Genomic DNA, 56131 nt, shown 5'->3' with positions numbered 1-56131 from the left:
CAAGTGGCTTGGGCGTGATGAACAAGAGGAGCCAGGCAAGGCGGCCGTAGCGTGGCGGCATGCAGATAGACCTCACGAATGTCGACGCCATGGCGACCGGATGTGCGTTCCTCGGCTGCGGGGGAGGGGGCGACGTCATCGCGGTGCAGGCCGCGAAGTATGCCCTCGAGACCCACGGCCCCGTTCCGGTGCTGCAGCTGAGCGACCTTTCGGATGACGCCCTCGTCCTGCCCTGCGCCGACATGGGCGCGCCCACCATCTTCTTCGAGAAGGTCGCGAACGGCGACGAGGGCCGCCTCCTGGTGGAGGAGATGTCGCGCATCTACGGCCGCCCCGTCGCCGCCCTCATGCCTGCCGAGATCGGCGGCTCCAACGGGCTCACTCCGATCGTCTGGGCCGCGCGCCTCGGTCTCCCGCTCGTCGACGCCGACGGCATCGGCCGGGCCTACCCCGAGCTCAACATGATCGCGCTCGAGCTCAACGGGGTCTCGATCAGCCCCGGGATCCTCGCCGACGAGCGCGGCAACGTCGTGACCGTGCGCAGCATCGACGGCCCTTGGATGGAGCGGATAGCGCGCAGCGTGGCAGTGGAGTTCGGCGGTGCCGCCGCGTTCGCCGGCTACCCCCTCACGGCAGCTGGCGCCAGGGAGGCCGCGGTGATCGGCTCCATCTCGCGTGCCATCGACATAGGCGAAGCTCTCTCCGGTCTCGAGGGCGACCGCGTTGCAGGACTCTGCCGGCACCTGGGCGCAGGGGAGGTCATCCGCGGCAAGATCGTGGAGATCGAAGGCCAGGTCGACGGCGGCTTCGTCGTGGGCTCGGCCACCATCGAGGGCTCAGGGGCGGATGCCGGGCGCACCGTGCGCCTGGAGTACCAGAACGAGTTCCTGGTGGCGTTCGAGAACGGCAGGCCGCTCGTGATGGTGCCCGACATCATCTCGCTGCTCGACGCCAACAGCGGAGACCCGATCGCGACCGAGCGCATGCGCTACGGGTTGCGGGTGGCCCTGGTCGGGCTCTCCGCGCCACCCATCTGGCTCACCGAGAAGGGCATCGCCCTCGGCGGGCCGCGCGCTTTCGGCTACGGCTTCGACTACGCCGGCATGATGGTCGGAGCATGAGCGGCACACCGCTGCTCCGCCTCGGCATCGACGTGGGAGGCACCAACACCGACGCGGTGCTGCTCGATGCCGACGGCTCCGTGCTGGCGTCGGCCAAGGTCGCGACCTCGAAGAACATCTCGAGCGGGGTCTCCGCCGCCGTGGCCGCGGTCTTCGCCGACGGCGCCCACCAGCCGGCCGAGGTGGGCTACGCGATGCTCGGCACCACGCACGCCACCAACGCCATCCTGCAGCGGCAGAACCTCGACACCGTCGCCGTTGTGCGCATCGGCTCGCCCGCCGGCCACGGAATCCCACCGCTGTTCGGCTGGCCCGACGACCTGCGGGCGGCCGTGTCGGTGGGGGAGACGATCGTGCCGGGCGGCTTCGAGTTCGACGGCCGCGAGATCGTGGCGTTCGAACCGGACGCCGTGCGCTCGTTCCTTGCAGCACTCCCTGACCGGCCGGACGGTCTCGCCATCGTCGGCATCTTCGCTCCCACCAAGGCCGATCACGAGCTCGCCGCGGCGGATGTCGCCCGCGAGCTGCTCGGCGACATCGACATCTCGCTGAGCTCGGAGATCGGTGGGATCGGGCTCATCGAGCGCGAGAACGCGACGGTGCTGAACGCCACCCTCAAGGCCGCCGCCCGAGAGGCGCTCCTCGGCTTCGAGAAGGCGCTGCGCGGTCACGGCATGAACCCGAAGCTGCTCTTCGCGCAGAACGACGGCACCCTCATGTCGATCGACCAGGCGCTGCGCACGCCCGTGCTGACCATCGGAAGCGGGCCCTCCAACAGCATCCGCGGTGCCGCCCAGCTCGCGGGGGCGACGTCGGGGATCGTGGCCGACGTCGGCGGCACCACGACGGACATCGGTGTGCTCGTCAACGGACTCCCGCGGGAGTCCTACGTCGGCCGCATGATCGGCGGTGTGCGCACCAACTTCAGGATGCCGGACATCGTGACGGTCGCCATCGGCGGCGGCACGATCATCCGCTCGGTCGACGGCCACCTGCGGCTGGGACCCGACAGCGTCGGGTGGCGGCTGCGGGAGAAGGCCCTCGTCTTCGGCGGTGACACCCCCACGCTCACGGATGCCGCCGTGCACGCGGGCCGGCTCTCGCTCGGCGACGCCTCCCGCCTCGCCGGCTACGAGTCGCTGCTCGAGGAGGCGATCGCCGAATCCGACCGGATGCTCGCCTTCGCGGTCGATCAGGCCAAGATCAGTCGCGAGAACGCACCGCTGATCGTGGTGGGCGGTGGCCGCGCGCTCGTGCCCACCGAGCTCCCGGGCGTCGACATCCTGCCGAGCCCGCTCCACTTCGACGTGGCCAACGCGATCGGGGCGGCGTCGGCCGCGATCGGTGCCGAGGCCGAGTCGGTCATCCCGCTCGACGGGCAGCGCAGTGAACGCGTCGCCGAACTGCACCGCGAGGCTCTGGATCGCGCGGTCGCCGCGGGCGCGCATCCGGGCTCGGTCGAGATCGTCTCGATCGAGGAGACCCCGCTCGCCTACCTGTCGCCTCCCGCGGTGCGATACCGCATCCGGGCGGCCGGCAGCATCGGCTCCCTGTGATCGTGCGGTCGGGCCGCCCGATCCCTGATTCCTGAACCTTCGATCCCGATCCCCACAACCCTACGTCCGGAGGACCGATGTCCCAGAAAGCACGCACCACCGGCACCACCACGTCCAGCTCGCCCTTCTCGTCCGCTGACGGCGGGGAGCTCCGCCGCAATGCGCTCGGGGCCGTCAACCTCCTGGCGCAGTCGGTGGCCGCCCTCGGCCCCGCGGCATCGGCTGCAGTGCTCGTGGGGCTCGTGGCTGCCCTCAGCGGCAACGGCAGCTGGCTCACCTGGCTGCTCGCGACGCTCTTCGCAGGTCTCGCCGCGTTCTGCTTCTCCGCCCTGGCGCGCCGCTACTCCACGAGCGGTGGGCTGGCGAGCCTCGTGAGCAAGGTGGGCGGGGCCATCCCCGGAACCGTCGTGACACTCGTCATCCTCGTGTTCGGAATCGGCTTCGCACCGTTCTTCGCGGTGGTCTTCGGCAACTACGCGCGCGACTACATCGTGCTTCTCGGCTACCAGGGGCCCACCTGGTGGCTCGTGCCCGCCTTCGGCATCCTGTCGATCCTGTTCTGCGCGTTCCTCTGCCTCCGCGACGTCGCGCTCTCGACACGCGTGATGCTCGTGATCGAGATCGGCTCGATGGCGGCGATCCTCGTGCTCATGGGGATCACCCTCGCCAACCACCCCGACCGCATCCTCGACACCGAGCAGCTCACTCTGAGCGGTGCCGGACTCTACGAGGTGGTGTTCGGGCTCGTGCTGGCGATGTTCATGTTCATCACCTTCGAGAGCAGCATCACCCTCGGGCGCGAGGCCCGCACCGCGCAGTCGACCGTCACCCGCTCGCTCTACGGATCCGTGCTCATCTCCGGGCTCTTCCTCGTGCTCTGCTCCTACGTCACGACCCTCGGCTTCGCCGCCGACGGCGCCGCGCTCGCCGAGAGCTTCAACCCCCTGGGCGACCTCGCGGCTATGGAAGGCGCGACCTGGCTGAGCTACGTCATCCAGCTCGGCATCGTGGCGGGCATGCTCGCCGGGATGGTGGCCTTCCTCACCTGGATGTCGCGAGTGGTGCTGTCGCTGTCGAAGGAACGGATCCTGCCCGCAGCCCTCGGCGGTGTCGATCGCAGGCACGGCACGCCGCGTCGGGCGATCTTCGGCATCATGGTGTTCCAACTCGTCGTCTTCATCGTGCTGTGCTTCACCGGTGGGGTGCAGGACCTGTCGCTGTACGGGCTCGTCGGGTCGGTCTTCACCCTCATCTACCTCTTCGCCTATGTGGTGGCACTGCTCACGATCGCCGTGGTGGCTGCGCGGCGCTGGCACCAGCCCGGCATCACGGTGGCGGCGGTGGTGGCCGCCGGAGCATTCGGCTACGTCATCTACAACTCGGTCGTACCGCTGCCCGCGTTCCCCACGGGGGTCTTCACGCTCGTGGCGCTCGGTCTCATGGTGCTGTTCGTGGTGGTGGCCCTCCTGGGATCGCGGAAGGGCGGGCTGCTGAGCCGGCTGGGGTCGAGCAGCGTGGAGTTGTGAGGCGGGGTGCGGCGTCGCAGCCGCTCGGTCTGGCGGGTGCTCTGACCTGCCACGTCGCATCCGCTCGGTGATCTGCGAGAGCATGGGGGGATGACCGCAACGCTCGTCGCCAAGGGGGTCGCCGGTGGGCACGACCACCGCACCCTGTTCAGTTCGCTCGATCTCGTGGTGGCGCCCGGCGACGTGGTGGGGGTCGTGGGGGCCAACGGCGCCGGCAAGTCGACCCTGCTGCGCATTCTCGCCGGGATCGACGAGCCGCTCGAGGGGAGCGTGTCGCTCGCGCCCGCCGACGCCTTCGTCGGCTGGCTGCCGCAGGAGCACGAGCGCGTGGTCGGCGAGACCGTGGCGGAGTATGTGGGGCGGCGGACGGGCACGACCCTCGCGACCGCCGAGATGGATGCGGCCGCGAACGCGCTCGCCTCTCCCGCAGAGCCGGGTGCGCCCGATCCGGCCGACGTGTACTCGAGCGCCCTCGAACGGTGGCTCGCCAGCGGCGCCGCCGACCTCGAGGAGCGCCTGCCCGTGGTGCTCGCCGAGCTCGGGCTCGAGCTGGCGGGGTCGGCGCTCATGACCTCGCTCTCGGGCGGGCAGGCCGCGCGGGTGGGGCTCGCGGCGCTGCTGCTCTCGCGCTTCGACATCGTGCTGCTCGACGAGCCCACGAACGACCTCGACCTCGACGGCCTCGAGCGGATCGAGGCCTTCATCACGGGGCTCCGTGGCGGGGTGGTTCTCGTGAGCCACGACCGCGAGTTCCTTGCGCGGAGCGTCACGCGCGTGGTCGAGCTCGACCTGGCTCAGGGCACGAACCGGGTCTACGGCGGCGGCTACGACGCCTTCCTCGAGGAGCGGGCCACCGCGCGCCGGCACGCGCGGGAGGAGTACGACGAGTTCGCCGCGAAGAAGGACGACCTCGTGTCGCGGGCCCGGGTGCAGCGCGAGTGGTCGAGCCAGGGCGTGCGGAATGCGATGAAGAAGTCGCCCGACAACGACAAGATCCGGCGCAAGGCCTCGGCCGAGTCGAGCGAGAAGCAGGCGCAGAAGGTGCGGCAGATGGAGAGCCGGATCGCGCGGCTCGACGAGGTGGAGGAGCCGCGCAAGGAGTGGCAGCTGCAGTTCACGATCGGAGCGGCGCCGCGCTCGTCGGGGGTCGTGTCGACGCTGTCGGCCGCCACCGTGACGCAGGGGTCGTTCACGCTCGGGCCGGTGTCGCTGCAGGTGTCGGCGGGGGACCGGATCGGCATCACGGGGCAGAACGGCGCCGGGAAGTCGACGCTGCTGCGGCTGCTGCTCGGGCGGGTCGCGCCCTCCTCGGGGACGGCCTCGCTCGGGGCGTCGGTGGCGATCGGGGAGATCGACCAGGCGCGGGCGGTGCTCGCGGGCTCGGTGCCGCTGGCCGCGCGGTTCGAGGAGCAGGTGCCGGAGTGGCCCGTGGCCGAGGTGCGCACGCTGCTGGCGAAGTTCGGGCTCAAGGCGGATCACGTGGGACGGCCGGTCGACGAGCTGTCGCCCGGAGAGCGCACCCGGGCGGGGCTCGCACTGCTGCAGGCGCGCGGGGTGAATCTGCTCGTGCTCGACGAGCCCACGAACCACCTCGATCTCGTGGCGATCGAGCAGCTGGAGGAGGCGCTGGAGTCGTACACGGGCACGCTGCTGCTCGTGACGCACGATCGGCGGATGCTGTCGACCGTGCGGCTCGATCGCCAGTGGGTGGTGGAGGCGGGGCAGGTCGTCGAGCGGTGAGGTGCGGTGGGGCGGGCGAGCCGTGCCGTCTGCGGAGGTGAGCGGCGACGGGATTCGTTCGGTTCGCCAAACGAGAGTGCATCCGGCGCGCCAGGAGGCTCGGTGGTCGGCAAATTTGCACCTCTGAACTGAAACGGGCGGAAACGGGGTCGATGCGGGTGATCGACAGCATGCGCGGGTGACGCCGGGGTCTGGGGCGTCGGCCACTACCCTGAGGGAATGAACCGCGGGCCCCGTGACTCCTGGATCGAGCATCGTCGTGGGGACGGCGAGCTCGTGGGGTGGATGCGGCCCGAGGGCGAGGGGTTCGTGGCCGTGGACCTGCTGGGGCGGGACCGATCGGCCGCCGTCGAGTGGCTCGAGGCCGAGGAACTGCTCGATGAACTCGGGATCGGGTATCTCGCTGACGCCTACCTGCTGCGGCAGGCCGGCGACGGGAGCGCGGACGGTGAACGCGGTGAAGCCGGCGACGTGGCGGGCGGTGAAGCCGGCGACGTGCGCGTGCGGATCGTCGAGGTCAGCACTGCCGGCATCCTGGTGAAGAGGGACGACTTCGGCGACGTGACTGCGTCGCTTCAGCAGTTCTCGCTCTCGTGGCCGATGCCCTACTCGCTCAGGCCCATGACGGCGGATGAGCTCCGCACGTGGTCTCCCTGGTGACTTGATCCCTGCGGCCGAGCGTGATTTCGAACGACGAGAGTGAGACGTGACATGACTGAGGTGCGGGACGAATTCGCGTTGCCGGCCAACGCTGCCGTGGCGGCACTCGAGGGCGACCTCGAGCACGAGGCCGTGGCGCCCGACGACGTGGTGGCCGGCGCGCCGACCACCGCGACCGCAGAACTCGTGGCCGAGGGTGATCGGCGGATCGGGCTGTGGGAGATCACACCCGGCGTCGTGACCGACACGGAGGCCGACGAGGTGTTCGTGGTGCTGGCGGGTCGTGGGCGGGTCGAGTTCTTGAGCCCGGTCGATGGTGGGGAGGCCGGAGAGATAGGTGCGGGGGAGCTGCCCGAGTCGCTCGAGCTCGTGCCGGGCACTGTCGGGCGGTTGGCTGCCGGCACCCGCACACGCTGGACGATCACCGAGACGCTGCGGAAGGTCTACATCCTCTGAGGCTGAGGCTGAGGCTGGGTCTGGGGCTGGGGCTGGGGCTGGGCCTGAGGCTGAGGCTGGGTCCGGCCGAGCTCAGCTGCCGTGGAGCGCGCGGCGGCGATCGCGTTCGGCGTCGGAGGCGGCCGCCTCCTCCGGGGTGGGAGCCGTTCCGCCGAGGTGCCTGGGCTGCCACCACTGGCCGGTGCCGTCGACGGGGTAGTCGCGCTGGAGGGTGTCGGTGAGCTCCTGCAGGGTCTCGCGGAGCCGGGCGGTGGCCGCCGCGACGTCGTCGCCCTCGGTGACGAGTTGCGGGGCACCGAAGGCGAAGTCGACCTGCACGCCAAGACGATCGCGCAGCCCCACCTTGCGGTTCTTGGTGAGAAGCCGCTGGCCGCCCCAGACCGCGACCGGGATGATCGGCACTCCTGCCTGGGCGGCCAGGCGCACAGCGCCCGACTTGAGGTCGCGCACCGTGAAGCTCGCGCTCACCCCGGCCTCGGGGAAGACACCGATGATCTCGCCGCGCTCGAGCGCCGCAACGGCCTGCGCGTAGGCCTCGCCGCCGGCGCTCATGTCGACCGGGATGTGCTTCATGCCCCGCAGCAGAGTGCCGACGACGGGCTTGTCGAAGGCGCGCTTGGTGGCCATGAAGCGCACGCGGCGGCGATTGTGCAGCCAGGTCTGCCACTCCACGAGAGCGAACTCGAGGTAGCCGAAGTGCGTCATGGCGAACACCGCGCCGCCCGAGGCCGGGATGTTCTCGAGGCCGGTGGCCCGGCGCTTCAACCGCCACGAGGCGAAGAGCGCTCGCCCCACCCCGATGGCGACGGTGTACACGGGTTCGGCTCGGCGACGGGGCATGCCCTTCACCGTACCCGGCCCCTTCCGACTTTCCTCGTGAGCATCCCGTCGACCTCCTGAGCGCTGCCCGTGAACTCGGCGGACGGCACTCGGCCCGGTGGCGAGGATCGTGCCGGGTGCCGGCCACCGGGATGCCTCGGCGACAGTCAGTCGGTGAAGATCTGGCCCACGGGCTCTCGCTTCTCGGCCTGGAAGGTGTCTTCGGCGCGGCCGTGCGCCCAATATGCCGAGAGCGAGAGGCGGGAACGTGGGATGCCCCACTGCTCGAGCAGGAGCGGCCGCAGCGCCTTCATGGCACCGCGCTCGCCGTGCACGAACACCTGCGTGTCTCCGACGGGAGCCGGAAGGGCGCGAAGAGCGTCGAGGAGCACCGCGCTCGTTCCCGGCTCTGCGCCCGAACGATGCACCCACACCAGCTCGATGCCGATGGGAACGACGAGGGCGATCTCGTCGGCGGGCCCGTCGACCTCCAGCACCGCGACGCCCTGCGCATCGGCGGGCATGGCCTCCAGAGCCGAAGCGATGGCCGGGATCGCCGCCTCATCGCCGGCCAGCACGTGGCGGTCGGCTGCCGGATCGGGTTCGTAGCCGCCGCCGATCCCGGCGAGCACGACCGTGTCGCCTGGCTGCGCATCCGCTGCCCAGGGGCCGGCCACGCCGGTGTCGCCGTGCACCACGAAGTCGATCCAGACCTCGCCCGCCTCCCGGTCGACGCGGCGCAGGGTGTACGTGCGCTGGGTGGGAAGCTCGTGCGGGGCGAGCGTCTCGCGCAGAGCCGCCAGATCGTAAGGCGGGACGAGCGACGATCCCTTCGGCGCGAAGAGCATCTTGGAGTACCGGTCGGTCTGGGTGGACTCGGGGATGGTGGCGATCGCCTCACCCTCGGCCACGATTCGCACGAGGTGCGGCGAGACGGCCTCGACGCGCTTGACCGTCAGGACCCGCTGCGGCTGCGGCGGCCGTGCGGCGCGCGCGCCTCCGGGTGAGGTGGCTGCGGGGCTCGCGGGGGCGGCGACGGCGGGCGAGTGCGATGGGGCGTCGGTCATGGGTCTCCTCGAGTGCGGGCCTCGGATGCGACCGGGCCGGCTTCGACGCTATCGCGGGAATCCGACGTCGAGGTCAAGCGGGTGACGATCTGTGGAGGAACGGCGAGGGCCGGCGCCGCTGTGAATAACCATCGGGCACGCCGAGGCCCCTGGGGCGCCGGAGCAGCCGTTCCTACACTGGAGGCATGACCGCCTCGCAGCAGCCCCCCGTGATCGTGATCCCGCAGGAATCGCCCGCACCGAACGCCTCCGACGACGAGTCGACCGCACCCCGGCAGCCCCAGAGCGGCGTGGGCGACGCCGCCAAGAACTTCGGCCGTGCCCTCGGCCGGGCCGCCGGACGCACCGCGGGGAAGGCCGCTCACGGTGCTCGCGAGGGCATCCGCAAGAACCCCACCGCGAACAGCGCCTACCGCACGGGTGTCGGCGTGGTCGGAGGCGGCACGGTCGCGCTCGGCGTGGTGCTCATGCCGCTTCCCGGCCCTGGAGCCCTCATCGCCCTCGGTGGTCTCGGCATCCTCTCGACCGAGTTCGACGGGGCGAAGAAGGTTCGCCGCTCTGCGGAAGGCGCCGCGAAGAAGGCCTACGGAGTCGCGAAGGAAGCCAGGGCCCGCCACCGGAATCGCCGGGACGCCGCGAAGAACCCCGCCGAGGGCGACCGGCGGAACTGATTCGCCGCAGGGATCAGCGCCGCAGAGCCCGGAACGCCTCGTCGAGCCCGTCGAGCCAGCCGCCCCAGTGCTCCTTCCAGGCGGCGCCCGCCTCGGCCGAGGGCAGCTTCTCGTGCGTCACGGTCACGCGCACGCGATCTTTCGGGGCGGGGTCGAGCGTCACGAGGATGGCGCCGAGCGGCTCGCCGCTCGCATCCGCGAGGCTGAAGCGGGGTGCCTTCGAGCCGGGCCGCGAGCGCAGGGCCGTCTGGTACCCGGGCACGAGCAGGGAACGCGTCGCGTCGTCGACGATGGCGTCGCGCAGCCCGTCGGCGGGGAGGTCGAGGATCTTCGAGCGGCTGATCGAGAAGGTGCCGTCGGGCATCTGACCGGGCGCCCGGATGCCGGTGATCCGCTCGTAGCCGACCACGACGCCCTGCCCCCACCAGCCGCCGAGGCCGTGCTCGCTCTGCACCCAGGCGGCGATGGCGGTGTGCCCCGCCTCGCGCCCGGGGCCTGCGTCGATGAGGTCGACCCACTCCTCCCAGTGCCGCCCGGTGGCCTCGACGATGGAGCGGTCGGGCGTCTCGGGCTCGGAGACCCAGGCCCGGGTGCGCGGCGGTTCCTCGGTGCGGCGTCCACTCATGTTGACAGCGTACACAATGTCGTTCGAGCGAGCACGACCCCGCCGGGGAGCGGGAGCCGCTCGGACGTCAGGCTGCCAGCAGCTCGTCGATCTGGCCCATGGCGAGGCGCATGCCGTCCTCCATGCCCATCGACACGAGCTGATCGAGCTGCTCGAGCGACCCGAACGACGCCACCGTCGTCATGCGCGTGCCGCTCTCGGTGGCGGTGAGCGTCACGACGGTGCGGGTGGTGGGCAGTTCGGTGTTCGGCTCGCCGTCGGCGTCTGCGAATCCGTCCTCGAACTCGAAGCGCGTGGGGGCGTCGACGATCTCGTTGCGCCACCAGCCTCCCGCCTTCTCTCCGTCGGGGCCGGTCATGTAGTAGCGCGACTCGCCACCCGCCACGAAGTCGTGCCGGTCGAACGTGGCGGGCCAGGTGGGCGGGCCCCACCAGCGCTCGAGCTGCCGGGCGTCGGCCCAGACCTGCCACACGCGCTCGGGCGGCTCGGGGAACTCGGCCACGAAGGTGAGGGTGAGGGCCTCGGTGTCTCGGTTCACGTCGATGACGGTCATCGTTCTGTTCCTTCCTTGTCGGGTGATGCGGTGCCGGGTGGTGCTCTGTCGGGCGACGCGGTGTCGGGTGGCGTGAGGATGTCGCCGATGCGGTCGAGGCGCTCGTGCCACAGCTGCTCGAACTGATCGAGCAGCAACGACGCGCGGCGCACCGAATCGAGGTTCGCGCGCACGATCTGCTCCTTGCCGCGACGCTCCTTGACGATGAGGAAGGCGCGCTCGAGCACCGCCACGTGCTTCTGCACCGCCGCCCAGCTCATCGCATAGCGGTCGGCGAGCGAGGAGATCGACCGCTCGTGCCGGATGGCCCGGCGCAGGATGTCGCGTCGGGTCGAGTCGGCGAGAGCGCGGAAGATCGCATCCGCTTCGGCCTCGCTCAGTTCTTGTATAACCATTTGGTTGTACGTTACGCCGCGAAGAGCCCGGACACAAGAGGCGAGGAGGAACGTCTAGCCGCGCGTCGTCGTGGTGTGCGGCGCGGGCGTTCCGAGCAGCTGCCGCACGGTCACGAGAGTGAAACCGCGGCCGAGCAGGCCGTCGAGCACCGCCGGTGTCAGGCGCGCGGTGTTCTCGTGGATGTCGTGCAGCAGCACGATCGAACCCGGCCCCGGCTGCTGCACGGCGCGGTCGAGGAGCAACGGATCGTCGGGCAGCTGCCAGTCGTTGGTGTCGACGGTCCAGAGGATCGCCGGCAGGTCGGTCTGCATCAGCACCCTTTCGTCGACCGCACCGTACGGGGGGCGGAAGGTCGAGGGTCGTGACCCCGTCGCATCCTGCACCGCCTGGCTCGTGCGATCGAGCTGCGCCTTGATCTGCTCGTCGGTGAGCTTGGTGAGGTCGGGGTGGTCCCAGGTGTGGTTGCCGATCTGGTGTCCGGTCGACTGCATGCGCGCGAGCGCCGACGGGTTGTTCGCGCTGCGGTAGCCCTGCACATAGAAGGTCGCGGCGGCGCGACGGGAGTCGAGGTCGTCGAGGATCTGCTCCGTGTGGGCCCCCGGCCCGTCGTCGAAGGTCACGGCGACGCAGGCGAACAGCCCGCAGTCGACGGCCTCCTGTCCGCGCGTCGGCCCGGGTGGGAGGGTGAACGCCGCCCCGGAGGCGAGCGCGGTCTGGATGAGGCGGCCGTTCTCGCTCAGCAGGGCGGCGGCCCGCTCGGGCGGGAGGGTGACGAAGAGCGGATCGGGTCGCGTCAGCCTTCCGAGCTCGTCGAGCTCGGGCACCGTGAATTCGCTCGTCAGGTGGAGCACGAGCGCCCCGTCGGCCGCGAACGAGAACAGGGAGAACCACGACCGCAGCTGCTCCACCGGGTAGTCGTCGACGCTCTGCACCATCTCCGGCCTGAGCGCACCTGCCGACACCTTGAGCGACTGCACGGTCTCGGTGAGGAGGGTGCGGAGTCCGTCGTCGCTGATGAGGGCGTCGCTCGTGGTGACGAAGGAGCCCATCGTGTCGGCGTAGTAGACGGTGGTCTCGTCGGCGGTGACCTGGCCGGCCGAGGCCGTCGTGACCCGCAGCGCCTCGACGAGCAGCGTGCCGACCGCGGCGATCACCTCGCACGTCACCGTGACGCTCGCTGCCGCGCCCTGCGGGGTGTGGGCCGGGTCGGCCACGAGCTCTGCCGCGGGGCGGGTGGAGGATCCGGCGACGCACCCGCGGTTCTCGGGGGAGAGGTCGGGGGCATCGGCGGCGGGGGAGTAGGCGACGCCGGTGGCGGCCTCGAGCGAGCGGATGGCGTCGGTGACGCGGCTGCGCACGACACCCGTGAAGGTGGCGTTGCCCGGGATCTCGCCCCAGCGGGCACCCACCGCGGCGGCGGGGTCGGCATTGAAGAGGAGGCGCACGTCGAGGCCGGCGGCGGTCGGTGGGGCGGGTTCGGGGTCGGCTGCGCCGGCGGCCTCCCCGATGTCGGTGGCGGCGCCGGAGACCGTGACGGCGGGCACGGCGGGTTCGCGGGGTGCCCAGCCGGCGGGTGCGGGCGGGATGCTGGCGCAGCCGGCCAGGAGGGCGGCGACGGCGAGGACGCTCGCGAGCGCGCCTGCGCGGCGCCGCCGGCCGAGGCGCTGAGGGGTGGTGCGGGTACGGCTCACGGGAGGCCTCCACCTGTCGCGGGGCTCGTAGGGGCTGGCGCGGTCGGGGGGACTCCGGAGAGGGTCGCTTCGGCGAGGAGGTCGGCCGTCACGGTGCGGTAGGCGGCGGCATCCGGCGCGCTCACGGTGGCGACGAGCACCAGCTCGACGGGCATCGTCGGGTCCGGGGCGGTGAGGGCGACGAGGACGATCGTCGATCCCCGGTCCTCTTCGGATGCTTCTGCTGCGGGGCCCTTCTCGACCCCGGTGGCGGAGGCACTCGCGTCGGCGTCGTCGTCGGCCGCCAGCTCGGTCCACCGGACCGAGTAGCCGGAGGAGAGCTCCTCGGTGTTCCAGGCGGCGGTCGCCGCAGCCGACGTGATGTCATGGGCGGCGAGGAGCCCGGTGAGGCTGGAACCCGCCGGGAGGAGTGTGAACTCGGCGCGGTAGGCGTCGTCGGGGGAGACGAGGGTGATCGTGTCGTCGGTGAGGAACGGCCCCACCCCGAGCACGAGCCAGCCGGCCGGGACGGTGACCGTCGCGGAGCCGGTCGCGCTGCGGAGGGTCTGGCCGGTGCTCGCGGTCATCCGCTCGCGCGGCGTCTCGGCGAGCACGGGCGGGAGGAGCGCGACGGCCACGGCTGCGGCGATCCCGAGCAGCACGAGCGTCGACGCCACCAGCACCAGGACGAGGCGCAGCGGAGACCGACCCCGGTCGAGCCTGTCGCGCGTGGTCATCTGATCGTGCTCTCGTCGTGGGTGGGCAGGCGGTGTCTGGGTCAGGGGGTGTGCGGGCCGGGTGGAAGCTCGGATCGAGGTCGCTGCGGGTGCTCGGGCGGCCTGTCGTGCGCGGCCGCGATCAGGATAGGCGACGGGGTGCGACACCCGCGGTGGCGACGCGGGATAAGCCGTGCTCGTGGCCGAAGCGTTATGTCCGGCCAGAGTCTGGGTTCCGCGGAATCTCGCGGAAGCGGGGCGCTCTGGCGTGGTGTCAAGCCCCGAAGTGGGGGTGCGGATCGCCTGCCGCCGCACCGCCCGCTCTGTCACGATGAAGGCCACCCGACCGGGGCGGACGCCCCAGAACGAAGAGGTTCCCGTGACTCGTCGCACCCACCACCGCACCGGCGTCGGCGCGGCGATCGCCGTGGTCGTGGCATCCGCTCTGCTCGTCACCGGATGCGCCGGAGGAACGTCGACGGCAGCACCCGCAGCGTCGTCCGCCGCTTCTTCCACGGGATCCGACTCCGCCGCGGCGACCCCCACTCCGACGCCCGCGGCCACCGACGCGCCCGTCGTGGTCGAAGAGCTCGGCAAGGGCGTGCAGGACGAGGCGGTCGATGTCGAGGTCGACGGCCCGGTGCAGGTGGCGTTCCGGCGCATCACGATCAAGCCGGGGGCCGGCACCGGCAAGCACTGCCACGACGGTCGCCTGATCGCCGTCGTGGAGGAGGGGGCGCTCACCCATTACGCGCCGATCTACCCGGAGGGTGTGCACGTCTACGAGACGGGTGACTCCATCGAGGAGGGCCCGGGCTACGTGCACGAGGGCAAGAACGAGGGCACCGAGAACGTGGTGCTGCTCGTGACCTACATCATCCCGGCCGGCGACCCTCTCGCCGAGACCGACCTCACCCACTGCGACCCCGAGTAGCGCTCCCACCGATTCCCGCGCGGGTCGCGCGGACGTGCTCCCACTGCCCGCTCAGCGGGCGGCCGCCGCCCGCGCCGCCTCCTCCACCCGCGCCACGTGCGCCGCGAGCTCGGAGACCGTGCGCGACGGGATGTTCGGGTCGTCCGGCCGCTGCCCGATGCTGCCGTCGATCAGCTCGCGCAGGATGTCGGCGTGCCCCGCATGCCGCGCGGTCTCGACGCACATGTGGGTGAGGATCTGCTGCAGCGTGACCGCTCGCCGCTCCGGCGGCCACCACGGCACCTCGCCGCGAGCGTCCCACCCGAGCTCCTCGATCGTGGCGTCGCTCAGCTCGGCCGAGTGGTGGTGCAGCTCGACGATGGAGGCACGCGACTCGTCGGCCGCCGCCCACATGTCGGCGTCGTCTGGCGCGCCCTCGGCGAGCCAGGGAAGCTCCCGCCGCGGCCGGCCGAACACCTCCCCGAAGTAGCCGAGCTCGACACTCGCCACGTGCTTCACGAGCCCGAGCAGGTTGGTGCCCGAGGCCGTGAGCGGGCGGCGCACCTCGTACTCGCCGAGGCCGTCGAGCTTGCCGAGCAGATCGGAGCGCCTGAGCTTGAGGTAGCCGTGCATCATCGCGAGGTCGGCGGCGTGGGTCGATGCGTCCATGAGCAGACTCTGCACCCGACCACCGACATCCGCGACACCGGATGAGAAATGCTCGCAAAGCATGCGCATCGAACGCCACATGTGTCTACACTGTCTGCAGCGGCAGGCCCTGGGAACGGTCGACGAACGACGAAAGGTCACTCCATGCCCTCTTCCCGCCGATCCACGCCGCGGCGCGCCTCCCTCGCCGCGGCCGTGGTCGCGTCGACGCTCTGCGCCGTGCTCCTCGCCCCGGCCGGTGCCTCCTACGCCGCGGGGGAGCCGATGCCCGGCCCCGCCCTCGACATCCACGACCCGGTCGCACTCCTCCAGGCGCTCGCGCCGGACGAGCTCGCCCAGACCAGCACCCCGCCCACGCCGGCCGAGGCCGAAGCACTGCGAGCCGAGGTCGGCATCGACCCGTTCCGACTCGGTCTGCCGAGCACGCCCGCCGACCCGCTCACCCTCTCGCCCGCGCAGACCGAGGGTGCCGGACAGGCCGTCTCCCTCACGATCGACGGAGCCGTGGGCCAGCCGCGCACCGACTCCGGCATCACGTCCTTCGACCTGGCGTCGCCCGCCGAGGAGGGTGAGGCCACCGCCGCGGCCTACATCCAGCCCGTGCAGAACGGGGTCCGCCTCCTCACTGCCCTCGCCTCACCGGCCGCAGGCACCGCCTTCGACTACACCTTCGACCTGCCCGACGGCGCCTACGCCACCGAGCTCCCCACCGGCCAGACCCTCCTCTCCGACGCCACCCACGCCTACATCGGCACCCTCGAGCCCGCCTGGGCCAGAGATGCCACCGGCGCCTCCCTCCCCACCCGCTACACCTGGAACGGCGACACCCTCACCCAGCACGTCGACCTCGCAGCCGACACCACCTTCCCCGTGCTCCTCGACCCCACCTGGTACTACGCCTACGACTACTCGGCCAACAAGCCGGGTTGGCGAGCCAACTACCCGAAGGCCACCGAGAGCAGGGTCTCGCAGCTGCTGCACACGTGCTTCAACTGCTACTTCCCGATCAACGGGGCGCCGAGGGGTTATCCGGTCGACAATCAGGTGATCTCCCTCAATGCCAGCCCGTTCTCGTGTCAACTCACGGCGGCACCGGTGAAGGTGCAGACGGCGAACGGCGGAGCAATGCAGTTCCTCGCCCGACCCGGCCACTTCGACGGGGAGGGTTCACTGATCACGTTCTCGTGGTACAACGATCCTTCCGGCTACATCCATCTGTATGTTCACGCCATGATCAAGCGCGACCTCGGGCCTGGCCCCAACATCGCCAACTCGCAGATCGCGGGCGCCACCTGGCTGCGCTATTGGCAGGTCGTGGCTGACAGCGCTCGACCGGGAACCGGAGGCGTGTGATCGCTCGGATGTCCCGACCGCCGCTGACCACCGCGCTGCTCGCCGTTCCGGGCGGCGCGGTGGTGGCTGCGTCGACGGCGATCCTGATCGTGCTGCAGGCGTACGTCGTACCGGTCGTCAGCGACCCCAGCATCGACGGAGGCGTGGGAAATCCGGCCATCGCAGTCATCGCTCTTCTCGTGGGCTCCTTCCTGGGAGCAGGTTTCGGAGCGATCATCGGCTGCATCGTCGCGGGAGGATTGGTGCTCGGCTGGGCGACGGGTGTTCCCGATCGGATCGGGGTGCCGCTGACTTCGATCGTCGGCGTCGCCGCCACGGTCGGTCTGATGACGACGTGGTTGACAGACGACGTTCGTACCGTCCTCCTCGCGCTCAGCGGCTCCCCGCGCGTGGTCGGCGGGGTGGCCCTGCTCGCGTGGCTGGGCCGACGCGAAGTGGTTCGGGGGCGCCGCTTCTTCGAGAAGTGATCTATTCTCATCACATGAACTGTTGGTCTGCTTCCCGGTTCGCTGCCGTGGCTCCCCCCGATGCAGATGGAGTGAGTCACCGATGACACAGCGCCTCGCTCTGTCGGGCGCTCGCCCCATCCCGGGCTTCACCCCCTTTCTCGCGGTCCCCGGTGGCGCGGTGCTGGGCGCGATCATCGGTATCGAGTTCGGGGTCGCCAGCGTCTTCTCGTCACCGTCCCTCCTGCTCTCCTCACCCGAGGGCTTCGTCGCTCTCGGCACGATCATCGGCGGGGCGGCGGGAGCGGCCATAGGGCTGGTCGTCGGCAGTCTCGTCGCCGTGGTCACGGCCCTGATGCTCCTCGTGCGCGCGCGGATCATGGTGACCGCCATCGTGGGTGGGCTTGTCACCACCACCTCCACCCTGGTCGTCTTCGTCGGATCGGGGGTCGACCTGCTCGAGGCCTCCCCCTTGGGGATCTGGGCGGGAGCAGGAGCGGCGGGGGGCCTCGTCCTCATCCTCTGGTTCATGCCGGCGAAGGTCTCGGCGCTCGACGCCGCGTCGCGGCGGGCGGGCAACTCGTAACACGGGCGACATACGCGGGCGGGTAGCGTCTGGGTATGGACGGCGGGATGGGCGACGCGGCTCTCGAGGAGCGGGTGCGGGCGATCCTCGAGGGCGCCGTGCGGAAGCTCCGGGCATCCGGCGCCCGCACCGAGGCGCTCGCCGAGTACCGGGCGCGGAAGCCGATCCTCGGCATCGCCCGGGGGCCCGTGATGGTCGCCAAGGGGCGGGTGTGGCGGCTCGGCGTGCTGCTGCTGGACGAGAGCGGCGGGCTCCATACGATCGGCACCGTCACGCGCGCCGTCGACCCCGGACGCGTCACGAACCAGTCCGAGCGCGCCGAGATCCGGCGCGATCACCGGCGCGCCGCCTTCCAGGCCAAGTTCGCCGAGGGCGACACCGTCAACTTCGACACGACCCCGGTCGCGACGGATGCGGCGAGCATCCGGAGCACGGACCCGACGAAGCCTGGCCCTGCCACGAACACACCCGCCGCCCACCTCCTCGCCCTCGCCGCCGACGGCACGGTGCTCGTGCGCTGGAACCTCCAGCCCGGCAGCACCGCCTTCGCCCCGCTCGAGTCCTACCTCGCCGAGCGCGCCGACCTGCTCACCGCCCCGCCCCCGTAGTCGACACCCACCCGAACCGAGGAGAAGCATGCAGCCCCGCCCCCGCCATTCACCCCGCGTTCACCCGTGCGCACCCGGCCGTGCGTACTCTCCAGCGACGACGACAGCCACAGCGACGCCGGCACCGACCGCCGTCACGCCGCAGCCCACAAGGGAAGGAGTCCCCGCATGATCGACGAGGTCGACCCCTTCATCGGCACCGATGTCACGGCCCTCCCGCCGCAGTCCGGCCTCGCCGCCACCTGGTGGTGGCCGAAGCCCCAGATCGGCAACACCCACCCCGGCGCCACCTACCCCCTCGGCATGGTCTCGGCCTGTTCCTACTCGGGCGCCTACCCCACCGGCTACGGCCGCTACGACCTCAGCCTCGAGGGCATCCCGAGCACCATCCACGACCGGCAGCTCGCGAGCGGCTTCACGCACTTCCAGCAATCGGGCACGGGAGCCATCCGCAAGTACTACAACTACTTCAGGGTCACCCCCATGATCGAGCCGCTCGACGTGCTCGGCCGCACCTGGGACCTCTCGGACGAGAGCGCCGAGCCCGGCTACTACGCCGCCACCCTCGACTCGGGCGTACGCGCCGAGATCACGGTGGGCCCGAAGAGCGCCGTGCACCGGTACACCTTCCCGAAGCACTCGAACGCCCGCATCGTGATCGACTTCTCGATGGGGGGCCTCGGCATCCCCTACGGCTCCACCATCCCGCTGCGGGCCCACCTCGAGACGGTCGAGCCCGGCGTGGCCCGCGGGGAGATCGTGGCGGAGGGCGCCCCGATCGCCGTGCACGTCGAGTGCGACACCCCACAGTGGCGGCAGATGCTGTGGTACGACCGGCGCCTCATGCCCGGCGGCACCCGGCTCGACTTCGACCACATCCGCCCCACCACCCTCCGCCCCTTCGGCCTCATGTGGGCGGGACCGAGCGAGGCCGGCCAGACCATCGAGCTCCGCATCGGCTTCTCACTGCGCGGGGCCCGGCAGGCCGAGCAGAACCTCCGTCAGGACTGCGGCCCCGGCCCCGCCCGCTTCGAGGCACGACGCCAGCGCACCCAGAAGACCTGGCGCAAGCAGCTCAAGACCATCGCCGTCGACACCCCGTCGCCCGAGCGCCGCACGGTGTTCCGCACGGCGCTCTACCACTCGCTCATCAAGCCGAGTTTCGCGGAGTCGGAGAGCCCGTTCTGGCCGAGCGAGGGCCCGTTCGCCTTCGACATCGCCACGATGTGGGACATCTACCGCACCCAGCTGCCGCTCCTCACGGCCGTGCAGCCCGAGAAGGCCGTCGAGCTCGCGAACGCGCTGCTGACCATCTGCGAGGAGGAGGGCAACTTCCCGATCGGCTACCGCCTCGCCCGCGGCGGCGATCGCTTCTCGCGGCAGGCGAGCGCCCTCGCCCACACGTTCCTCGCCGACCTCTGCCAGCTCGGCGTGGAGGGCATCGACTGGGACTGGGCGCTCGTGCACATGAGCGACGACCTCCGCCGCACCTACGGCGAGGAGTACCTGCTGCGCGGCGAGGCGCATCCGATCAGCCACACCCTCGACATCGCGTTCGGCTACTGGTGCACCGCCAAGGTCGCCCGCCACGTGGGCGACCGGGCGCTCGCCGCCCAGTTCGAGGAGCTCGCCGAGCGCTGGGTCAACGCCTACGACCCCGAGTCCGGCCTCCTCAAAGACAGCACGTACTACGAGGGCAGTCGCTACAACTACTCGTTCCGGCTGCAGCACGACATGGCCGGCCGCATCGCGGTGAGCGGCGGGCGTGAGCGCTTCGTCGCCCAGCTCGACGCCTTCTTCGGCTACGGGGCGGATGCCGTGGTGCAGCCGGGCAACAAGCCGCCCGCCGACGAGCTCGCGGCCGGCTACGCCCTCGGGCGCTTCGAGGGGCTCAACAACGAGCCCGACATGGAGGCGCCCTGGGCCTACCACTACGCCGGCCGCCCGGACCGCACGGCCGAGGTGGTGCACGACATCGTGCTGCAGCAGTTCGGCGTGGGCCGCGGCGGCCTGCCGGGCAACGACGACTCGGGCGGGCTGAGCTCCTGGTACGTCTGGGCCTCGCTCGGCCTCTTCCCCGTGGCCGGGCAGAGCATCGTGCTCGTCAACGCCCCCTCCTTCGCCGAGTCGCGCATCGCGGTCGCCGGCGGCGAGTTCCGGATGCGCACCCGCGGCTTCGTCGAACCGGTCGCGGGCGGCCCCGCGCAGTACGTGCAGGCTGCGTGGCTGAACGGCGAACCGCTCGAGCGCACCTGGATCCACGGCACCGAGCTGCACGCCGGAGGCGAGCTCGTGCTCGAGCTCGGTCCCCGGCCGAGCGCGTGGGGGACGGTCGAGGTGCCGCCCTCGAGCCGACCCACCGGTGCCACCCCGTTCCCGGCCGGCGACGAGATGCTCACGGCGCATCCGGAGGCCGCGGCCCCCGAGCCCGAGCTCGTCGACGAACAGGATGTCATCGTCACCGACGCGGCCTCGCCCACCACGGCCGTGCCCGATCCGGAGCCCGACGACCACCCCCGCACGCCTCCGAGCGAAGGAGACACCCTGTGAACTCGATCCGCAAGCGCCTCGTCATCATCAACCGCGCCGATCCCGTCATCTGCGGCCACTCCGTGGAGGGCCGCAACCTCGCCGAGACCGCCCTCGTGCGCGGCTTCGACGAGGTGCGCATCGTCACCTGGCCGCTCGAGCGCCTCGAGGCCGCGGGGCTCCCGCTGAAGCCCGCCGACTCGGTGCTGCCCTACAGCCCGGGCATCATCGTGGAGCGCCCGGCGCCCGTGGGTGACTACAAGGTGCCCGACGGCCGCTACGTCGCCGGCATCACGGGCCGGCTCGTGGAGCTCTTCACCGATGGCGTGCCCACCGTGGCCCTCTCGCTCTACCTCAGCCCGCACACCCTCGCGGTGTCCGACGCCGTGCGCGCCGCCCAGGGCACCGGACTGCCCGTGAACGTCACGACCATCGCCGAGGCCGTCGGCTCCGACGTCACCAACGTCGTGCGCACCGCCGTCGAGGAGGGCCGCCTGGGCGCCGCGGCCCACATCCTCTCGAGCTACCTCAGCCAGGACCACTGCGTGGCCGTCTCGGAGTACACCCGCGACCTCATCATCGAGGAGGCGCAGCGGGTCGACGACCAGCACGGCACGCGCTTCGCCGCGCAGTGCCGCGAGCGCATCCGCATCTCGTATCCCGCCATCGACGCGGCCCAGTACCTCGGGCTCGACGACACCGAGACGGAGCGCCTGCTCGCCGCGCGGGGGCTCGAGCGCGACGGCTATCTCCTCTTCCTCTCCCGGCTCACGGATGCGAAGGGGGTCGACGACCTCATCCACGGTTTCGAGCGCAGCCGAGTGGGGCGGGAGACGGAGCTGCCGCTGATGATCGCGGGCCGAGGCCCGCAGGCGGCTGCGCTGCAGGAGCTCGCCGCCGCGTCGCCGCTCGCGCACCGCATCCGCTTCCTCGACGACGTAGGCGACGCCGAGAAGCCCTTCCTCATGGCGGGCTGCGCCGCGTTCGTGCTGCTCTCGAAGCCGCGCCCCGAGTTCGTGGAGACCTTCGGCATCGCGCTCGCCGAGAAGATGCTCGCGGGGGGCGGGCCCGTCATCACGACGCTCACGGGCGGCATCGGCGAGGCCATCGGCGACCACGCGATCGTGGTGCCGGTGAACGACCCGGATGCCGTGGCGGCTGCGATCGACCGCGCGGTCCTCGAGACGTCGCCCGACGAGCGTGCTCGGTGGGCCGAGGAGGCCAGGGAGTACGCCCTGCAGTTCGACCGGCACGCGGTGTTCGACCGACTGTTCGAGCGCCTGCCGCGCGAGGTCGCCGCACGGGCCTGACACGGAGTGAGGTCGTGGCTACGCTGTCGGCATGGCATCCGATGACGTGACCACGGCCTCACCCGCCGACCGGCACCGCCTCGTGGCGGGCTCCTTCGAGGCCATCGCCGCCGGTGCGGATCCGTCCGGTTGGGACGCCCCCGCCCCGGTCGACGGCTGGGCCGCCCGTGACGTGGTCCGGCACCTCACCACGTGGTTCCCCGGTTTCCTGGCGGGCGGCAGCGACATCGTGCTGCTCGCCGGCCCGTCGGTCGACGACGACCCCGTCGAATCCTGGCGCGTGCACGCCGCCCAGGTGCAGGCTGTGCTCGACGATCCGCAGACCGCCGAGCGGATGTTCCGCAACCCGCACACGGGCGACCTCCCGCTGGCCGAGGCGATCGACCGCTTCTACACGGCCGACGTGTTCATGCACTCCTGGGACCTCGCCGCCGCGACCGGCCAGGCCCCGGAGCTCGATGAGGCCTACGCGGCTCAGCTGCTGGCCGGCATGGAGCCGATCGACGAGATGCTCCGAGCGTCGGGCCAGTACGGCGCGCGGATCGACGTGCCGGAGGACGCCACGACCGAGCAGCGCCTGGCCGGCTTCATCGGGCGCGACCCGTTCTGGACAGCGCCAGGCGGGGCATCCGCCTGAACCACGAGCGGAGACCGGCGACCGGCTCCCGCCTCAGTGCTCCTGCTGCACCACAGTGGTCTCGAGCGGGATCTCCTTCACGAAGCACAGCAGTACCGCGGCCACGAGCATGAGCGGCACGAGGTAGAGGTAGACCGGGCTGAGGGCGTTGGAGTAGGCCTCCACGATCATCGTGTGCACCTCGGGCGGCAGCGCGTTGATGGCTGCGGGCGTGAGCGCGTTGGTGTCGGTGGGCACCGCGCCGCCCGCACCCGCGGAGCCGCCGAGCGATCTCAGCTGATCGGTGAGCCGAGCCACGAAGAGCGAGCCCACGATGGCCGAGCCGAGCGAGGCCCCGATCTCGCGGAAGAAGTTGTTGCCCGCGGTCGCGGTGCCCACCATGCTGTGCGGCACCGAGTTCTGCACGATCAGCACGAGCACCTGCATCGCCAGTCCGATGCCGAGGCCGAGCACGGTGAGGTAGCCGAGGATGAGCCAGAGCGGCGTGTCGGCGCGCATCGTGGAGAAGAGCACGAGGGCACCTGCCACCACGATCGTCCCGGCGATCGGCATCCACTTGTAACGACCCGTCTTGGAGATCAGGAAGCCGCCGCCGATGCCGGTGATCATGAGGCCCGCGAGCATCGGGAGGAGCATGAAGCCGGACTCGGTGGCGTTCACGCTGTTGACGATCTGCAGGAACGTGGGCATGTAGCCGAGCGCACCGAACATCGAGATGCCGATGGCGAGGCCGCCGAGCGTGGTGAGTGTGAAGTTGCGGTTCTTGAACAACGACATCGGGATGACGGGCTCGGCGCTCCGGCGCTCGATCAGCACGAAGGCGACGGCGGCGATGACGGTCACGACGATGAGGCCGATGATGACGGGGGAGTTCCAGTCGTACTCCGTGCCGCCCCATGAGGCCGTGAGCACGAGACCTGACGCGGCGATCGCGAGGGTGACCATGCCGGCCACGTCGATCTTCGGCCGCACGAGGTTCTCGATCTTCGGGAGCTTGATGAAGACGACGGCGGCCACGATCGCGGCGATGCCGAGCGGCACGTTGATCCAGAACGCGAGGCGCCAGCTCAGCACATCGGTGAAGAGTCCGCCGAGCAGGGGACCGGCCACCGAGGCGAGCCCGAACACCACGCCCACGAAGCCCATGTACTTGCCGCGCTGGCGGGCGGGGATGACGTCGGCGATGATCGCCTGAGACAGGATCATGAGCCCGCCGCCGCCGAGGCCCTGCACGGCCCGCCCGGCGATGAGCCACTCCATCGAGGTCGCGAAACCACCGACGACCGAGCCGAACACGAAGATCGACAGGGCGATGACGAACAGCGACTTGCGGCCGATCAGGTCGCCGACCTTGCCGTAGACCGGCATCACGACGGTCGAGGCCAGGATGTAGGCGGTCGCCACCCAGAGCATGTGGTTGACGCCGTCGAGCTCGCCCACGATGGTCGGGAGCGCGGTGCCGAGGATGGTCTGGTCGAGGGCCGCGAGCAGCATCGCCACGAGCAGGGCGCCGAAGATCAGGTTGACCTGTTTCGCGCCGAGCCCCGGCGGGTTCGCAGATGCAGGAGCAGTGCCTGGCACGGCCGGGGTGGAGCCGGTGGGCGTGCCGGCCTTGGGGGTGGTGGACATGGTGGTTCCTCGCGGGTCGGGGGAGAAGGGGTGGGGGAGGGTGGTGCGGGCGATCAGCGGGCGGCCGCGGCGAACAGCGACTGCCGGGCTCCGCTGATGTGATGGGCGATGGGATGCGTGGTGTCGGCGTCGAGACTCCAGTTGCGGAGGGCGAGTCTCAGCACGGCCCCCACGAGGAAGACGACGGCCCAGGCGCGGTTCTCGCGCTCGGCCTCCGCGACGGAGCCCTCGTCGGTCAGGAGGCGGGCCACCTGCCTGGCCAGGTTCTCCTCGATGTCGCCGAGGGTGCGGAAGCTCCGCGCGAGCAGGTCCGGATTCTCGAGCAGGATGGCGCGCTTGCGCTCCTCGAGGTCGGGCCGGCCGAGATCGAAGGCGTCGAACTCGGCGAGCACGGCGTCGAGCACCGCGTCGACGATCGGCACACCGGGGGTGTGCTCGAGGTCGTGCAGGTCGGGTGGTGGGAAGGCGCGGGAGTTGCCGAGGACCGCGTCCTCCTTGCCCGCGTAGTAGTTGAAGAAGGTGCGGCTCGTCACCTCGGCACGAGCGCTGATGGCCTCGACGGTGACCTCGGAGAGGCTCGACTCCGAGACGAGCTCGACCGCGGCGACCTCGATCGCGCGGGCCGTCTCGCGCTTCTTGCGCTCTCGCAGGCCCGGCTGGTCTCGGGCGGCGGTCTCGGTCATGCCGCAATTGTTTCACGTCGAGAAACTTTTCTCAATGTGAAAGTTTCGAGTCTCTCATCGAGATGGGGCGGCACCGGGTTCGTCGAGAGGCAGGAGACCGGTCGTGGTGCCGGCGATCGTGGCGAGCTGCTCGATCCACTCGCGGTTCAGCGACGGCTCGCGGCCGCCGATGAAGTGGAACTCCAGGGGGATGGCCGGGTCGAGCCAGAGCGAGATCCGCCCGCCGCCGTTCTCGCGGTGGAGCTCCCAGCTGAGGGTGAACGACTCGCGGCGACGGAACTTCGTGACGATCACCACGCGCAGGTGCGCGAGCATCCGATCGTCGAACTCCCACTCCGACCTGTGCGGTCCGTAGACGAGCCTTCCCACCCTTGCCCTCCTTCGAGCCACGTCCGCCGCAGGTGAGGCGGGCGTACTTCGGATCGTAGCGGCTGGGGTGGCCCGGTTCGACCTGCCGCGAGGGGGAGACGGAGGCCGCGGGTGATTATCCTGGTGATGGAGGAGGTCGCGATGGCACGGCGCAGAGGGCGTGGTCCGCGGTGGCTGGCGACCGGTCGAGCCGTCGAGCCGCCGGAGCCGCTGCCCGAGCACGAGGTCGAGGCGGCCATCGCCGACGGCGTGCTGATCGCCCGCTTCTCGGCGGCGCTGACGCTCAAGAACCGCCTGATCGTGGCGTCCATCCGCGACGAGGTGCCGTTCAGCACCGAGCACGCCGCGGAGCTCGCCCGCGAGGTGCTCGAATCGATCGCGGCCGAGCAGGACGAGAACGCCCTGCACGCCGTCGACGTGATCGGCTTCGCGGAGTCGGATTCCGGCGCCGCCCGGCACGAGCACGACTACAAGCTGCGCGACCTGGAGCTGCTGAACGCCCGCCGCCGGGTCTACCGGGAGGTGGCCGACCGACTGAGGCTCGACGCCGACGACCCGGAGTACGTCGCCGATCTCGTGGAGCAGGCCCGGGTGAAGGCGTGGGACGACCTGAGCCGGGAGATCGAGTCACGACTCGACGACGCCAGGGTGTCGGCGGCGCTCGTGGTCGACGACGAGTACCTGCGCGATCGCGACGAGCGGATGCGGCGCCTCCGCGAATTCGACCTGTGGCACCTGGCCGATCAGAACTACGGCCGCCGCACGGCGCGACGCTGAATGCTTCTCCTCTCGGTGATCGGCCGGTGCGGGAGTAGATTCGGTCTCGGAGGACGACCGTGGCCGACGAGATCAGCATGGCTTTCCAGGCCTTCGACGCAGACCTGCGACCGGGGCCGGACGACGTCGCCCCGGTGCGGGCCCTCCGCGACGAGGTCGCGCTCCGGCTCGAGGCCGATCCGTCCGTGCTCCGGGTGGTCGAGGGCGGCTCCTGGCTGAACGGCACGGCCGTGCGCGACCGCAGCCGGCTCGACCTGTTCGTGGTCGTGGGCTCGCGGGCCCGGCCCCCCGCACGCCTGGCCGGCTCGCTCGTGCCGCTGCTGCCCGCCGACCTCCTGCTCGATCCGCAGACCGACGGATCGCTCGTGCTCGAGCGGCTGGGCACCCCGGGCCTGCGACTGATCCCGGCTCTCGAGTCGGAGCATCCGGACGACGCGGGGGTGACGGCAGGCTCCGGCGAGCTGCGGGTTCCGGATGCATCGGGCCGCTGGGTGCGCCACCGCCCGGTCGCACGATCGGTGCTGCTGTCGAGACTCGACGGCGACGGCGACGGCGATGGCGATGCTCATGCCGGTGGCGGGGCCGGGGGCGGCGGTGTGCGCGGCCTGATCCGGCTGCTGCTGGCGTGGAAGCACCGCCAGGCCGTCCCGATCTCCTCCTACTACCTCGAGACCCTCGCTCTGCGACAGGCGCTGCAGCAGCACTCGTTCAGCGTGCTCTGGGACGCCTGCTGGGTCTGGGAGCGGCTCCGGCTCGACGGCCTCACGCGCGTGCCGGACCCCACCTCGCCCGATGGCAGGCAGGGCGTGCGGGCCACGGCCACCCTGGCCGGGGCGGTGGCGGCGCAGTATCCGGTGGAGCGGGCCGCCACGAGCTCGCGCGCCGCCGTGAACGCGTACCTCGACGGCGACCTCGAGACGTCGGGGGCCTACCTGCGGATGGTGTTCGGGTCCGACTTCCCGGGGTTCTAGTCCCGGCCCTCGGCGCGGGCCGCGTAGCCGTCGGCGGCCGCGGCCACACGGTGGTTGTAGTCGATCGAGGAATTGTAGGAGGAGACGGCCGCGATCCAGTCGGCGGCGTCTCGGAGGTCGCCGCCCGACGCGCAGAGGTAGCGAGCGGCCGTGAGCACGGCGTCGTCGATCCGGTGCACGTCGGCGCGGCCGTCGCCGTCGCCGTCGGCGGCGAACTGCCCCCACGTCGCGGGGATGAACTGCATCGGGCCCACGGCGCGGTCCCACACCGTGTCGCCGTCGAGCAGCCCACCGTCGGTGTCGGCGATCGCCTCGACTCCCGCTCCATCGAGCGGGATGCCGACGATCGCGGGGGAGACCAGGCCGTCGGGTGCGATCGTGCCGCCGTGGATCGATCCGTGCTCGGACTCGACCCAGCCGATCGCGGCGAGGGTGTTCCAGCCCAGGCCGCAGGTCGGCTGCTCGGCTCGCAGCCGCAGCTCGGCACCGGCGTAGGCGAGCAGCGCGCGGAGCGGGATGCCTGTGGCTGCGGCCGTGCGATCGGCCCACGAGGCGTCAGGCAGGGTCGAGATGTCGGCCACCACCGCCTCGGAGCCGTCGTGCGCCGCCGGGGTCTCGGTGGGCACGACCGCCGCCGCCGGGGCCGTCGCAGTGCTGTCGCCGGACGTCGCATCCGGCCGCTCGCCGGTGCTCAGACCCACCACGAGCCACCCCGCCAGCGCGGCGGCCGCGAGCACCCCGGCGATCGCCAGCACGGCGCCCACCACCCGAGTTCTCGTCGATCCGCTCACCGTCGGCCCAGCCTACGCGTGCGAGGCAGGTGTGCGGCGCGGATACTGCGCCCACTGCTTATAGCTCGTCCGACACGCGGAACGCAATCCCCTGACGAAAGAGATCTGTTTCGCTAGTCTAACTAATAGTCAGTTGATCGAGGCGGAGGAGCTCCCATGGCACTGGTCACCAGCATCACGTCGGTCCGTGAGGAGTCGGTCTCCGGGGAGAAGGTCTCCGGCGAGTCCATCTCCTGGAACTCCCCCGAGTCGAAGCTGTGGGTGGGAACCCGCTCCGGCGAGTACGCCGGCATGATCGAGTACACCGCCGGCCACTTCGTGGCGACGGGGCCATTCGGAGAGCGCTTCGGCAGCTACAGCGACGTCGCCCAGGCGATGGCCGCCGTCGACGACCGGGCCAGCGGGCTGCGGTTGCGCGACGGCCTGCTCTCGAACGTGGCGCTCGTCTCGGCCGTGGTCGCGATCTCGGTCGCGGGCATGAGCCTCACGATGATCGCGGCCTGAGCTCCGACTTCTTCTCCCGAGGCCGCCGCGCGTAGTCGCGCGCACGATCGCTCGAGAGGGCGATGAGGATCAGGATGTCGAGCGACAGGCTGATCAGGTTGGTGCCGAGCGTGATGGCCTGATGCCCCTCGATGTGGTCGATGGCCGCCGCGACGATGCCGATCACGCTGAACGCGAGCACAGCGATGCGCGCGGCATTGCTCCCGAACAGCACGAGGAGCCCGAGCAGCAGCTCGATCAGTGCGAAGACCGCGGTGCCGATCACGATCGCCCACACGGCGACGTCGCGGAAGTCGAGCGTCTTCGGCAGATCGGCATCGGTGTCGAGGAGGATGGAGTCGCGCACCCCCTGCCAGTCGAAGAGCACGAGCAGGATGATGACGACCGGTGTGATGGCGCTCAGCATCACGACCACGGCGCCGAACAGCGTGGGGGCGGGTCGCCGCACCACCTTGTCGGGCGCCGGGCTCGTGGCGGTCGCGCTGTGCGGCGTGGGCACGGGAGCCTCCGCCTCGTCGACCCCGAGCGCCGTGGGGGTGACCGCGAGCAGGTCGATCACGGGCAGATCGCCGTCGGTCACGATCGCGTCGCCGCCGCCGTTCCTCGAGTGGTAGCCGGTGGCGAAGTCCTCGAGCACGCTCACCCGCACCGCCGCATCCGCCGTCTGCAGGGTCTCGACGATGTGGTCGCGCTCCACATCGGTGTTCTCGTCGATCTTGTGGGTGACCTGCAGGGTGAAGAGCGAGAAGCCGACCGCGCGGTCGTAGGTGCCGGCGGCGAGCCAGTCGGTGGCGTGGCCGCCCGGCAGCAGCCAGCCCTCCGGGCAGCGCCAGAACCGCACGTGGTGGCGCTTGGCCGGATTGCCCTTGACCTCCTGCTGGTAGGCGAAGTCCTGGTTGCGGCCGAAGAGCATGAGGGGGCTCACGGGCGCCTCGTGGTAGCTGCGGCGCAGCACCGTCGACGCCACGATCCTGAGCGCGCTGCGGAACGTCAGGTCGTCGGCGCGGGTCCAGCCGGCGGCGGCCATCGCGGTGTGCACCTGCTCCTCGCCGCCGAGGAGGCCGAGGTTGACCGGATCGCCGAGGAGACCGTCGCTCGTGCGGGTGCGGCCGATGAAGTAGTTCGGCACGTAGATGTTGGTGAGGATGCGGTGCAGGCGCGGGAGTGCGATGTAGGCCACCAGGATCCAGAACACGAGGTAGAACCACAGCTGCGCCCAGCCCGAGGAGAACCCCTCGCTGAGCACGAGGTAGGCGAGCCACACGGCGGCGCCGCCGGCCACCACGAAGAACAGGTTGTCGAACAGCGCGTTCATCGAGAAGCGTCGGGGCCTGGCGGGGCGGGGGCGGCGGGCCATGGGTCCACGATAGCGGCGGGGAGGGCGTGGCCGGGGTGTGCCTGCGCTCCGACTCGGCGGGTCAGGCCGCGGTGGGCCTCGCGATCGCCACGCGGGTCACGCAGGGGAGCGGGATGAGCTCCCGGCCGGCGAGATCCGGATGCGCGCGGAGGCGGGCCCGACCTCGACCCCGTGCCAGGCCTGATATTCTGCGGATCTGTCGTCGACCGCGAAGGGTGGCCGTGAAGGGTCCGATCGAGAGCACGCCGCCCGGGCGGGTGCGTCGCTGGGGTGCCGCCCTGGCCGCCGTCGTGCTCGTCGCCGGGGTCGTGACCACGGCGTCGGTGGCGTCCGCCGCCACGACGGTCTCGGGCGCGGGGTCCGTGCTCTCCTCATCGGTGCCTGAGCCGAAGCACTCGGGCGTCGCGCAGTCCGGACCGATCGGAGGCTCTCCCGTGCCGACACGTCTGCCCGGTGCCGATTCGAGCGGTGAAGGTGCGCCCGAGTCGGGCGGCGTCCCCGCGCCCGAGTCGGCGCCTGCAACCGCCCCTGCTCCTGGCGTTGTCGATGGGGCCGCGCAGTCCGCGCTTCCCGGATGGCTGCACACCGACGGCGGCTCGATCGTCACGGCCGACGGTTCGCCCTACGTCATCAAGGCGGTCTCCTGGTTCGGGCTCGAGACGGGCAACTGCGCACCGCACGGGCTGTGGTCGATCAGTCTCGATGCGGGGCTCGCGCAGATCGCGGGCTGGGGATTCAACACGGTCCGGCTGCCCTACTCCAACGAGTGCCTGGCGTCGCCCGCGAGCTCGTCGGTCAACGCCTACGCCAATCCCACCCTCGCCTCGCTCACGCCGCTGCAGCTCATGGATGCGTTCGTCCAGCGCGCGAAGGCGTACGGGCTGAACGTCATCCTCGACCGGCACCGGCCGGGTTCCGAGGCGCAGTCCGAGCTGTGGTACACCGAGCGCTTCCCCGAGTCGACCTGGATCTCGGACTGGCAGATGCTCGCGCAGCGCTATGCGGGGGAGCCGTCGGTCATCGGGTTCGACCTGCACAACGAGCCCCACGGCAGCTCCTGCTGGGGCTGCGGCGATCCGGCGGTCGACTGGCAGGCCGCGGCCACGCGTGCCGGTGATGCTGTGCTCGCGGTCAACCCCGAGCTGCTCATCATCGTCGAGGGCGTCGAGAAGCAGAACGACGGCAGCTTCACCTGGTGGGGCGGCGGGCTCGCCGACGCGGGTTCCGATCCCGTGACGCTCTCGGTGGCCGACCGCGTGGTGTACTCGCCGCACGACTACCCGGAGTCGATCTACCCGCAGGAGTGGTTCACGAGCCCCGACTACCCGGCCAACCTGCCGGCGTTCTGGGACTCGCAGTGGGGCTACCTCGCCAAGGAGGGCATCGCGCCCGTGCTGCTGGGAGAGTTCGGCTCGAAGCTGCAGACGGATGGCGATCGGGCCTGGTTCGAGAACATCGTGGCTTATCTCGCCGGCTCCGGCATGAGCTTCTCCTACTGGTCGTTCAACCCCAACAGCGGCGACACCGGCGGGCTCGTGCACGACGATTGGACGACCCCGCAGGCCGAGAAGATCGCCGCGCTCTCGCCCCTCATCGGGAGCGGCACGGAGGTGGCCGCGCCTCCGCCTGCGCCTGCCACCTCGTCACCGCTGCCCACGTCGTCGCCCGTGCCGGCCACGGGTGCTCCTTCGACGCCCGGCGGTTCTCCGGGCTCGCCAGGCTCACCGTGGCTGAGGCCCACGGAGCGGATCGGGGGCACCGCCGGACCAGGAGCTCCCGGGCCGCGCGCTCCCGGCACCGGGCCGTCGACCGGCACGGCGCACCCGGGTACACCTGGCGGCGCCGGAGCCGGAGCCGGCTCCGCGTCGCTCTCGGCGGCGTGGGCGCTGCAGAGCGAGTGGGAGAGCGGCTACGTCACCGAGATCTCGGTCACGAACACGGGTGCTTCGTCGAGCTGGAGCATCTCATGGCCGGATGCCGGTGCGACGTCGATCGTGAGCGCCTGGGGCATGGACTGCTCGGTCGCATCCGGAGTCGTCACCTGCCGGGGTGCCCAGTGGGCGGCTCTCGTGGCGCCCGGTCAGACCGTCACGGCGGGCGTGCAGGTGGCCTCCACGGCCTCGCCCGGCACTCCGGACTTCACCCTCACGGCTCGCTGACCGAGGCCGTGGCAGCGTGCGCCCGCACGTGCGGGCCGTCGATGGTCAGCGGGCCAGCGTGCGGGCGACGAGCATCACGAGGCGGTGGCGGGCGAAGCGGGCGAGGGTGGTCTCGCCGCGGCAGAAGCGCACGAACCAGCGCGCACCCTGGCGCGTGCGCAGCACGGTGTGCACGAGGCCGGGTCGGCGCTCGAACGTGCGGAGGAGCTCGGCCCCGGTGCGCTGTTCGGCGCCGAGCTCGGTCTCGACTCGTCGCACGTAGCGGTCGAGGTCTTCGTCGGCGGTGTCGGCTGCTGCGGCTGCGGCGGCGGCCTCGCCCGCCCAGGTGCCGGAGCGGAGAGCGAACGAGATGCCCTCACGGGTCCACGGCTCGAGGAGTCCGGCGGCGTCGCCGGCCACGATCACGGCGCCGCGCCGAAGCGGAGAGCCCGTGGTGCGCCACTGGGTGAGGTGGCCGGAGGAGTGCAGCGTGGGCGAGGTCGCCTCGTCGAGCCCCAGGTGCTGCCGCCAGTCGGCGAGGTAGCGGCGCGTCGCATCCGGTGCACCCTTCTGCTGGATCACCCCCACCGTCAGGGAGTCGCGCTTCGGGAACACCCACGCGTAGCTCCCGGGCGATCCGCCCCAGTCGAGGTGCACGACGTCGCGCCAGCGAGAGTCGTCGGCGGGCATCGTCACCTCGTCCTCGAGCCCGAGGTCGACGCCGCCGGCCTCCACGCCGACGTGCCGCCCCACGCGCCCGCCGGTGCCGTCGGCGCCCACCACCACCCGCGCGTGCACGGTTCCGGCGGTGGTGCGCACCTGTGTCGTCGTCGCTTCTTGCCCATCACTCGCGTCGGCGGGGTAGCGCCAACTGCGCGAACGCACGGTGGGAACAGCGGTTGGCGCTGCCCGGGTGCTGTCGTCGGCCGGGGGGATGACCTCGCGCACGGCCACGCCGTCGGCGAAGCGGGCGCCCGCATCCTGAGCTGCCGTCGCGAGCGCGGCGTCGAACTCTGAGCGGCGCACGAGGGCGAGATGCGAATCGCGGGTCGTGAGCCGGAAGCGGCGGCCGAAGCGATGGCTCACCACGGTGTCGCGCACGCGTGACTCGATGGTGCGGCGGGCGCTCTCGGGGATGAGCGCGAGCGACTCGCCGAGCAGCCCGCCGCCGCAGGTCTTGTAGCGGGGAAACGTCGCGCGGTCCAGCAGCAGTACGGAGGCCCCGGCGAGGGCGGCGGCGCGGGCGGCGCTCGAGCCGGCGGGCCCGGCGCCCACCACCACGACGTCCCACGTGGTCCCGTCGAGCCCGCTGGTCATCGCACCAGGCTACTGCGCGCCGCCGGTCCGTCCATCCGTCCGGCCTTGGGGCCGGAGCGTCGGCGCCGTGGCGGGCGACGTGAGTTGTGCAGGGGCCGCGAGCCGCGCGGGCTGCCACGGGTGTGCGGGATGCCGCGGGGTGTGTGAGGCGCCGCGGGTCGTGCAGGATGCCGAAAGGCGCTCGCCGGCCCGCACTACGCGGACAACGCCAAATCTGCGCCGAGCCGGTGTCCTCCGGGGCTCGCTCGACGGCAGGCGTGGCGAAGTCCGCAAGAGGCGTGCAGGGGGACGCCGGAGGAGGTGTGCGGGGAGCATCCGGCCGGATGGGCTAGCGTCGCTGGCATGACGACGATGGCCGACATCGCTCCCGAGAGCGTGCTGCTCGCGGGCGCGGGTCGCGCCATCCTGCTGCAGATCGCGCACCCGTCCATCGGCTACGGCGTCGCGCGGCACAGCGACTTCGCTAGTCGTCCGATGGACCGCCTCAACGGCACCCTCACCTACATCTACGCCCTCACCTCCGGCACCGAAGAGGACAAGCGGGCCGTCCGCCGGGCGGTCAACCGTGCCCACCGCCCGGTGCGCAACGTGCCCGGCGCCTCCGCACCCAACCCGCCGGACAGCGCCCCGGTCACCGCTCCGCCCGCCGCTGAACCCGCCGCTTCGCTCGACCCCGCGTACGACGCGCGCGATCCGCACCTTCAGCTGTGGGTGGCGGCGACGCTCTACGACACCGCGATCACCGTCTTCGAGCTGGTGCACGGGCCGCTCGACGAAGCGTCCGCCGACCACGTCTACCGCGAGTACGCCCTCCTCGGCACCGCTCTGCAGATGCCCGAGGAGCTGTGGCCCGCAGATCGCGCCGCATTCCGGAGGTACTTCGAGCGCACCGTGCAGGAGCTGAGCGTCGACGACACCGTGCGCGGAGTCGCCGTGGCGCTGCTCCGGGCGGAGAAGGGGCCGCTGCCGCTCCGGGTGGGAATGCCGATCGCGCGGTTCGTGACGGTCGCGCTGCTGCCCGAGCCTGTGCGCTCAGCATTCGGCTACGCCTGGAGCGGCCGGCGCGAACGCCGCTTCCGTCGCCTGCTGCGAGTGGCGGGCCCGCTCTACCGCGCGCTTCCCGAGCGCCTCCGCCGGGCGCCCCAGCGCCACTACCTCGCCCGCCTCCACGCGGCCTCCGCTGCGGCCCCCGCCCCCGCTTGACACAAGATGTGCCAAGTCGCGCCGCTTTCGCGCACCTTCTGTCAAGTCGGCGTTCGCGTGAGGGGTTGCCGGTCGACGCGCGCGGTGACTTGACACAAGATGTGTCAAGTGGGGCGTTTTGGGCGCATCTTCTGTCAAGTCGATGACACGTGACACGCGACACGCGGTCAACGCTCGCGGCAGGTGGGCGGCGCGGACCGCTAGGCGTGGGCGGCTCGGGCGCTCCAGCGGCCATGGCGGTGCTCGATCGAGATGGGGTGGGCGAAGCAAGCGCTCACCGCGTCGGTGGTGAGCACGTCGGTGGCCGCCCCCACCGCCGTGATGCGGCCGTCGGCGATGAGGGCCGCGTGCGAGGTCGAGCGCGGGAGCTCCTCGAGGTGGTGGGTGACGTGCACGGTCGCCAGCTCCGGATGAGCGAGCCGCACCTGGTCGAGCGTGTCGAGCAGCTGCTCGCGAGCGGCGACGTCGAGGCCGGTCGAGGGCTCGTCGAGGAGGACGAGCCGCGGATCGGTCACGAGCGCCCGTGCGATCAGCGTGCGCCCGCGCTCGCCCTGCGACAGGGTGGTCCAGCGCTCCGATGCCTTCGCACCGAGCCCCAGCAGATCGAGCAGCTCGTCGGCACGCGCGAGCGACGCGGCGTCCGCTTCCCACCGCTGCACGAGCTCGACCGAGCCGGTCAGCCCGGTGAGCACCACCTCGCGGATCGTCAGCGACGACGTGAGCGGATGCCTCGGATTCACATGCCCGATCGACCGGCGCAGTCTCTGCAGCTCGACCCGCCCGATCCGCTCGCCGAGCACGTGCACCTCCCCGCTCGTGGGGTGCTGCACGGCCCCGCACAGGCTCAGCACGGTGCTCTTGCCCGCTCCGTTCGGTCCGATCAGCGCCCAGTGCTCGCCCGGCAGCACCCTCAGGTCGACGTCGTCGAGGATGACGCGGCCGGCGCGCACGAAGCGCACCGCCCGCAGTTCGAGCACGGGAGAGGCGGATGCTGGCATCCCTCCATTCTGGCCGCCCCGGATGGACGACCACGCCGACCGTCTGTGCGGGATCGACGGCCGGGCGGAGGTGCGGGGGATCGGGAACCGGACCCTCGCTCGGCAGTGCGTCGCCTCGGGGTCACCGTCCGTTCATCTCGTGTGCGGGCAGAGGACACCGGCTGCCGGGAGGGTTCGGGCATGAGTGCCCGAGTGGGACTCGGAGTCGTCGTCTCCGGGATGCTGGCCCTCGCCGCCTGGCTGCTGATCGGGATGGCGTCGGCGGATGCCGGCGTGCCCGCCGAGGCCTCGGTGCTGGCGAGCGCGGCGGCAGGAGAGAGCACAGGCGCGGATGGGCGCGCAACACCGATGGGGAACGCCGGCGGCGGAGTGGGCGCCGGTGCAGGCACGGGATCGAACGGTGCCGGTGACCTCGAAGAGTCCGGCAACACGGGTACGAGCGCAGGCACAGGCGGTTCGTCGGCGGCCGCGACCGGGACAGGTGGCCCCGTTCCGCATGGCCAGCGCATCGCCGACCTCGTCGACCCCGCATGGGCCGAGTCGACGGCGGTCGCCACCGGCATCCCGCTCCGAGCCCTCGCCGGCTACGCCGGTGCCTCCCTCGCTCTCGCCGCCGACGACCCCGGCTGCGGCCTCGGCTGGAACACGCTCGCCGCCCTCGGCGCCGTCGAGTCCGGCCACGGAACCCACGGCGGCTCCACGATCACCACCGACGGCTCGACCGTCCCGCCCATCCTCGGTCCCTCCCTCGACGGCGCCGTCTACGACCGCATCGACGACACCGACGGAGGCCGCCTCGACGGTGACCCCACCGGCGACCGCGCCGCGGGCCCCCTGCAGTTCATCCCCGGAACCTGGGCCGAGTGGGGAGTCGACGGCGACGGCGACGGCCTCGCCGATCCCCAGCGCATCGACGACGCCGCCCTCGCCGCCGGCCGCTACCTCTGCCACTACGGCGACCTCGCCGACCCCACCACGTGGCGCACCGCCGTCTTCGCCTACAACCACGTCGAGACCTACGTCGACCTCATCGCCGCCACCGCCAACGACTACGCCGCACGTGCCTCCGCGGCGGCCCCGGCGACCCCGGCGGCCCCGGCGACCGCGACGACCCCGAGCGGCGCCGATGACTGACACCGGACTCATCTCGCAGCGCTACCGCCTCCTCGAGCTCCTCGGCACCGGCGGCTCCGCCTCGGTCTTCAGCGCCCTCGACACGGAGACGGGTGGAGCGGTGGCCCTGAAGATCCTGCACCCCCACCTCTCCCGATCCGACGCCGCACGCACCGCCTTCTTCCGCGAAGCGCGCGCCGCCGAACCGCTGCGGCACCCCAACATCGTGCGGGTGCTCGGGATGGGCGTGCACGAGACCGGGGGAGACCCGCAGGCCTGGATCGCACTCGAGCACGCACCCGGCACGACCCTCGCCGAGGAGGTGGAGCGCGACGGACCACTCACTCTGACCGACGCCCTCGCTCTCGCCGACGGGGTGCTCTCAGCCCTCGACCATGCGCACGCCGCCGGCCTCGTGCACCGCGACGTCTCGCCCTCGAACATCATCATCGCCCGTGACCGCCGCGGCGCGCTCCGCCCGTCGGGGGTGCGCCTCGTCGACTTCGGGCTCGCGGATGCCGCGGGCCGCCCCGCCGTGGGCCGCGACCTCCTGCGCACCCCCGACCCCGCCCCTGAAGCCGCCGCGGCCCCTCGGGCCGCTCCCGCTCCCGCCGGCTCCTCGACGCCGGATGCCGCCACCACTCCACCGTCGGATGCCACCCCCGGCGTGCTCGGCAACGTCAACTACCTCTCGCCCGAGCAGGCGCGCGGCGACCCCGTCGACGCCCGCGGCGACCTGTACCAGCTCGGCGCGGTCCTCCACCTCGCCGTCGTGGGCACACCGCCGTTCGTGCGGGCCGACGCACGATCCACGATGCTCGCGCACCTGCAGGCCCCGCCACCCGTCATCTCCGTCGTGCGGCCCGGCACGCCCCGGGCCGTCGACCGCCTCGTGGTGCGGGCACTGCTGAAGGATCCCGCGACCCGCTTCCCGACCGCCGCCGCGATGCAGGTGGCGGTGCGAGCCGCCCGCCAGCACCTCCCGGGAGCGCGCCGGCCCGAGCACGCCGCATCCACCACCGGCCCGTCGACCTCGGCGGGCGGCGACGAGGCCGCCGCCACCGCCACCCCCACCGCCAGCTCGGCCCCGGCCGCGACCGCGATCCTCCCGACGGCGCCGAGCGACGCCATGCGCACCTCGACGCTGGGCTCGCTCGACCGCCGCCCCCGCCCCGGATCCTTCGCACCGACCACCGCTCGCCGAGCCGGAGCCGCGGCCGCGGCCACCCCTCCCCATCGACGCCCCGGTGCCCCGCACCCCGCACCGGGAGTCCGCCCCGCCGCCCCGAACGCGCCCACGGACACGGGCTCCCGCTCCGGATCCTGGCCGCCGGCCCCGCAGAAGCCACCGGCCCCGCAGAACGCCGCCTCCCGCCCCGCCTTCGTCCTGGGCCTCGTCGCCCTGCTCCTGGTGGCGGTCGTCGTGGTCGCGTGGTCGCTCGCGGCCGTCGGCGGCGCCCCGGTTCCACTCGCTGCGGGTGCTCAGCCCGACACCTCGGCCGAGCCCGCCGGGACCGGCTCGAACCCTCCGAGCGCCCCCGCCTCCGCACCCACAGCTGCAGCCGTCGCCGCCGAGACGATCCCCGTCCCGGCGCTGGCCGACGGCACCCTCGCCGACGCCCGCACCACTCTCGCCTCCCTCGGCCTCACCCTGGGCGCCGTCACCGCCGAGCGCGCTCCCCGCCAGCTCGACACGGTCCTCAGGGTCGTCCCGGCCGTCGGCACCCCGGTCGCCCCGGGCAGCATCGTCGACCTGGTCGTCGCCTCGGGCTCGAACCTCGTGCCCCGAGCGCTCGGCACCCACCAGGTCGAGGCCATCTCGAGCATCCGCGCCGCCGGCTTCGACGTGACCACGACCACGAGAGAAGACGACGGGCCCCCCGGCACCGTGCTCGCCACCGTGCCGGCCGAGGGCACCGAGGCCCAGGTGGGAACCACGGTGACGGTCGTGCTCGCGGTACCCCGCCCGGCTGCTCAGCCGACCGTGACGCCGACCCCGGAGCCCACTCCAGGGCCCCCCGTACCCACCCCCACCGGCACTACACCCCCCAATGGGGGATAGGCCTAAAGCAACCTGAGTACTTTCTCCACATCTCGTCCATCCTGACTTCAGACCGACGCCGTCGCTCGTTCACCTGCGCGGCCCACGATCAGGGCCATGGCCGGTGAATCGTGAAGCAGGATGACGTCTTCCAGACGATCGACGACGTCTTCCTCGAGAACGAGCGGACAGACATCCTCACCGCCGTCGATGCTGCGGGCGTCACTGACGCGAGCAACGGCGGGGGTGACGGCGTCCCTGGTGCGGGTGGCGCCGGGGGGTCGAACGGCGGGACGCCTGGCGACGGGGGCAGCGGATCGCCCGTGCGGCGATCGCTCGCGTCGCGCCGTTCGACCTCCGACACCGTCTTCCGCACGATCGCCTTCACGGCGGGTGCGACGACGGTCGGCATCATGCTCGCGGTGGGTCTGTTCCTCTCGATCCGCGCAGGCTCCGCCCTCGAGGTCGCCGGCATCGGCTTCCTGTTCACCGAGGAGTGGTCGCCCGAGACGCAGCAGTTCGGCATCGCCGCGGTGCTCTTCGGCACGGTCACGATCGCCGTCATCGCGCTCATCGTGGGCTTCCCGCTCGCCCTCGGCACAGCCCTCCTCCTCTCCGAGGTCGTGCGCGGAGGACTCCGCTCGTTCCTGGTGTCCCTGGTCGACCTGATGGCCGCCGTGCCGAGCATCGTGTTCGGCCTCTGGGGCGTGTTCTTCCTGCAAGCGAACATCATCCCGGTCGCCGAGTGGATCTCGCACTACTTCGCCTGGATCCCCGTCTTCGCGGTCACGGGGGAGGACGGCGCCACCCTCACCGAGGCGAGCGCCTTCACCTCGTCGGCCTTCATCGCGGGCATCGTGGTGGGCCTCATGGTGGTGCCCACGCAGGCCTCGGTCATGCGAGAGGCCTTCTCGCAGGCGCCGGTGGGCGAGCGCGAGGGCGCCTTCGCCCTCGGCGCGACCCGCTGGGGCATGATCGCCACAGTCGTGCTGCCCTTCGGCCGCGGCGGCATCATCGGCGGCACGATGCTCGGCCTCGGGCGGGCGCTCGGCGAGACCATCGCGGTCTACATGATCATCTCGCCGATCTTCGTCATCAACTGGGAGGTGCTGAAGACCGGCACCAACTCCGTCTCGGCCCTCATCGCGCTCCGCTACGGCGAGGCGAGCGAGTTCGGCCTGTCGGCACTCATGGCCGCCGGCCTCGTGCTGTTCCTGATCACCCTCGTGGTGAACTTCACGGCGTCGTCGATCGTCGCCCGGTCGCGCTCGGGCGCAGAGAGCCTCTGATCCATGTCGACGACCTTCCCCACCCGCCCCGATGCGCCCGAAGCGGATGCCCACACCGACTTCCTCGACGCGGTCGACTTCGAGCCCCCCACCCGCATCCCCTCGCCCGAGGGCGTCGAGATCGGCCCCCGCCGCACGCTCCGCACGGCGACCCTCGACGAGCGCTTCAACGTGGTCGGCGCCCTCGCCGGCGGTCTCGCCCTCGCGACCCTGCTGTTCGGCTGGATCGGCCCGCTCTCGGGCATCGTCGGCTGGTTCGTGGTGGCCTTCCTCGCGTTCGTCGGCCTGTACGTGCTGCTCGTGTCGCTCCGCTCGGACTGGCAGGAGGTCAAGGATCGCGTCGCCACCGTGCTCATGGTCAGCGCCGGCGTGCTCCTGTTCGGCGCCCTGGTGTTCATCGTGGTCTACACGATCGCGCGCGGCTCCGAGGCGCTGCCCTTCCTCAACTTCTTCACCGAGACCATGGAGCTCACGGGCCCGCTCGACCCGCTCTCCTCGGGCGGCATCCTGCACGCCATCGTCGGCACGCTCATCCAGATCTCCATCGCGCTGGCCATCACGGTGCCGCTCGGCATCACCACGGCGGTCTTCCTCAACGAGATCGGCGGGCGGTTCGCGCGCTTCGTGCGCACGATCGCGGATGCCATGACCGCCCTGCCCTCGATCGTCGCGGGGCTCTTCGTCTACGCCGCCATCATCCAGCTCGTCACCCACCAGCGCTCGGGGTTCGCCGCGGCCATGGCGATCACCGTCATGATGCTGCCGATCGTCATCCGGGCCTCGGATGTCGTGCTCCGGCTCGTGCCCGGCAACCTGCGCGAGGCGTCGTACGCGCTCGGCACGAGCCGCTGGCGCACCGTCTGGCACGTGGTGCTGCCGACGGCGCGCTCCGGCCTCGTGACCGCGGTGATCCTCGGCACTGCCCGCGGCATCGGCGAGACCTCGCCCGTGCTGCTCACGTCGGGCATCACGGCGGTGATGAACGTCAACCCGTTCTCGGGGCCGATGATCTCGCTCCCGCTGCAGGTGTTCGACTTCGTGCGCTCGCCCGAGCCCACCATGATCGCGCGCGGTTTCGGCACGGCGGCCGTGCTCATCCTGCTCGTGCTCGGCCTCTTCATCATCGCCCGCATGATCGGCGGAAAGGGCCCCGGCCAGCTCTCCGACCGCCAGCGCCGCGCGGCGAAGGTCGACTCGATCCGCGACCTGCAGCGCATCACGATGCTCGACGACCGCATCGCCCGCGGCGAGTACCCGCCGCGCGTGCTGCCGACCGTGCAGACCGAGCCCGCCACCGCATCCACCGCATCCGCCCCACCCGCCGCATCCGCCCCACCCGCAGCCCCCTCCGCCCCGCCCACGGCGCCCCCCACCGCCGACCCCTCCTGACCCGCCGCACGACCGATCCGGAACCCGAGACATGACCCGAGTACCCCCTGCCCTCCGAGCCCTCCGCGCCGCCGCGGCGACGGCCGCCTTCGCGCTGCTGTGCCTCGCGGCCGCCGTCACCGGCCCCGTCGCCCCCGCGCACGCCGAGACCTACGTGCCCATCACAGGCACCGGCTCGACCTGGTCGCAGAACGCCCTCGACCAGTGGCGCAAGAACGTGGCGGCCAACTACGGCATGACCGTGAACTACTCGGGAGTGGGATCCTCCGCCGGTCGCCGTGACTTCATCGCCCAGACGGTCGACTTCGCGGTCAGCGAGATCCCGTTCCAGTCGGCGCCCGAGGACGGCTCGATCCCGGAGGCGCCGCAGAGCCCCTACGCCTACATGCCGATCGTGGCCGGTGGAACGGCGTTCATGTACAACCTGCAGATCAACGGCAAGCGCGTGACCAACCTCCGGCTGAGCGGTGAGACGATCACGAAGATCTTCACGGGTGCGATCACCAACTGGAACGACCCCGTCATCAGGGCCGACAACCCCGGCCTCGCCATGCCGGACAAGGGCATCGTGCCGGTCGTGCGCTCCGACGGCTCCGGCTCCACGGCCCAGTTCACGCTCTGGATGTCGAAGCAGCACCAGGCGCTCTGGAGCGCCTACTTCCCCTCCGGAGCGCTCACCTCGCAGTATCCGGCGAGCGGCGCGATGAAGGCGCAGAACGGCTCCCTCGGTGTGGCCGGCTACGTCTCGCAGGGCTACGGCGAGGGCGCCATCACCTACGTGGAGTACTCCTACGCCAAGAACGCCGGTTTCCCCGTGGCGAAGGTGCTGAACAACGCGGGCTACTACGTGGAGCCCAAGGCCACGAGCGTCGCGGTGGCGCTCCTGCAGGCGCAGATCAACGAGGATCCGTCGTCGGCCGAGTACCTCACCCAGATCCTCGACAACGTCTACAACAACGGCGACAACCGCTCCTACCCGCTCTCGAGCTACTCGTACATGATCGTGCCAACGGCCACCACGCCCAACTTCACCGACGCGAAGGGCTCCACGCTCGGCGCCTTCGCCCGGTACATGCTCTGCGAGGGCCAGCAGCAGGCCGACACCCTCGGCTACTCGCCGCTGCCGATGAACCTCGTGCTGGCGGGCTCGGAGCAGATCAAGAGGATCCCCGGAGCCGGTTCCACGGGTGTCGACGTCAATGCCTGCAACAACCCCACCTTCAGCCCGGGCGACAGCCCCAACAGCAACGCGCTCGCCAACACCGCTCCGGCACCGGCCGAGTGCGACCGCCAGGGCCCCGACCAGTGCGTCACGGGAACCGGTGGCGCGGCCGAGACACCCACCGATACCTCGGGCACCGGCAACGGCGGCACGGCTTCGGATGCACCGGGGGGAGCGGCAGCGGCGACGACGCCGGGAGCGGCGGTCGGGGCGGCGGCGGGGCCGGCGGGCTCGGCCCCGGTCTACGACGAGAACGGCGGCCTGATCAGCGGCGGCAGCGCAGTGGCGGGAGCGGCCGTGTCGAGCCCGTTCACCCTGCCCGATCAGGGCATGGGCCCGCAGCAGTGGCTCATGGTCGCCGCCGGAGTGCTGCTCGTGGGCGCCGTGGTCGTGCCTCCGCTCGTCTCGCGCCGACTCAAGCGGGCCGGAGGCGACGCCTGATGGCCACCCGCTCCCGGGCGATGCCTGCGCTGCGTGCACCTCGTGCGCTGCCCGCGACGGCTGTGCTCTCGCCTCGCAGGGCCGCTCGCCGGCACGCCCGTCGCCGGTCCCTCCTTCTCTCCATCGTCGCAGGCACGGGTGTCGGCGTCCTCACCGCGACGCTCCTGTCGGTCGCCGGATTCGGCAGCACATCGGCACCGGCCGCGGCCGTCAGCGACAGCGCCGTGACCGTCTCGGCGAACCAGCAGGACACCGACCTCGGCACGGCGCCCTTCCCGAAGCTCGCGGTCACGGTCTCGCAGACCAGGGATCTCGCCGCCCAGGGCATCCAGGTCAGCTGGACCGGCGGCCTCCAGTCGATCGCGCCCAACGCCTCCACCGGCGGCTCCAACTTCCTGCAGATCATGCAGTGCTGGGGTGCCGACGACGACACAGGACCCGACCGCACCAAGTGCCAGTACGGCGGCATGAACACGCCGGGCGCGACCAGGGACTCGCTGATCGGCTCGACCGTGCCGGCCGATGAGGATCTGCCGCACACGGTCACCGGATCGGGCTTCAGCAACCCCACCTACGTCGGCATCCCGTTCCACGGCGCCGACGGCGGATCGGTCGTCAAGGTGGTCGACGACAACGGCACGAACGTGCTCGCCGATCGCGGCAAGCCCGACGCCGAGAAGATCAACCTCAACAGCAACCAGTACTTCAGCAGGCTGACCAGCAACGAGGTGAGCTGGGCCGGATCGGGCGCCGACGGCACCGGCTCGGTGAAGTTCGAGCTGCAGACCGCCGCGCAGTCTCCCGGCCTCGGCTGCGGCACCCCCGAACCCGTGGCAGGCGGCCGCTTCGTCGGCTCGTCCTGCTGGCTCGTCGTGGTGCCCCGCGGCACCGCCGACGCCGGTGCGAACGACATCGCGCGCTCCGGGCTGTTCTGGGACTCGTGGAAGCACCGGATCGCGGTCAAGCTCGACTTCCTGCCCATCGGCGTGCGCTGCACCATCGGCGCGGCCGAGCGCCAGCTCTCGGGCAGCGAGCTCGTGTCGGAGGCAATCGCCTCGTGGCAGCCGAGCCTCTGCGGCGCCGAGAACGGTGCCGCATACACCTCCATCACCGGACCGGAGTCGGATGCCGTGCTCGCGGCGAACGGCACCGGAACGACTCCGCTGGCCCTGACCTCGCGAGCCCTCAGCGCTCCGGATGTCGTGGACGGCCTCACCTACGCGCCGATCGCCCTCACCGGCATCTCGGTCGCCTTCTCGATCGACCGGGAGGTCACCGCGCTCCGGGAGGTCTCGGACGAGGTGAAGGGCCGCGAGCGACTTCCGTTCCAGACGCTGAAGCTCACGCCGCGCCTCGTGGCGAAGCTGCTCACGAACTCCTACCTCGACTCGATGCCGACGGGCGCCGACAAGTCCCACCTGGGCTACCTCAGCCCCGAGGATCCCGGCCCCAATGCCCGCAACATCACGTTCGATCCGGAGTTCCTCGAGATCAACGACCCGGAATGGGCCGACCAGTCGATCACGGCGCCCTCGGTCGCCGACATTATCGTGCCCCAGGGCCGGAGCGACACCGCCCGCGCGCTCTGGACCTACGTCACGTCGGATGCGGCAGCGGCCGCGTTCCTGGCCGGAGAGGCCGATGAGTTCGGGATGAAGGTCAATCCGTGGGCCTCGTCCGATGCGGCCGTGTATGCGGCGAACGGGGGCACCGGGCTCCCGCTGACGTTCCCCCGGGACGACTTCCCGAAGGCGGATCCGACGGAGCAGCCCGCCGACGAGTCCGGTCCGGCCGCCATCAACAGCGTCACCTGGCGCCCCTACACCAACGATCTCGCGACCAGCGCGAACCTCGTGCTCCGCGGTGACGGTCAGATCCTCGGTCCCTGGGACCCCGTGGCGATGCCGCCGAAGTACACCAAGGCGAGTCGCAGCCTCGCGGGCTTCCAGCGGGTGATCGGCCTCACCGACACCTCGTCGGCCGCCAAGTACCAGGTGTTCTCTGCGGAGCTCCGGAACCCCGCGGGCGAGTTCGTGGCCCCCACCACCGAGTCCCTCATCGCCGCGGCGGCGGCCATGACCGCCGATCCGGCCCAGCCGCAGGTCTACCGCTTCGACCCCGCCTCCGATGCCGCTCGCGGTGCATCCGGGGCGTATCCGCTGGCCGTCCCCGTCTACGCCGCCGCCAACCCGGCGATGAAGGATGCCGAGCTCCGGGCCGACTACGCCGCCTTCATCGACTACGCCGTGACCTCGGGCCAGGAGCCGGGCACCGGGTTCGGGATGCTCCCCGAGGGCTACGCGCCGATCCCGGAGGGGTGGCGTGCCCAGGCTCTCGAGGCCGCAGCCCTCATCCAGTCCGGACCGCAGAAGGCGTCCACGCCCACCCCCACTCCCACCCCGGCGAAGCCGACCACCCCCGTCACGGCTCCGGCCCCCGCTGCCGTGCAGCCGGCGCCGGCACCCGCACCCGCCGCGCCGACCGGCCCCTCCGCCAGCGGAGCGGCGGCGGGTTCACTGCTCGGCAAGACCACGCCCGTCGACCAGGAGCTCGGCGGCATCTCGGGCGCCGTGCCGCTGGCGATCCTCGCCGGGCTCCTGGCCGCACTCGCCGTGCCGGTCATCTCCCGCATCAGGAGACGAATCTGATGCCCCCTGTTCTTGGAGTCCGTCCTGCCGACGAAGTCCGTCGTCCTGACGCCAAGTCGACGCAGCCGCACCGCGGATGCTCGGTCACCCTTCCCGAAAGGAAAAACTCGAAGTGAAGATGAAGAAAATGGTCGCGCTGGGCGCGGCCGTCGGCGTGGCCCTCGCCGGACTGGGCCTCGCCATGCCGGCGAACGCCGAGCCCGTCTCCAACGGATACGTGCTCGTCGGGTCCGACACGCTTCAGGACTCCACGAACGCCCTGATCAACGGAACCCGCATCTCCGGCTCGCCGGTGCGCGTCACCTCCGGCGGCACGAACCTCGGCTCGTACGACGCCTTCGGTTCCGGTCTGATCCAGACCAAGAGCGGTGGACCGTACTTCGTGCGCCCCGCCGGTTCGGGCGCGGGCGTGACCGCTCTGCGCGCGTCGATCTCGGGCAACGTCTACAACGGCAAGGTCATCACCGGCCAGGTCGACATCGCGCGCTCGTCGAGCTCGCCCGGCAGCAACGCCTCGAGCGAGGGCAAGCTCGCCTACGTCCCCTACGCCCGTGACGCGGTCTCGTACGCCTACAACGGCACGAACAACGACCTCGCCAACCTCACCTCGGCTCAGCTCAAGCAGATCTACGAGTCGAACACCCCGGTCGTCATCGGGACGACCACCGTCAAGCCGCGCCTGCCTCAGAACGGGTCAGGCACGCGCAGCTTCTTCCTCGGTGCCATCAACGTGACCGCCGTCGGCTCGACCGTCGGTGACACGAACAACACCCGCCCCGAGAACGACGCATCCATCCTCCAGGCCGACGAGATCATCCCGTTCTCGGTGGCCAGCTGGACCGCTCAGGCCAACGGCGCAACCCCGAGCAACACGATCGCCGGCACGAACGTCAAGCTCGGCGCTCCCACCGGCGTGGCTCCCGTGTCGGTCTCCGGCACCGTCACCACCCCGAACGCCGCGTTCTACGCCGACGCCAAGTTCGGTCGCAACACCTTCCTGGTGGTGGAGTACGCGCGGATCGACGCGAACAGCGCGAACTTCGACGCGAACCTCACCCGTCTGCTCGACCCGGCCACCACGACCGGGCTCACCAACATGGGCACCTTCGGTTCCACCTCCGGAGCGGTGAAGCGCAAGTTCGGCTTCCTCGAGCCGTCCTCGACCGACATCATCCGCGCCTACGCGACCCTCTGATCCGCGACCCCCTGAAAGGCACTCGATCATCATGATCCGCACAACCAGCATCCGCGTCGCCGCGGTCGGCATCCTCGCCGCCGCGCTCGTCGCGGGCTCCGCGACGGCCGCTCTGGCCGCCACCGAGCCCGTGGCCACCGTGGGCTCCAAGGGCGCGCTCTACGCCGCCAGCGGCGCCGACGGCTCCATCATCCCCAAGGCCACGCAGCTCGGCTTCGAGGATCCGGTCATCGCCCGACCCGACACGGTGGACCTCAACGCCACCTTCCCCGGCTCCGCCGACACGACGATGGCGAAGACCTTCGTCGCGCCGCGCGGCCAGGAGAACGACCCGAGCAAGTGGGTCGCGTGGACGGACACCTACCTCGACGACAACGCGAACATGTACCTCCCGGTGCTCTCGCTCGGCAACCAGACCTCGGGCAACCTCAGCACCGTCAAGGCCGGCGGCGACTTCAGCCTCGGCTTCGCGTTCATGAAGAACAACGGCCTCACCGTCTCCGACGGCGGCGCCTACTTCACGTTCATCAACGTCGACAACGGCGGGACCTGGACGTTCGCGACCCCGTCCGACGTCGTGGTGCCCCCGGTCGAGGGCGGCGAGTTCGACGTCGAGCTGAACGCCGACGTCGTCGACGGCGGACCCCAGGTGCTGACCCTCAGCAACCCGGCGTCGACCTCGGCCACGATCGGCAACGCCGCGATGGTCGACGGCAAGTCGACCTCCACGGGCACGCTCGGCGCGTTCACGGTCACCGACACCCGCTACTCCACCCACCCGGGCTGGACGCTCACGTCGATGGTGACCGAGTTCACCAAGAACGACGACGCCACGAAGAAGATCGGCGCTCAGCAGCTCGGTCTCGCGCCGAAGATCGCTGCCGCGAACCCGAACGTCGTCGTCTCCGACCCGCAGGTCGCGGGCACCGGCGTCTACCCGTCGGTCTTCGCTCAGGCCAACCCCGACAAGCCGGCCGCCGGCGCGGTCTCGTTCGACGCCGACCTGAAGTTCGTCGCCCCGGTGGGCTCCGCGGTGGGTACCTACACCTCGAAGCTCACGCTCACCCTGGTGTCGAAGTAACCCAGCGGGAGGGGGTGCCGGTTCGCCGTCGCCCCCTCCCGTTCACCCGTCGTTCGCCCGAACTCTGCCGCCCCGCCCATCGACCCTGGATGAATGAACTGTGCTTCCCTCCACGCCCTCGGCTCGAGCCATCCGCTCGGATCGCCGCCCGCTCGCGAACGCGGTTCCGCGTCTCGCCGCCGCCCTCGCGGCCCTCGCGCTCGTCCTCGGCGCCTCGACCCTCGCGGCCGCTCCCGCTCTCGCCGACGACACCGACGGCATCTCCGGTTCCCCCTCGGGTGAGACCGGAGCCGACACCCGCAGCCGATTCAGCTACGAGGTCGCGCCGGGCCAGCAGATCCTCGACTACTACGAGGTGAGCAACACCGGCACCACCCCCCAGGTCATGAAGATCTACGGCACGGATGCCTACAACACGGAGGACGGGTCGTACGGCCTCCTCGAGACCGGCGCCGCCCCGACCGACGCGGGCAGCTGGTTCGGCTTCATCAACGGCGCCGCCGAGGTCGACCTCCCGCTGGAGCCCGGCACCTCCCAGGTCGTGCCGTTCTCCGTCACCGTGCCCTCCGACGCCGCTCCCGGCGACCACGCCGCCGGGATCGTCATCTCGGTGGCGACCCCCGACGGCCAGATCGTCGTCGACCGCCGCGTCGCCACCCGTGTGTACGTCCGCGTTCCCGGAGAGCTGCAGCCCGCCCTCTCCATCTCGAGCATCGCGGCCGACTACAACGGCGAGGTCAACCCGCTGGACGGCACCACCGACATCACCTTCACGGTCACCAACGCCGGCAACGTGGCGCTCTCGGCCGACATGGTCGCAGGGGTGAAGACCTACTTCGGCATCGGCGCCGGTGAGCTGTCCCGTCAGGAGCTCTCCGAGATGCTGCCGGGTGCCACGCGCACCATCACGATGACCGTCCCCGGTGTCGCCCAGCTCGGGTATCTCAATCCCTACGTCACCCTCCAGCCGCGCGTCGACGCCGACGCCATGGATCCGGGGGCCCTCGACCAGGTGAACCGCGACACCGTGGCGTTCGCCGTGCCGTGGCTGCTGCTCGCCGCGCTCGTGCTGGCCGCGCTCGTCTGGGGCTTCCTGCGCATCCGCCGCGTGCGCGACGAGAAGACCGCCCGCGAGTGGATCGCCTACACCCAGGCCGAAGCGCGGCGTGCGGCACTCGAGGAGTCGGCACCGGTCGTCTCGAACGAGCCACGATGAGGCGCGCGCTGCCGACGATCCTCCGGCGCGGTGCGGCCGTGGCCGTGCTTGCCGGGATCGCCGCCTTCGCCGCGGCCTCTCTGGGCGGGGGAGCAGCCTCGGCCGCGACCGATCCGGCACCCGAGGGGATCGGCCTCACCGTGACGGTCGGCCCGGGAAGCGCCACGCCGTCGCCCGCACCGGCGCCGCCCGCGTCGAGACCCGGCACCACCACGAGCACGAACGTGGGCGGCTCGGTGGTGGTGAACGACCCGCGGAACCCGCCGGCTCCCACCGACGACGAGTACAGCATCGGCGGCGTGCTCTACGTGAGCGGTCTCAGCACGGAGTACCTGCCCTCGATCGATCCGCTCGGCGGCGAGCTGAAGACCTGGTTCACGGTGCGCAACGTCTCGACGGGCGAACTCTCGGGGTCGGCCAGGTTCTGGGTCTCCAGCCCGTTCGGCACGGAGCTCAGCGCTCAGGACGACGTGGAGCTCACGGGCCTGAAGCCGCAGGAGTCCAAGGTCGTGTCGGCGACCCTCACGGGAGTGGGCCAGTACACCTTCGCCACCGCGCACTACACCTTCACCCCGCCCGAGACGGTCGACGGAATAGCGCTCACGCCGGTGACGCGCGATGCCTTCGTGGTGCTGCCGCCCTGGTTCCTGCTCGGGATCGCAGCCCTCGCCGGCCTCGCCTTCGTGGTCGTGCAGCTCGTGCGGGCCATGCGCGTGCCCGCGCTCGCGGAGAACGCCGCGTGAGCGCTCCCACCGCGAGGCGGTCGACGGCCTACACACCCCCTCCCGCGCCGGTTCCGCGCATGCCGCGGCGGCTTCCGCGGTCGCTGCAGCCGCTGGCCCCGCTGACATCCGGGCAGGTCTTCTCGCGGAGCGCCCTCGTGGTCGTGGCGTCGCTCATCTTCGCGTTCGCCCTCAACCTGATGCTGCTGAGCCACCTGCAGCACGCGGTGGCGCAGCAGCAGCTCTCCGACTCCTACCGCGCTCAGCTCTCGGCGGGCACGGCTCCCGTGAGCGAGGGCGCCTTCGACGACACGCTGCTGCCGGACGGCGCGCCCGTCGGGATCATCGAGATCCCGTCGCTCGGCGTCCGCGAGGTCATCGTCGAGGGATCGTCGTCGGGCGACACCACGTCCGGCCCCGCGCATCGTCGCGACACGGTGCTCCCCGGCCAGGAGGGGCTCAGCATCGTCATGGCGCGCGCTGCCGCGTACGGCGGGCCGTTCAGCCGCATCCAGGAGCTGGCCCCTGGCGAGGAGTTCTCGGTGCTCACCGGCCAGGGGCTGCAGGAGTTCGAGGTGATCGGCGTGCGCTACGCCGGCGACCCCTCTCCGCCCAATCCCATCGCGGGCGAGAGCCGGCTCATCCTCGAGACCGCTCGCGGTCCTGCGTTCATCCCGTCCGGCACGGCACGGGTGGATGCCGAGCTCGTGTCGGATGCGCAACCCGCCGGTGCACGGCAGACCGCCTACCGCACCCTGCCGACCGAGGACCTCGAGATGGCGACCGACACCTCCACCGTCTGGGCGCTCGTGTTCGCCCTGCAGTTCTTCGTCGTGGCAGAGATCGCCGCCGTCTGGGCCTATCGCCGCATCGGCGCGCAGAAGGTCTGGATCGTGTTCGTGCCCGTGATGTTCCTCGCCGGACTCCTGGTCGCCGACCAGGTCACCCGCCTCCTCCCGAACCTGTTGTGACCCGAACCCGCTGTGGCCCGACCTGCTGTGACCCGAACCCGCTGTGGCCCGACCTGCTGTGACCCGATGAGAGTGATGAACCCGTGACCGACACCCCCGCCGACGACATGACCACCGTGCTGCCTCCGCTCAGCCGCCGCGACCAGCGGAAGATCATGAAGGGCGCCGCGGTGTTCCCGCCTGGTGCTGCGCCGGATGCCCTGGCGGGCCCGATCCCGCAGGCGAGCTTCGAGCAGGCGATCGTGCAGGCAGAGCGGCCGCTCCTCGCCGAGCTCGACGCCCGCAACATCTCGGCCTGGTTCGGCGATCACCAGGTGCTCGACCGCGTCTCGCTCACCATGCCCGCCGGGGTCGTGACCTCGCTCATCGGCCCCTCGGGCTGCGGCAAGTCGACCTTCCTGCGCATCCTCAACCGCATGCACGAACTCATCCCCTCCGCGTCGCTCGCAGGCGAGGTGCTCATCGACGGCGAGGACATCTACGACCCGTCGCGCCGCCTCGTGGAGGCCCGCAAGGCGATCGGCATGGTCTTCCAGAAGCCCAACCCGTTCCCGGCGATGTCGATCTACGACAACGTGCTCGCCGGGCTCAAGCTCACCGGCACGAAGGCCGACCGCGACCGCAAGGACCACCTCGTCGAGACCTGCCTCACCAAGGCGGGCCTCTGGAAGGAGGTGCGCGACCGCCTGCGCGCCCCCGGCGGCGGGCTCTCGGGCGGCCAGCAGCAACGACTCTGCATCGCGCGCTCGCTCGCGGTGAAGCCCAAGGTGCTGCTCATGGACGAGCCGTGCTCGGCCCTCGACCCCACCTCCACGCGGGTGATCGAGGAGACCATGCTCGAGCTCGTGGACGACGTCACGATCGTGATCGTCACCCACAACATGCAGCAGGCGCAGCGCGTCTCGACGCAGTGCGCGTTCTTCCTCGCCTCGCAGGGGCAGCCGGGCGCCATCGTGGAGCACGGCAGCACCGAGGCGATGTTCTCGAGCCCGATCGACTCGCGCACCTTCGACTACGTCAACGGCGTCTTCGGCTGAGCGGCCCTAGCGCTTCGCGCGCCGGGGGCGGGGCGCCGCCTCGGCCTTCACGCGGTCGACGAGGTCGCGCCACGGGCCGGTGAGCTGCTGCTCTGGCACCCGAGCATCGCGCTCGCCTTCGACCTCCGGCGCCTGCACGAGCACACGGATCGTGTAGACGATGCGGTCGGCTCCGTCGGGGTCGCCTGCGTCGCCGGCGTCCCATGGGCACGACTCCACGAGGTCGAGCCAGCCGTCGACGTCGTTCTCGCCCTCGGCCGTCACGGTCCAGCTCGGCGACATGCCCGCCACACCGCCCGATCGCGCCACCGTGATGCGCAGCGCGCGTGCGCCCGCGTCGGCACCGGCGCCCGTCTCGTCGTCAGTCTGCTCGCTCATCGCTCCTCACGCCCACCGTACGCCACGCCTCCGCGATCGCGCTCGACACCTCCGAACCCGCGCCGAACCGCGCATCCGACGCCACGAGCGTGGCCTCGGCGAACGCCGCGAAGTCGGACCGCTCATCCAGCGGCCCCGTCATGGCGTCGTACCAGACGGCCCCCACGCCCTCCCAGGCGAAGCCACCCACCGCCCGCGCGGCGAGCGCGAAGGCGCGGTTCGGGATGCCGGAGTTCAGGTGCACGCCCCCGTTGTCGTCGGCGGTCTCGATGTAGCCCGCCATGTCGGCCGGCTGCGGATCGCGCCCGAGCACGTCGTCGTCGTAGGCCGTTCCCGGTTCGATCATCGACCGCAGCGCTCGTCCCTCCACCGCGGCGGTGAAGAGCCCCTCGCCGATCAGCCAACCGGCCTCGCCCGCCGTCTGCCCCAGCCGGTGCTGTTCCACGAGCGCCCCGATCACATCCGAGAACGATTCGTTGAGCGCGCCGGACTGGCCCTCGTAGACGAGCCCCGCCGTGTACTGCGTCACCCCGTGCGCGAGCTCGTGCCCGATCACCGAGAGCGAGGCGGTGAACCGGCCGAACACCTCGCCGTCGCCGTCGCCGAAGACCATGCGCTCACCGTCCCAGAACGCGTTGTCGTAGTCCTCGCCGTAGTGCACCGTCGCGTCCAGCGGCAGGCCGAGCCCGTCGATCGACGCGCGGCCGAAGGCCTCGAGCAGCAGGGCATGGGTGGCTCCGAGGCCGTCGTAGGCCTCGTTCACCGCCACGTCGTCGACCGGTCCGTCCGTCTCCCGCCGCACCACGGTGCCCGGCAGACGCTCGCGCCCCTCGGCGTCGGAGATCGTCCGCTGGGGCTCCGTGACCCCGGCGAGCCCGGTGAAGGATGCCATGCCCGGCTCGGCCGCGTCGAGCACCACCGATGACGGCACGAACACGCCCTCGCGCTGCCGCTCTGCCCGCAGCGGAGGGTCGGCGGCGAGCGAGCGCCGCGCGGCGAGGGCGGCGCGCTGGAGGCCCTCGGCATCCGTCTCGGCGAGGCGGGCGAGCAGGTACGGGGGAACGATGGAGTGCGCCATGAGGCCGACCCTACGTGGCCCCGCCGACATCCCCCAGGGGCGCGGACGTGCTCCTCCACCGCCGTGTCCGATTCCCGCTAGCACGCGGCGGCGGCGCGTGTGAGACTGCCTGCATGGACTTCGACTCGCGCTACCGCATCATCCAGTCGCGCGACGCCCGCTTCGACGGCCAGTTCATCACCGCCGTGAGCTCCACCGGCATCTACTGCCGCCCGAGCTGCCCGGCCCGCACTCCGAAACCCGGCAACGTCACGTTCTACGCCACGAGCGCCGCCGCTCACGAGGCGGGGTACCGCGCGTGCAAGCGCTGCCTGCCGGAGGCGGTGCCGGGGACCCCGGACTGGAACCTGCGGCACGACCTCACCGCCCGCGCCATGCGGCTCATCGGTGACGGCGTCGTGGAGCGCGAGGGCGTGGACGGGCTCGCCTCCCAGCTCGGCTACTCGCCGCGCCACCTCACCCGGGTGCTGCGCCAGGAGCTCGGCGCCGGGCCCCTCGCCCTCGCCCGGGCGCACCGCGCGCAGACCGCCCGCACGCTCCTCACCTCGACCGACCTGCCGATGGCCGACATCGCCTATGCCGCGGGCTTCCGCAGCATCCGCCAGTTCAACGAGACCATCGCCGAGGTCTTCCGGCTCACCCCCAGCGAGGTCCGCGCCCGCCCGTCCCACCGGGCCCCGGCCTCCGCCAGCGGCACCGCCGCCTCCACCACCGGCCCCGCCGCAGCGGCCCCCGGCGCGACTCCCGCCCCCGCCACCCCGAGTGCCCTCACCCTCGCCCTCCCGTACCGCGAGCCCTTCGACGCGGCTGGCGTCTTCACCTGGCTCGCCGCCCGGGCCGTCCCGGGAATCGAGGACGCCGGCCCCGCCCACTACTCCCGCACCCTGCGCCTGCCCGCCGGTCCGGCCCGCTTCACCGTGCGCCACGATCCGGGCACCCCTGGCCTCCTCCACCTCGAGGCCCACCTCACGGCGCTCGCCGACCTCCCGGTGCTCGTGGCGAGGGTGCGCCGCCTCTTCGACCTCGACGCCGACCCCACCGCGATCGACGACGCCCTCCGGGAAGCTGCCGCGACCCTGGGATCTCCCGCTCTCGAGGCCCACCTCCGCGAACTCCCCGGCATCCGGATGCCCGGTGCGGTCGACCCGGACGAGATGCTGTTCCGCGCCATCCTCGGTCAGCAGATCTCCGTCGCCTCCGCCCGCACCCTCCTGCGCCGTCTCGCCGCGGCGGCCGGCGCCCCGTATCCGCACGTGTCCAGCATCCGCGGCGGCGATGGCGCTGTGGGTCCCGAGCCGCTCACCCTCCTCTTCCCGACCGCGGCCCAGGTGGCCGCGCACGCCGAGGCCGTGCTCACGGGCCCGCGCGCCAAGATCCGCACGATCGTCGCGACCGCGGAAGCGCTTGCGGAGGGCACGCTCGACCTCTCGATCGCCGCCGACCCGCACGATCTCCACGCCCGCCTCACGGCTCTCCCCGGCATCGGGCCCTGGACCTCCGGCTACCTCGCCATGCGCCTCCTCCACCACCCCGACATCCTCCTCCCCGGCGACTCGGCCCTCCGGGCCGGCGCCCGAGCCCTCGCCCTCCCCGACACCGCGAAGGCCCTCGTCTCGTGGTCGGCCCCCTTCACCCCCTGGCGCACCTACCTCTCCCTCCACCTCTGGAGAGCCTCAGCTCCCCTCACCCCCACACCACGCCGCCCAGAGCCAGCCAGAGAACCGAGGACACACACCCCATGACGGCAACGATCCAGTTCACAGAAACCCCGGACGGCCCCTTCGGCATCATCGCCGACGACGACCACAGAGTCCTCGCCTCAGGCTGGACGAACGAGCCCGACACCCTTCTCGCCAGGCTCACCCCCGCGATCCGCCCCCCGGCGCTGATCCCCGGCACGGGACCCACGGCGGCCACGGAAGCGGTCGAGGCCTACTACGCCGGCGAGATCACGGCGATCGACGACATCCCGGTCCTCCAGGCCGGCGGGGACTTCCACCGTCAGGGCTGGCTCGCCCTCCGCACGATCACGCCGGGCCACCCACTCACCTACCAGCAGTTCGCCGCCGAACTGGGTCGCCCTCTGGCGGTCCGTGCGGCCGCGAGCGCGTGCGCGAAGAACGCCCCCGCCCTCTTCGTGCCCTGCCACCGGGTGCTCCGCGGCGACGGCACGATGGGCGGCTTCGCGTGGGGCGTGGAGGTCAAGCGATCCCTGCTGGCGAGGGAGTTCTCCGCCCACCTGGCCTCAGGCGCCCACCTGGCCTCAGGCACCCACGGCGACTAGGCGAGCAGCTCGCGAACCCGCGGGATGACCTGGGTGCCGTACAGCTCGATCGACCGCATGAGCGCCGAGTGCGGCAGCTGTCCGTTGCCGTACTTGAGGTCGAAGCGGTCGATCCCCACGGTGCGTGCGGTCGCCGCGATCTTCTGCGCGACGGTCTCGGGGGAGCCGACGTAGAGCGATCCGTGAGCGACCTCCTGCTCGAAGTGCGCGCGACCCATGGGCGACCAGCCGCGCTCGCGCCCGATCCGGTTCATCTGCAGCTGGTAGTGCGGCCACAGCTGCTCGCGCGCTTCCTCGTCGGTGTCGGCGACGTGTCCGGGGGAGTGCACGCCGATGGGCTGAAGAGGCAGCTCGAACTGGGCGAGAGCCCGTCGATAGAGGTCGGAGAAGGGCGCGAACCGCGAGGGCTCACCGCCGATGATGGCGAGCATGAGCGGGAACCCGTAGCGCGCGGCCCGCACGACCGACTCGGGGCTGCCGCCCACCCCCACCCAGGTCTTCAGCAGTCCGTTCTCGACGGGCGGGTAGACGCTCTGCTGCACGAGCGGAGCGCGCGTGGTGCCCTCCCAGGTCACGGGCTCCTGCGCCCGCACGGCCGCGAAGAGCTCGAGCTTCTCCTCGAAGAGCCGCTCGTAGTCGGAGAGCTCGAATCCGAACAGCGG

General features: G+C 71.5%; 52 protein-coding genes (1 of these 52 running past the window's edge). 34 read left to right on the top strand and 18 right to left on the bottom strand.

Features of this window, described 5'->3' with window-relative positions; translation table 11 throughout:
- The first annotated feature begins 59 nt into the window (after window positions 1-59).
- The 6 genes from N1028_RS11325 to N1028_RS11300 all read left to right on the top strand — a co-directional run bounded on the left by N1028_RS11325 (window position 60) and on the right by N1028_RS11300 (window position 7059).
- Window positions 60-1121, top strand: a complete 1062-nt coding sequence (locus tag N1028_RS11325; protein ID WP_259528883.1) for an S-methyl thiohydantoin desulfurase family protein — start codon at window positions 60-62, stop codon at window positions 1119-1121.
- Window positions 1118-2677 (top strand): hydantoinase/oxoprolinase family protein, encoded by a 1560-nt coding sequence (locus N1028_RS11320; protein WP_259528874.1) that lies wholly within the window; start codon window positions 1118-1120, stop codon window positions 2675-2677. Before N1028_RS11325 ends, N1028_RS11320 begins: the two co-directional genes overlap by 4 nt.
- 77 nt (window positions 2678-2754) lie before the next feature.
- Window positions 2755-4203: an APC family permease gene (locus N1028_RS11315; protein WP_259528872.1), complete on the top strand. Its 1449-nt coding sequence runs from the start codon at window positions 2755-2757 to the stop codon at window positions 4201-4203.
- A gap of 90 nt (window positions 4204-4293) precedes the next feature.
- The gene (locus tag N1028_RS11310) at window positions 4294-5943 is read left to right on the top strand and encodes an ABC-F family ATP-binding cassette domain-containing protein (protein WP_259528869.1); all 1650 of its coding nucleotides are present in this window, start codon (window positions 4294-4296) and stop codon (window positions 5941-5943) included.
- A gap of 219 nt (window positions 5944-6162) precedes the next feature.
- A complete protein-coding gene (locus N1028_RS11305) occupies window positions 6163-6603 on the top strand; it encodes a hypothetical protein (RefSeq protein WP_259528867.1) in 441 nt (146 codons plus the stop codon).
- A 51-nt stretch (window positions 6604-6654) separates the two neighbouring features.
- Window positions 6655-7059 (top strand): cupin domain-containing protein, encoded by a 405-nt coding sequence (locus N1028_RS11300; RefSeq protein WP_259528864.1) that lies wholly within the window; start codon window positions 6655-6657, stop codon window positions 7057-7059.
- A 72-nt stretch (window positions 7060-7131) separates the two neighbouring features.
- On the opposite strand, the gene N1028_RS11295 is transcribed toward N1028_RS11300, so the two are convergent.
- Together N1028_RS11295 and N1028_RS11290 are read right to left on the bottom strand one after the other, a co-directional pair.
- A complete protein-coding gene (locus N1028_RS11295; protein WP_259528856.1) occupies window positions 7132-7899 on the bottom strand; it encodes a lysophospholipid acyltransferase family protein in 768 nt (255 codons plus the stop codon).
- A gap of 146 nt (window positions 7900-8045) precedes the next feature.
- Window positions 8046-8945: a siderophore-interacting protein gene (locus tag N1028_RS11290; RefSeq protein WP_259528855.1), complete on the bottom strand. Its 900-nt coding sequence runs from the start codon at window positions 8943-8945 to the stop codon at window positions 8046-8048.
- A gap of 185 nt (window positions 8946-9130) precedes the next feature.
- Between N1028_RS11290 and N1028_RS11285 the strand changes: the two genes are divergently transcribed.
- Entirely contained in the window at window positions 9131-9616 is a 486-nt protein-coding gene (locus N1028_RS11285) for a PGPGW domain-containing protein (RefSeq protein ID WP_259528853.1), read from the top strand.
- 13 nt (window positions 9617-9629) lie between these two features.
- Here N1028_RS11285 and N1028_RS11280 read toward each other — a convergent pair whose 3' ends face one another.
- The 5 genes from N1028_RS11280 to N1028_RS11260 all read right to left on the bottom strand — a co-directional run bounded on the left by N1028_RS11280 (window position 9630) and on the right by N1028_RS11260 (window position 13597).
- Window positions 9630-10241, bottom strand: a complete 612-nt coding sequence (locus tag N1028_RS11280; RefSeq protein ID WP_259528850.1) for a DUF4287 domain-containing protein — start codon at window positions 10239-10241, stop codon at window positions 9630-9632.
- Between the two features lie 67 nt (window positions 10242-10308).
- The gene (locus tag N1028_RS11275; protein ID WP_259528849.1) at window positions 10309-10794 is read right to left on the bottom strand and encodes an SRPBCC family protein; all 486 of its coding nucleotides are present in this window, start codon (window positions 10792-10794) and stop codon (window positions 10309-10311) included.
- On the bottom strand, window positions 10791-11189 hold the full coding sequence (locus tag N1028_RS11270) for an ArsR/SmtB family transcription factor (RefSeq protein ID WP_259528847.1): 399 nt from the start codon (window positions 11187-11189) through the stop codon (window positions 10791-10793). Before N1028_RS11270 ends, N1028_RS11275 begins: the two co-directional genes overlap by 4 nt.
- Before the next feature lie 54 nt (window positions 11190-11243).
- On the bottom strand, window positions 11244-12881 hold the full coding sequence (locus N1028_RS11265) for a polysaccharide deacetylase family protein (protein WP_259528844.1): 1638 nt from the start codon (window positions 12879-12881) through the stop codon (window positions 11244-11246).
- Window positions 12878-13597 (bottom strand): hypothetical protein, encoded by a 720-nt coding sequence (locus N1028_RS11260; protein WP_259528836.1) that lies wholly within the window; start codon window positions 13595-13597, stop codon window positions 12878-12880. The genes N1028_RS11265 and N1028_RS11260 overlap by 4 nt, the downstream gene beginning before the upstream one ends.
- A gap of 358 nt (window positions 13598-13955) precedes the next feature.
- Here N1028_RS11260 and N1028_RS11255 point away from each other — a divergent pair, with 358 nt between their 5' ends.
- Window positions 13956-14510: a cupin domain-containing protein gene (locus tag N1028_RS11255; RefSeq protein ID WP_259528835.1), complete on the top strand. Its 555-nt coding sequence runs from the start codon at window positions 13956-13958 to the stop codon at window positions 14508-14510.
- A 51-nt stretch (window positions 14511-14561) separates the two neighbouring features.
- On the opposite strand, the gene N1028_RS11250 is transcribed toward N1028_RS11255, so the two are convergent.
- Window positions 14562-15158, bottom strand: coding sequence for a DinB family protein (locus N1028_RS11250; RefSeq protein ID WP_259528827.1), 597 nt, complete (start codon window positions 15156-15158; stop codon window positions 14562-14564).
- Window positions 15159-15302: 144 nt separating this feature from the next.
- On the opposite strand from N1028_RS11250, the gene N1028_RS11245 reads away from it, so the two are divergent.
- From N1028_RS11245 to N1028_RS11215, 7 genes are all read left to right on the top strand, one after another.
- Entirely contained in the window at window positions 15303-16511 is a 1209-nt protein-coding gene (locus N1028_RS11245) for a hypothetical protein (protein WP_259528803.1), read from the top strand.
- An 8-nt stretch (window positions 16512-16519) separates the two neighbouring features.
- On the top strand, window positions 16520-16978 hold the full coding sequence (locus tag N1028_RS11240) for a hypothetical protein (protein ID WP_259528801.1): 459 nt from the start codon (window positions 16520-16522) through the stop codon (window positions 16976-16978).
- Between the two features lie 82 nt (window positions 16979-17060).
- Window positions 17061-17543, top strand: coding sequence for a hypothetical protein (locus N1028_RS11235; RefSeq protein ID WP_259528798.1), 483 nt, complete (start codon window positions 17061-17063; stop codon window positions 17541-17543).
- 35 nt (window positions 17544-17578) lie between these two features.
- Window positions 17579-18151 carry a hypothetical protein gene (locus tag N1028_RS11230; RefSeq protein WP_259528796.1) on the top strand — a complete coding sequence of 191 codons (573 nt, stop codon included), beginning with the start codon at window positions 17579-17581 and terminating at the stop codon, window positions 18149-18151.
- A 168-nt stretch (window positions 18152-18319) separates the two neighbouring features.
- Window positions 18320-20701 carry a glycoside hydrolase domain-containing protein gene (locus tag N1028_RS11225; protein ID WP_259528793.1) on the top strand — a complete coding sequence of 794 codons (2382 nt, stop codon included), beginning with the start codon at window positions 18320-18322 and terminating at the stop codon, window positions 20699-20701.
- Complete coding sequence (locus tag N1028_RS11220) at window positions 20698-21990, top strand: glycosyltransferase family 4 protein (protein WP_259528780.1); 1293 nt, start codon at window positions 20698-20700, stop codon at window positions 21988-21990. Before N1028_RS11225 ends, N1028_RS11220 begins: the two co-directional genes overlap by 4 nt.
- 31 nt (window positions 21991-22021) lie before the next feature.
- Complete coding sequence (locus N1028_RS11215; RefSeq protein ID WP_259528778.1) at window positions 22022-22627, top strand: TIGR03086 family metal-binding protein; 606 nt, start codon at window positions 22022-22024, stop codon at window positions 22625-22627.
- A 33-nt stretch (window positions 22628-22660) separates the two neighbouring features.
- On the opposite strand, the gene N1028_RS11210 is transcribed toward N1028_RS11215, so the two are convergent.
- The 3 genes from N1028_RS11210 to N1028_RS11200 are packed head-to-tail and all read right to left on the bottom strand — an operon-like array spanning window position 22661 to window position 25308.
- A complete protein-coding gene (locus N1028_RS11210) occupies window positions 22661-24256 on the bottom strand; it encodes an MDR family MFS transporter (RefSeq protein WP_259528776.1) in 1596 nt (531 codons plus the stop codon).
- A gap of 53 nt (window positions 24257-24309) precedes the next feature.
- Window positions 24310-24939, bottom strand: a complete 630-nt coding sequence (locus N1028_RS11205; protein ID WP_259528773.1) for a TetR/AcrR family transcriptional regulator — start codon at window positions 24937-24939, stop codon at window positions 24310-24312.
- Between the two features lie 54 nt (window positions 24940-24993).
- Window positions 24994-25308, bottom strand: a complete 315-nt coding sequence (locus N1028_RS11200; RefSeq protein ID WP_259528770.1) for a DUF7882 family protein — start codon at window positions 25306-25308, stop codon at window positions 24994-24996.
- Window positions 25309-25449: 141 nt separating this feature from the next.
- On the opposite strand from N1028_RS11200, the gene N1028_RS11195 reads away from it, so the two are divergent.
- Window positions 25450-26085 (top strand): hypothetical protein, encoded by a 636-nt coding sequence (locus N1028_RS11195; RefSeq protein WP_259528767.1) that lies wholly within the window; start codon window positions 25450-25452, stop codon window positions 26083-26085.
- Window positions 26086-26162: 77 nt separating this feature from the next.
- Window positions 26163-27056: a nucleotidyltransferase family protein gene (locus tag N1028_RS11190; RefSeq protein ID WP_259528765.1), complete on the top strand. Its 894-nt coding sequence runs from the start codon at window positions 26163-26165 to the stop codon at window positions 27054-27056.
- Here N1028_RS11190 and N1028_RS11185 read toward each other — a convergent pair.
- Window positions 27053-27847, bottom strand: a complete 795-nt coding sequence (locus N1028_RS11185; protein WP_259528763.1) for a lytic transglycosylase domain-containing protein — start codon at window positions 27845-27847, stop codon at window positions 27053-27055. The two genes, N1028_RS11190 and N1028_RS11185, sit on opposite strands and share 4 nt — an antisense overlap.
- 156 nt (window positions 27848-28003) lie before the next feature.
- On the opposite strand from N1028_RS11185, the gene N1028_RS11180 reads away from it, so the two are divergent.
- Window positions 28004-28351, top strand: coding sequence for a hypothetical protein (locus N1028_RS11180; protein ID WP_259528761.1), 348 nt, complete (start codon window positions 28004-28006; stop codon window positions 28349-28351).
- Here the strand turns inward: N1028_RS11180 and N1028_RS11175 are convergent.
- Entirely contained in the window at window positions 28332-29708 is a 1377-nt protein-coding gene (locus N1028_RS11175) for an LssY C-terminal domain-containing protein (protein WP_259528760.1), read from the bottom strand. The genes N1028_RS11180 and N1028_RS11175 overlap by 20 nt on opposite strands.
- A gap of 221 nt (window positions 29709-29929) precedes the next feature.
- On the opposite strand from N1028_RS11175, the gene N1028_RS11170 reads away from it, so the two are divergent.
- Window positions 29930-31867 (top strand): cellulase family glycosylhydrolase, encoded by a 1938-nt coding sequence (locus tag N1028_RS11170; RefSeq protein ID WP_259528759.1) that lies wholly within the window; start codon window positions 29930-29932, stop codon window positions 31865-31867.
- A 45-nt stretch (window positions 31868-31912) separates the two neighbouring features.
- On the opposite strand, the gene N1028_RS11165 is transcribed toward N1028_RS11170, so the two are convergent.
- Complete coding sequence (locus N1028_RS11165; RefSeq protein WP_259528757.1) at window positions 31913-33163, bottom strand: geranylgeranyl reductase family protein; 1251 nt, start codon at window positions 33161-33163, stop codon at window positions 31913-31915.
- A gap of 342 nt (window positions 33164-33505) precedes the next feature.
- Here N1028_RS11165 and N1028_RS11160 point away from each other — a divergent pair, with 342 nt between their 5' ends.
- Window positions 33506-34366 (top strand): oxygenase MpaB family protein, encoded by an 861-nt coding sequence (locus N1028_RS11160; RefSeq protein ID WP_259528755.1) that lies wholly within the window; start codon window positions 33506-33508, stop codon window positions 34364-34366.
- A 200-nt stretch (window positions 34367-34566) separates the two neighbouring features.
- Here the strand turns inward: N1028_RS11160 and N1028_RS11155 are convergent, their stop codons facing one another.
- Entirely contained in the window at window positions 34567-35364 is a 798-nt protein-coding gene (locus N1028_RS11155; protein ID WP_259528752.1) for an ABC transporter ATP-binding protein, read from the bottom strand.
- Window positions 35365-35544: 180 nt separating this feature from the next.
- Here N1028_RS11155 and N1028_RS11150 point away from each other — a divergent pair, with 180 nt between their 5' ends.
- The 12 genes from N1028_RS11150 (at window position 35545) to N1028_RS11095 (ending at window position 51729) form a co-directional block, all read left to right on the top strand.
- Window positions 35545-36498 (top strand): lytic transglycosylase domain-containing protein, encoded by a 954-nt coding sequence (locus N1028_RS11150; protein WP_259528745.1) that lies wholly within the window; start codon window positions 35545-35547, stop codon window positions 36496-36498.
- Complete coding sequence (locus N1028_RS11145) at window positions 36491-38539, top strand: protein kinase domain-containing protein (protein ID WP_259528742.1); 2049 nt, start codon at window positions 36491-36493, stop codon at window positions 38537-38539. Before N1028_RS11150 ends, N1028_RS11145 begins: the two co-directional genes overlap by 8 nt.
- 110 nt (window positions 38540-38649) lie before the next feature.
- Window positions 38650-39807: a phosphate ABC transporter permease subunit PstC gene (gene pstC, locus N1028_RS11140; protein WP_259528733.1), complete on the top strand. Its 1158-nt coding sequence runs from the start codon at window positions 38650-38652 to the stop codon at window positions 39805-39807.
- A 3-nt stretch (window positions 39808-39810) separates the two neighbouring features.
- Window positions 39811-41196 carry a phosphate ABC transporter permease PstA gene (gene pstA / locus N1028_RS11135; RefSeq protein WP_259528722.1) on the top strand — a complete coding sequence of 462 codons (1386 nt, stop codon included), beginning with the start codon at window positions 39811-39813 and terminating at the stop codon, window positions 41194-41196.
- A gap of 31 nt (window positions 41197-41227) precedes the next feature.
- Window positions 41228-42859 carry a phosphate ABC transporter substrate-binding protein PstS gene (gene pstS / locus N1028_RS11130; RefSeq protein WP_259528711.1) on the top strand — a complete coding sequence of 544 codons (1632 nt, stop codon included), beginning with the start codon at window positions 41228-41230 and terminating at the stop codon, window positions 42857-42859.
- Window positions 42859-45507, top strand: coding sequence for a hypothetical protein (locus tag N1028_RS11125; protein ID WP_259528700.1), 2649 nt, complete (start codon window positions 42859-42861; stop codon window positions 45505-45507). The genes pstS and N1028_RS11125 overlap by 1 nt, the downstream gene beginning before the upstream one ends.
- A 112-nt stretch (window positions 45508-45619) precedes the next feature.
- Window positions 45620-46702: a hypothetical protein gene (locus N1028_RS11120; RefSeq protein WP_259528698.1), complete on the top strand. Its 1083-nt coding sequence runs from the start codon at window positions 45620-45622 to the stop codon at window positions 46700-46702.
- Between the two features lie 31 nt (window positions 46703-46733).
- Window positions 46734-47783 (top strand): hypothetical protein, encoded by a 1050-nt coding sequence (locus N1028_RS11115; protein ID WP_259528696.1) that lies wholly within the window; start codon window positions 46734-46736, stop codon window positions 47781-47783.
- A gap of 100 nt (window positions 47784-47883) precedes the next feature.
- A complete protein-coding gene (locus tag N1028_RS11110) occupies window positions 47884-48999 on the top strand; it encodes a DUF916 domain-containing protein (protein WP_259528693.1) in 1116 nt (371 codons plus the stop codon).
- The gene (locus tag N1028_RS11105; RefSeq protein WP_259528690.1) at window positions 48996-49742 is read left to right on the top strand and encodes a hypothetical protein; all 747 of its coding nucleotides are present in this window, start codon (window positions 48996-48998) and stop codon (window positions 49740-49742) included. Before N1028_RS11110 ends, N1028_RS11105 begins: the two co-directional genes overlap by 4 nt.
- A complete protein-coding gene (locus N1028_RS11100; protein ID WP_259528682.1) occupies window positions 49739-50692 on the top strand; it encodes a sortase in 954 nt (317 codons plus the stop codon). The genes N1028_RS11105 and N1028_RS11100 overlap by 4 nt, the downstream gene beginning before the upstream one ends.
- Before the next feature lie 83 nt (window positions 50693-50775).
- Window positions 50776-51729, top strand: coding sequence for a phosphate ABC transporter ATP-binding protein (locus tag N1028_RS11095; protein ID WP_259528671.1), 954 nt, complete (start codon window positions 50776-50778; stop codon window positions 51727-51729).
- Window positions 51730-51735: 6 nt separating this feature from the next.
- On the opposite strand, the gene N1028_RS11090 is transcribed toward N1028_RS11095, so the two are convergent.
- Window positions 51736-52107 carry a protealysin inhibitor emfourin gene (locus N1028_RS11090; protein WP_259528663.1) on the bottom strand — a complete coding sequence of 124 codons (372 nt, stop codon included), beginning with the start codon at window positions 52105-52107 and terminating at the stop codon, window positions 51736-51738.
- Entirely contained in the window at window positions 52091-53185 is a 1095-nt protein-coding gene (locus tag N1028_RS11085) for a M4 family metallopeptidase (protein WP_259528660.1), read from the bottom strand. Before N1028_RS11085 ends, N1028_RS11090 begins: the two co-directional genes overlap by 17 nt.
- Before the next feature lie 113 nt (window positions 53186-53298).
- Here N1028_RS11085 and N1028_RS11080 point away from each other — a divergent pair, with 113 nt between their 5' ends.
- Window positions 53299-54927 (top strand): DNA-3-methyladenine glycosylase 2 family protein, encoded by a 1629-nt coding sequence (locus tag N1028_RS11080; RefSeq protein ID WP_259528652.1) that lies wholly within the window; start codon window positions 53299-53301, stop codon window positions 54925-54927.
- Window positions 54924-55469 carry a methylated-DNA--[protein]-cysteine S-methyltransferase gene (locus tag N1028_RS11075; protein WP_259528644.1) on the top strand — a complete coding sequence of 182 codons (546 nt, stop codon included), beginning with the start codon at window positions 54924-54926 and terminating at the stop codon, window positions 55467-55469. Before N1028_RS11080 ends, N1028_RS11075 begins: the two co-directional genes overlap by 4 nt.
- On the opposite strand, the gene N1028_RS11070 is transcribed toward N1028_RS11075, so the two are convergent.
- Window positions 55466-56131: the 3' portion of an LLM class flavin-dependent oxidoreductase gene (locus N1028_RS11070; RefSeq protein WP_259528635.1), read on the bottom strand. The gene runs 366 nt beyond the window's last position; the window shows 666 of its 1032 coding nt (coding positions 367-1032); the start codon falls outside the window, past its right edge — the gene reads right to left on this strand; its stop codon occupies window positions 55466-55468. The two genes, N1028_RS11075 and N1028_RS11070, sit on opposite strands and share 4 nt — an antisense overlap.

This window comes from Herbiconiux oxytropis (assembly GCF_024979315.1).
Lineage (GTDB): Bacteria > Actinomycetota > Actinomycetes > Actinomycetales > Microbacteriaceae > Herbiconiux > Herbiconiux oxytropis.
The sequence above is the reverse complement of the archived record's forward strand: the minus strand, read 5'-3'. Positions and strand labels throughout refer to the sequence as shown.

What these genes read in the sequence shown, in the direction of transcription:
- N1028_RS11155 (WP_259528752.1), bottom strand. Translation starts at nt 35,364, where the DNA reads ATGCCAGCATCCGCCTCTCCCGTGCTCGAACTGCGGGCGGTGCGCTTC.
- N1028_RS11165 (WP_259528757.1), bottom strand. Translation starts at nt 33,163, where the DNA reads ATGACCAGCGGGCTCGACGGGACCACGTGGGACGTCGTGGTGGTGGGC.
- N1028_RS11300 (WP_259528864.1), top strand. Translation starts at nt 6,655, where the DNA reads ATGACTGAGGTGCGGGACGAATTCGCGTTGCCGGCCAACGCTGCCGTG.
- N1028_RS11180 (WP_259528761.1), top strand. Translation starts at nt 28,004, where the DNA reads ATGGCACTGGTCACCAGCATCACGTCGGTCCGTGAGGAGTCGGTCTCC.
- N1028_RS11225 (WP_259528793.1), top strand. Translation starts at nt 18,320, where the DNA reads ATGATCGACGAGGTCGACCCCTTCATCGGCACCGATGTCACGGCCCTC.
- N1028_RS11210 (WP_259528776.1), bottom strand. Translation starts at nt 24,256, where the DNA reads ATGTCCACCACCCCCAAGGCCGGCACGCCCACCGGCTCCACCCCGGCC.
- pstA (WP_259528722.1), top strand. Translation starts at nt 39,811, where the DNA reads ATGTCGACGACCTTCCCCACCCGCCCCGATGCGCCCGAAGCGGATGCC.
- N1028_RS11275 (WP_259528849.1), bottom strand. Translation starts at nt 10,794, where the DNA reads ATGACCGTCATCGACGTGAACCGAGACACCGAGGCCCTCACCCTCACC.
- N1028_RS11320 (WP_259528874.1), top strand. Translation starts at nt 1,118, where the DNA reads ATGAGCGGCACACCGCTGCTCCGCCTCGGCATCGACGTGGGAGGCACC.
- N1028_RS11270 (WP_259528847.1), bottom strand. Translation starts at nt 11,189, where the DNA reads ATGGTTATACAAGAACTGAGCGAGGCCGAAGCGGATGCGATCTTCCGC.
- N1028_RS11125 (WP_259528700.1), top strand. Translation starts at nt 42,859, where the DNA reads ATGGCCACCCGCTCCCGGGCGATGCCTGCGCTGCGTGCACCTCGTGCG.
- N1028_RS11145 (WP_259528742.1), top strand. Translation starts at nt 36,491, where the DNA reads ATGACTGACACCGGACTCATCTCGCAGCGCTACCGCCTCCTCGAGCTC.
- N1028_RS11315 (WP_259528872.1), top strand. Translation starts at nt 2,755, where the DNA reads ATGTCCCAGAAAGCACGCACCACCGGCACCACCACGTCCAGCTCGCCC.
- N1028_RS11195 (WP_259528767.1), top strand. Translation starts at nt 25,450, where the DNA reads ATGGCACGGCGCAGAGGGCGTGGTCCGCGGTGGCTGGCGACCGGTCGA.
- N1028_RS11085 (WP_259528660.1), bottom strand. Translation starts at nt 53,185, where the DNA reads ATGGCGCACTCCATCGTTCCCCCGTACCTGCTCGCCCGCCTCGCCGAG.
- N1028_RS11310 (WP_259528869.1), top strand. Translation starts at nt 4,294, where the DNA reads ATGACCGCAACGCTCGTCGCCAAGGGGGTCGCCGGTGGGCACGACCAC.
- N1028_RS11190 (WP_259528765.1), top strand. Translation starts at nt 26,163, where the DNA reads ATGGCTTTCCAGGCCTTCGACGCAGACCTGCGACCGGGGCCGGACGAC.
- N1028_RS11215 (WP_259528778.1), top strand. Translation starts at nt 22,022, where the DNA reads ATGGCATCCGATGACGTGACCACGGCCTCACCCGCCGACCGGCACCGC.
- N1028_RS11290 (WP_259528855.1), bottom strand. Translation starts at nt 8,945, where the DNA reads ATGACCGACGCCCCATCGCACTCGCCCGCCGTCGCCGCCCCCGCGAGC.
- N1028_RS11250 (WP_259528827.1), bottom strand. Translation starts at nt 15,158, where the DNA reads ATGGACGCATCGACCCACGCCGCCGACCTCGCGATGATGCACGGCTAC.
- N1028_RS11245 (WP_259528803.1), top strand. Translation starts at nt 15,303, where the DNA reads ATGCCCTCTTCCCGCCGATCCACGCCGCGGCGCGCCTCCCTCGCCGCG.
- N1028_RS11295 (WP_259528856.1), bottom strand. Translation starts at nt 7,899, where the DNA reads ATGCCCCGTCGCCGAGCCGAACCCGTGTACACCGTCGCCATCGGGGTG.
- N1028_RS11260 (WP_259528836.1), bottom strand. Translation starts at nt 13,597, where the DNA reads ATGACCACGCGCGACAGGCTCGACCGGGGTCGGTCTCCGCTGCGCCTC.
- N1028_RS11230 (WP_259528796.1), top strand. Translation starts at nt 17,579, where the DNA reads ATGGACGGCGGGATGGGCGACGCGGCTCTCGAGGAGCGGGTGCGGGCG.
- N1028_RS11080 (WP_259528652.1), top strand. Translation starts at nt 53,299, where the DNA reads ATGGACTTCGACTCGCGCTACCGCATCATCCAGTCGCGCGACGCCCGC.
- N1028_RS11205 (WP_259528773.1), bottom strand. Translation starts at nt 24,939, where the DNA reads ATGACCGAGACCGCCGCCCGAGACCAGCCGGGCCTGCGAGAGCGCAAG.
- N1028_RS11115 (WP_259528696.1), top strand. Translation starts at nt 46,734, where the DNA reads ATGATCCGCACAACCAGCATCCGCGTCGCCGCGGTCGGCATCCTCGCC.
- N1028_RS11105 (WP_259528690.1), top strand. Translation starts at nt 48,996, where the DNA reads ATGAGGCGCGCGCTGCCGACGATCCTCCGGCGCGGTGCGGCCGTGGCC.
- pstS (WP_259528711.1), top strand. Translation starts at nt 41,228, where the DNA reads ATGACCCGAGTACCCCCTGCCCTCCGAGCCCTCCGCGCCGCCGCGGCG.
- N1028_RS11280 (WP_259528850.1), bottom strand. Translation starts at nt 10,241, where the DNA reads ATGAGTGGACGCCGCACCGAGGAACCGCCGCGCACCCGGGCCTGGGTC.
- N1028_RS11090 (WP_259528663.1), bottom strand. Translation starts at nt 52,107, where the DNA reads ATGAGCGAGCAGACTGACGACGAGACGGGCGCCGGTGCCGACGCGGGC.
- N1028_RS11075 (WP_259528644.1), top strand. Translation starts at nt 54,924, where the DNA reads ATGACGGCAACGATCCAGTTCACAGAAACCCCGGACGGCCCCTTCGGC.
- N1028_RS11305 (WP_259528867.1), top strand. Translation starts at nt 6,163, where the DNA reads ATGAACCGCGGGCCCCGTGACTCCTGGATCGAGCATCGTCGTGGGGAC.
- N1028_RS11150 (WP_259528745.1), top strand. Translation starts at nt 35,545, where the DNA reads ATGAGTGCCCGAGTGGGACTCGGAGTCGTCGTCTCCGGGATGCTGGCC.
- N1028_RS11240 (WP_259528801.1), top strand. Translation starts at nt 16,520, where the DNA reads ATGTCCCGACCGCCGCTGACCACCGCGCTGCTCGCCGTTCCGGGCGGC.
- N1028_RS11325 (WP_259528883.1), top strand. Translation starts at nt 60, where the DNA reads ATGCAGATAGACCTCACGAATGTCGACGCCATGGCGACCGGATGTGCG.
- N1028_RS11285 (WP_259528853.1), top strand. Translation starts at nt 9,131, where the DNA reads ATGACCGCCTCGCAGCAGCCCCCCGTGATCGTGATCCCGCAGGAATCG.
- N1028_RS11160 (WP_259528755.1), top strand. Translation starts at nt 33,506, where the DNA reads ATGACGACGATGGCCGACATCGCTCCCGAGAGCGTGCTGCTCGCGGGC.
- N1028_RS11235 (WP_259528798.1), top strand. Translation starts at nt 17,061, where the DNA reads ATGACACAGCGCCTCGCTCTGTCGGGCGCTCGCCCCATCCCGGGCTTC.
- N1028_RS11175 (WP_259528760.1), bottom strand. Translation starts at nt 29,708, where the DNA reads ATGGCCCGCCGCCCCCGCCCCGCCAGGCCCCGACGCTTCTCGATGAAC.